The organism is Aquabacterium sp. (assembly GCF_049274795.1).
GTDB lineage: Bacteria > Pseudomonadota > Gammaproteobacteria > Burkholderiales > Burkholderiaceae_C > Aquabacterium.
Genome location: NZ_JBASTH010000042.1, coordinates 1 through 57,671, shown reverse-complemented (window position 1 = coordinate 57,671; position 57,671 = coordinate 1). Strand labels below are relative to the sequence as shown.

Annotated in this window: 39 protein-coding genes and 1 pseudogene (1 of these 40 running past the window's edge); 15 read left to right on the top strand and 25 right to left on the bottom strand. The window is 68.8% G+C overall.

What is annotated here, in order from left to right; genetic code table 11:
• From ccmC to WAQ08_RS07120, 7 genes are all read right to left on the bottom strand, one after another.
• Positions 1-359, bottom strand: the beginning of a protein-coding gene (gene ccmC / locus WAQ08_RS07150) for a heme ABC transporter permease CcmC (RefSeq protein ID WP_422190412.1). 430 nt of this gene lie to the left of the window's left edge; the window shows 359 of its 789 coding nt (coding positions 1-359); its start codon is at positions 357-359; the stop codon falls past the left edge of the window.
• A 40-nt stretch (positions 360-399) separates the two neighbouring features.
• Positions 400-1,068 (bottom strand): heme exporter protein CcmB, encoded by a 669-nt coding sequence (gene ccmB, locus WAQ08_RS07145; RefSeq protein ID WP_422190410.1) that lies wholly within the window; start codon positions 1,066-1,068, stop codon positions 400-402.
• Positions 1,068-1,781, bottom strand: a complete 714-nt coding sequence (gene ccmA, locus WAQ08_RS07140) for a cytochrome c biogenesis heme-transporting ATPase CcmA (protein WP_422190408.1) — start codon at positions 1,779-1,781, stop codon at positions 1,068-1,070. The genes ccmB and ccmA overlap by 1 nt, the downstream gene beginning before the upstream one ends.
• A 49-nt stretch (positions 1,782-1,830) precedes the next feature.
• Positions 1,831-2,310 carry a GFA family protein gene (locus tag WAQ08_RS07135; protein ID WP_422190406.1) on the bottom strand — a complete coding sequence of 160 codons (480 nt, stop codon included), beginning with the start codon at positions 2,308-2,310 and terminating at the stop codon, positions 1,831-1,833.
• Positions 2,307-3,737: an aldehyde dehydrogenase family protein gene (locus WAQ08_RS07130; RefSeq protein ID WP_422190404.1), complete on the bottom strand. Its 1,431-nt coding sequence runs from the start codon at positions 3,735-3,737 to the stop codon at positions 2,307-2,309. Before WAQ08_RS07130 ends, WAQ08_RS07135 begins: the two co-directional genes overlap by 4 nt.
• 8 nt (positions 3,738-3,745) lie before the next feature.
• On the bottom strand, positions 3,746-4,567 hold the full coding sequence (locus WAQ08_RS07125) for a tetratricopeptide repeat protein (protein ID WP_422190402.1): 822 nt from the start codon (positions 4,565-4,567) through the stop codon (positions 3,746-3,748).
• A gap of 107 nt (positions 4,568-4,674) precedes the next feature.
• Positions 4,675-6,708: a hypothetical protein gene (locus tag WAQ08_RS07120; RefSeq protein ID WP_422190400.1), complete on the bottom strand. Its 2,034-nt coding sequence runs from the start codon at positions 6,706-6,708 to the stop codon at positions 4,675-4,677.
• 278 nt (positions 6,709-6,986) lie between these two features.
• Here WAQ08_RS07120 and WAQ08_RS07115 point away from each other — a divergent pair, with 278 nt between their 5' ends.
• From WAQ08_RS07115 to WAQ08_RS07105, 3 genes are read left to right on the top strand one after another with little or no spacing between them, the layout of a single operon-like run.
• Positions 6,987-8,141, top strand: a complete 1,155-nt coding sequence (locus WAQ08_RS07115) for a CaiB/BaiF CoA transferase family protein (protein ID WP_422190398.1) — start codon at positions 6,987-6,989, stop codon at positions 8,139-8,141.
• Between the two features lie 30 nt (positions 8,142-8,171).
• Positions 8,172-9,728, top strand: a complete 1,557-nt coding sequence (locus WAQ08_RS07110) for an acyl-CoA synthetase (RefSeq protein WP_422190396.1) — start codon at positions 8,172-8,174, stop codon at positions 9,726-9,728.
• A gap of 33 nt (positions 9,729-9,761) precedes the next feature.
• Entirely contained in the window at positions 9,762-10,910 is a 1,149-nt protein-coding gene (locus tag WAQ08_RS07105; RefSeq protein WP_422190394.1) for an acyl-CoA dehydrogenase family protein, read from the top strand.
• 32 nt (positions 10,911-10,942) lie between these two features.
• On the opposite strand, the gene WAQ08_RS07100 is transcribed toward WAQ08_RS07105, so the two are convergent.
• A complete protein-coding gene (locus WAQ08_RS07100) occupies positions 10,943-13,690 on the bottom strand; it encodes a LuxR C-terminal-related transcriptional regulator (protein WP_422190392.1) in 2,748 nt (915 codons plus the stop codon).
• A 241-nt stretch (positions 13,691-13,931) separates the two neighbouring features.
• Here WAQ08_RS07100 and WAQ08_RS07095 point away from each other — a divergent pair, with 241 nt between their 5' ends.
• The 7 genes from WAQ08_RS07095 to WAQ08_RS07065 all read left to right on the top strand — a co-directional run bounded on the left by WAQ08_RS07095 (position 13,932) and on the right by WAQ08_RS07065 (position 22,770).
• Positions 13,932-15,137 (top strand): acetyl-CoA C-acetyltransferase, encoded by a 1,206-nt coding sequence (locus WAQ08_RS07095; protein ID WP_422190390.1) that lies wholly within the window; start codon positions 13,932-13,934, stop codon positions 15,135-15,137.
• A 10-nt stretch (positions 15,138-15,147) separates the two neighbouring features.
• Positions 15,148-16,608: an enoyl-CoA hydratase-related protein gene (locus WAQ08_RS07090; protein ID WP_422190388.1), complete on the top strand. Its 1,461-nt coding sequence runs from the start codon at positions 15,148-15,150 to the stop codon at positions 16,606-16,608.
• Positions 16,589-17,560, top strand: a complete 972-nt coding sequence (locus WAQ08_RS07085) for an NAD(P)H-dependent flavin oxidoreductase (RefSeq protein ID WP_422190386.1) — start codon at positions 16,589-16,591, stop codon at positions 17,558-17,560. The genes WAQ08_RS07090 and WAQ08_RS07085 overlap by 20 nt, the downstream gene beginning before the upstream one ends.
• A gap of 120 nt (positions 17,561-17,680) precedes the next feature.
• On the top strand, positions 17,681-19,831 hold the full coding sequence (fadB, locus tag WAQ08_RS07080) for a fatty acid oxidation complex subunit alpha FadB (protein ID WP_422190384.1): 2,151 nt from the start codon (positions 17,681-17,683) through the stop codon (positions 19,829-19,831).
• 48 nt (positions 19,832-19,879) lie between these two features.
• The gene (locus WAQ08_RS07075; protein WP_422190382.1) at positions 19,880-20,662 is read left to right on the top strand and encodes an SDR family NAD(P)-dependent oxidoreductase; all 783 of its coding nucleotides are present in this window, start codon (positions 19,880-19,882) and stop codon (positions 20,660-20,662) included.
• A 123-nt stretch (positions 20,663-20,785) separates the two neighbouring features.
• Positions 20,786-21,964, top strand: a complete 1,179-nt coding sequence (locus WAQ08_RS07070) for an acetyl-CoA C-acetyltransferase (protein WP_422190380.1) — start codon at positions 20,786-20,788, stop codon at positions 21,962-21,964.
• Positions 21,964-22,770 (top strand): enoyl-CoA hydratase-related protein, encoded by an 807-nt coding sequence (locus WAQ08_RS07065; RefSeq protein WP_422190378.1) that lies wholly within the window; start codon positions 21,964-21,966, stop codon positions 22,768-22,770. The genes WAQ08_RS07070 and WAQ08_RS07065 overlap by 1 nt, the downstream gene beginning before the upstream one ends.
• Positions 22,771-23,614: 844 nt before the next feature.
• Here the strand turns inward: WAQ08_RS07065 and WAQ08_RS07060 are convergent.
• From WAQ08_RS07060 to WAQ08_RS07045, 4 genes are read right to left on the bottom strand one after another with little or no spacing between them, the layout of a single operon-like run.
• Positions 23,615-24,391, bottom strand: coding sequence for an SDR family NAD(P)-dependent oxidoreductase (locus WAQ08_RS07060; protein WP_422190376.1), 777 nt, complete (start codon positions 24,389-24,391; stop codon positions 23,615-23,617).
• Positions 24,388-25,569 carry an acyl-CoA dehydrogenase family protein gene (locus WAQ08_RS07055; protein WP_422190374.1) on the bottom strand — a complete coding sequence of 394 codons (1,182 nt, stop codon included), beginning with the start codon at positions 25,567-25,569 and terminating at the stop codon, positions 24,388-24,390. The genes WAQ08_RS07060 and WAQ08_RS07055 overlap by 4 nt, the downstream gene beginning before the upstream one ends.
• Before the next feature lie 7 nt (positions 25,570-25,576).
• Positions 25,577-26,377, bottom strand: coding sequence for a crotonase/enoyl-CoA hydratase family protein (locus WAQ08_RS07050; RefSeq protein ID WP_422190372.1), 801 nt, complete (start codon positions 26,375-26,377; stop codon positions 25,577-25,579).
• The gene (locus WAQ08_RS07045) at positions 26,374-27,921 is read right to left on the bottom strand and encodes an acetyl-CoA acetyltransferase (protein ID WP_422190370.1); all 1,548 of its coding nucleotides are present in this window, start codon (positions 27,919-27,921) and stop codon (positions 26,374-26,376) included. The genes WAQ08_RS07050 and WAQ08_RS07045 overlap by 4 nt, the downstream gene beginning before the upstream one ends.
• A 273-nt stretch (positions 27,922-28,194) precedes the next feature.
• On the opposite strand from WAQ08_RS07045, the gene WAQ08_RS07040 reads away from it, so the two are divergent.
• On the top strand, positions 28,195-29,385 hold the full coding sequence (locus tag WAQ08_RS07040) for a CaiB/BaiF CoA transferase family protein (RefSeq protein WP_422190368.1): 1,191 nt from the start codon (positions 28,195-28,197) through the stop codon (positions 29,383-29,385).
• Positions 29,386-29,490: 105 nt separating this feature from the next.
• Positions 29,491-31,350, top strand: a complete 1,860-nt coding sequence (gene ilvD, locus WAQ08_RS07035) for a dihydroxy-acid dehydratase (RefSeq protein WP_422190366.1) — start codon at positions 29,491-29,493, stop codon at positions 31,348-31,350.
• Between the two features lie 162 nt (positions 31,351-31,512).
• On the opposite strand, the gene WAQ08_RS07030 is transcribed toward ilvD, so the two are convergent.
• Positions 31,513-32,556 carry a phosphotransferase family protein gene (locus tag WAQ08_RS07030; RefSeq protein ID WP_422190364.1) on the bottom strand — a complete coding sequence of 348 codons (1,044 nt, stop codon included), beginning with the start codon at positions 32,554-32,556 and terminating at the stop codon, positions 31,513-31,515.
• Positions 32,553-33,653, bottom strand: a complete 1,101-nt coding sequence (locus WAQ08_RS07025) for an NAD(P)-dependent alcohol dehydrogenase (RefSeq protein ID WP_422190362.1) — start codon at positions 33,651-33,653, stop codon at positions 32,553-32,555. The genes WAQ08_RS07030 and WAQ08_RS07025 overlap by 4 nt, the downstream gene beginning before the upstream one ends.
• 938 nt (positions 33,654-34,591) lie before the next feature.
• On the opposite strand from WAQ08_RS07025, the gene WAQ08_RS07020 reads away from it, so the two are divergent.
• Entirely contained in the window at positions 34,592-35,668 is a 1,077-nt protein-coding gene (locus WAQ08_RS07020; protein ID WP_422190360.1) for an oxygenase MpaB family protein, read from the top strand.
• On the opposite strand, the gene WAQ08_RS07015 is transcribed toward WAQ08_RS07020, so the two are convergent.
• From WAQ08_RS07015 to WAQ08_RS07000, 4 genes are read right to left on the bottom strand one after another with little or no spacing between them, the layout of a single operon-like run.
• Complete coding sequence (locus tag WAQ08_RS07015; RefSeq protein WP_422190358.1) at positions 35,656-38,073, bottom strand: efflux RND transporter permease subunit; 2,418 nt, start codon at positions 38,071-38,073, stop codon at positions 35,656-35,658. The genes WAQ08_RS07020 and WAQ08_RS07015 overlap by 13 nt on opposite strands.
• Positions 38,070-39,260 (bottom strand): YCF48-related protein, encoded by a 1,191-nt coding sequence (locus WAQ08_RS07010; RefSeq protein ID WP_422190356.1) that lies wholly within the window; start codon positions 39,258-39,260, stop codon positions 38,070-38,072. Before WAQ08_RS07010 ends, WAQ08_RS07015 begins: the two co-directional genes overlap by 4 nt.
• A 4-nt stretch (positions 39,261-39,264) precedes the next feature.
• A complete protein-coding gene (locus WAQ08_RS07005; protein ID WP_422190354.1) occupies positions 39,265-40,617 on the bottom strand; it encodes a DUF1329 domain-containing protein in 1,353 nt (450 codons plus the stop codon).
• Between the two features lie 27 nt (positions 40,618-40,644).
• Positions 40,645-42,513 (bottom strand): DUF1302 domain-containing protein, encoded by a 1,869-nt coding sequence (locus WAQ08_RS07000; RefSeq protein ID WP_422190352.1) that lies wholly within the window; start codon positions 42,511-42,513, stop codon positions 40,645-40,647.
• Between the two features lie 183 nt (positions 42,514-42,696).
• On the opposite strand from WAQ08_RS07000, the gene WAQ08_RS06995 reads away from it, so the two are divergent.
• Complete coding sequence (locus WAQ08_RS06995) at positions 42,697-45,438, top strand: LuxR C-terminal-related transcriptional regulator (RefSeq protein ID WP_422190350.1); 2,742 nt, start codon at positions 42,697-42,699, stop codon at positions 45,436-45,438.
• Here the strand turns inward: WAQ08_RS06995 and WAQ08_RS06990 are convergent, their stop codons facing one another.
• The 3 genes from WAQ08_RS06990 to WAQ08_RS06980 all read right to left on the bottom strand — a co-directional run bounded on the left by WAQ08_RS06990 (position 45,439) and on the right by WAQ08_RS06980 (position 49,972).
• Positions 45,439-46,602, bottom strand: a complete 1,164-nt coding sequence (locus tag WAQ08_RS06990; RefSeq protein WP_422190348.1) for an acyl-CoA dehydrogenase family protein — start codon at positions 46,600-46,602, stop codon at positions 45,439-45,441.
• A 74-nt stretch (positions 46,603-46,676) separates the two neighbouring features.
• Positions 46,677-47,864, bottom strand: a complete 1,188-nt coding sequence (locus tag WAQ08_RS06985) for an acyl-CoA dehydrogenase family protein (protein ID WP_422190346.1) — start codon at positions 47,862-47,864, stop codon at positions 46,677-46,679.
• Between the two features lie 92 nt (positions 47,865-47,956).
• Complete coding sequence (locus WAQ08_RS06980) at positions 47,957-49,972, bottom strand: hypothetical protein (RefSeq protein ID WP_422190344.1); 2,016 nt, start codon at positions 49,970-49,972, stop codon at positions 47,957-47,959.
• A gap of 190 nt (positions 49,973-50,162) precedes the next feature.
• Between WAQ08_RS06980 and WAQ08_RS06975 the strand changes: the two genes are divergently transcribed.
• Positions 50,163-51,878: a GMC family oxidoreductase gene (locus WAQ08_RS06975; protein WP_422190342.1), complete on the top strand. Its 1,716-nt coding sequence runs from the start codon at positions 50,163-50,165 to the stop codon at positions 51,876-51,878.
• Between the two features lie 115 nt (positions 51,879-51,993).
• Here WAQ08_RS06975 and WAQ08_RS06970 read toward each other — a convergent pair whose 3' ends face one another.
• The 4 genes and pseudogenes from WAQ08_RS06970 to WAQ08_RS06955 all read right to left on the bottom strand — a co-directional run.
• Positions 51,994-54,063, bottom strand: a complete 2,070-nt coding sequence (locus WAQ08_RS06970; protein WP_422190340.1) for a CocE/NonD family hydrolase — start codon at positions 54,061-54,063, stop codon at positions 51,994-51,996.
• Positions 54,064-54,229: 166 nt separating this feature from the next.
• Positions 54,230-55,234, bottom strand: a complete 1,005-nt coding sequence (locus WAQ08_RS06965) for a helix-turn-helix domain-containing protein (RefSeq protein ID WP_422190338.1) — start codon at positions 55,232-55,234, stop codon at positions 54,230-54,232.
• Positions 55,235-55,356: 122 nt separating this feature from the next.
• Positions 55,357-56,760 (bottom strand): putative bifunctional diguanylate cyclase/phosphodiesterase, encoded by a 1,404-nt coding sequence (locus WAQ08_RS06960; protein ID WP_422190336.1) that lies wholly within the window; start codon positions 56,758-56,760, stop codon positions 55,357-55,359.
• A gap of 176 nt (positions 56,761-56,936) precedes the next feature.
• A pseudogene (locus tag WAQ08_RS06955) lies at positions 56,937-57,671 on the bottom strand (GntP family permease); the annotation flags it as partial.

Genomic DNA, 57,671 nt, shown 5'->3' with positions numbered 1-57,671 from the left:
GTGAACAGCGCGCCGGTGGGCGCCAGGGCGCGCGCCATCATCGACGACAGGCGCGTGTTGAACACCCAGCCGATCACGGCCCAGAAAGCCATCAGCAGGTAGATCAGCATCGACAGCCAGGCCGCGGGCACGTGCACGAAGATGATGCGGTAGGCCTCGCCCTGCTGATGGTCGGTGGGCGCCAGGCCCAGGCCCACCCACAGGCCCAGGGCGGTGAAGGCGATGGCCAGCAGCATGAAGCCCGAGGCCAGTTTGCCGGCCACGGGGTAGAAACGTTGGGGGGCCGCGAACTGCAGCACTGGCAGCAGCCAGGGGCGTGGTCGGCGTGTCGGTGGCGAGCGCAAGGTGCCGGTGTTCATGGGGTCTCCTTCAGCGGGGCTGTTGTCTTTGTGGTGTGGTTTATTCCAGGGCCAGGCGCAGGGCCGCGGCCGTGGCCCATGGGCACAGGGCCAGCGCACCGGCGAGCAGGCCCGCCAGCAGATGCAGGTTGGCCGAGGGGCCTTGCGGGCCGGCCCAGGCCCCAGCGGCACCTGCGCCGAAGATCAGCACGGGCATGCACAGTGGCAGTACCAGCAGCGAGACCAGCACGCCCGCGCCGCGCAAGCCCAGCGTCAGGGCCGCGCCGATCGCGCCCAGCAAGCTGAGCACAGGGGTTCCCAGCAGCAGGCTCAAGGTGAGCGCCCCCATGGCATCGGGCGCCAGCCCGAACTGCAGGGCCAGCAGTGGTGACAGCAGCACCAGCGGCAGCCCGGCCAGCAGCCAGTGTGCGATCACCTTGGCCAGCACGATCAGCGCCAGGGGCTCGGGCGAGAGCAGCATCTGCTCGAGCGTGCCGTCGGCCCAGTCCTGCTCGAACAGGCGGCCCAGCGACAGCAGGCTGGCCAGCAGCGCGGTGACCCACAGCACGCCCGGTGCCATCGCGCGCAGCAGGCCGCCCTCGGGGCCCACACCCAGCGGGAACAGGGCAGAGGCCATCGCGAAGAAGAACAACGGCGTGAAGGCTTCGGCCCGACGGCGGCTGGCCAGCAGCACGTCGCGCCGCAGCACGGCCCAGAAGGTGCGCCCCATCAGCAGGTCTCGGCCTCACGATGGGGCTCCTGACGGATGGGCGTGGCGCTGGGCACGGCCGTGCGCCGGACGCGGTGGCGGTCGAGGTCGAGCGCCTGGGTGGGGGCGACAAGGGTAGGCGCCTCCTGGTGCGTGGTGTAGACCAGCACGGCGCCTGCGGCCAGGTGCTCGTCCAGCAAGGTGCTCAGTGCGGTGGCGGATTGGCGGTCCAGCGCATTGAAGGGCTCATCGAGTACCAGCAGGGGGGGCGCATCAGGCTGTGTGGCGGGCCACAGGGCCAGGCGCGCCAGGGCGCCACGGCGCCGCTGGCCTTGCGACAGCGTGCGCACGGGGGCATCGACGCGGTCGGCCAGGCCCAGGCGGGCCAGTGCGGTGCGGGCTTGTGCCGCGGAGCACGCACGCCCTGACAAAGCGGCTGCGGTGCGCAGGTTCTCGCCCAGTGTGAGGTCGTCCTTCAGCCCGGGCCCGTGGCCGATGTAGAGCAGCGTCTGCCGCAAGGCCTCGCGCTGCTGCGTGTACGGCTGGCCATGCCAGTGCAACTGTCCCGTGTGGATCGGGGTCAGGCCGCACAGTGCGCGCAGCAGGCTGGTCTTGCCGCAGCCATTGCGGCCGCGCACATGCAGGGCCTGGCCGGGGGGCACGTCGATGTCGACGTGCTCGACCAGCACACGCCCTCCTCGTGAGAGGGCCAGTTGTCGCGATTGCAGGCTCATGGTGGGGATGGGGCAAGAGCGTGTTGCGGCGGGGGCTTTGATACAGAGGTCAGCTGCCAGGCGGCTGTTTGGGCAGACAGGGCACGTCGGTGGGCAGGCTCACCCAAGGCTGTACGCTGTCGCACCACAGGTGCAGGCGCGGGCGCAGCCAGGCTGGGTCGTCCAGCGTGCCGGCCTTGACCACCAGCAGGCCGGGCCGGGCGGGCAGTTCGGTCAGCATCGGCGAGCCGCACTCACCGCAGAAGCGGCGGTGCACCGTGCGGCCGCTGTCGGCCGTGCCCAGGAAGGTCTTGAGTTCTCCTTCGAGGGCAAGGTCAGTGGCGGGCAGCGCGAACAGCACGGAGAAGGCCGAGCCCGACTGCTTCTGGCAATCACGGCAGTGGCACACCATGGCCGTGGCCCGTTCGGCCTGGGCGGTGTAGCGCACCTGGCCGCACAGGCAGCCGCCACGCAGCAGCGAGGTGGTCTGGCCTGCGTCGCTGGCCTGGCCTTGCGCCTCGGGCGATGCAGTGGCAGCAGGCGTGCTCATGCACCGGCTCCTGCCGTGCGCTTGAGCGACACGGTCTGCGGCAGCGTGTATTCCAGCAGGCCATCCTCGCCTTGCTCCACGCCCAGGCCCGATTGCTTGTGGCCGGCCATGGGCTTGTTGGGCGCGATGGTGTGGATCTCGTTGACCCACACGGTGCCGGCCTGCAGGCGCCGGCCAATGGCCAGGCCCTTTGCCTCGTCGGCCGTCCATACCGAGCCGCCCAGACCATAGGGCGAGGCGTTGGCGCGCGCCACGGCATCGTCGATGTCGGTGAAACGCAGCAGCGGCAGGATGGGGCCAAAGGGCTCTTCCTGCACGATGCGGCTGGTCTCGGGCGGGTTGTCGATCAAGGTGACGGGGAAGAAGTAGCCCGGCTTGTCGGCCACCTCGCCGCCGGCCAGGATCTTGTAGCCCTGCGCCTTGCAGTCGGCCAGCAGGCCCTTCAGGCGCTCGAACTGCGCCTTGTTCTGCACAGGCCCCAGCTCCACGCCGGGCTCGGTGCCGGCGCCCAGCTTCACGCTGTTGGCCAGCTTGGCCAGGGCCTGGGCCAGCTTGTCGTAGACGGCGTCGTGGATGTACAGGCGCTTGATGGCCAGGCAGAACTGCGCGCTGTTGGCAAAGGCACCCCAGAAGATGGTGGCGGCCACGGCGTCCACGTCGACATCGGGCAGCACGATGGCCGCGTCGTTGCCGCCCAGCTCCAGCGTCAGGCGCTTGAGCGTGGCCGCGCCGCTCTCCATCACCTTGCGGCCGGTCGCGGTCGAGCCGGTGAAGCTGATCTTGTCGATGCCGGGGTGAGCAGTCATCCACGGGCCCAGCGCATCGCCGCCGCTCACCACGTTGAAGACGCCAGGGGGCAGCGCCTCGCGCAGCAGCTCGCCGAACTTGAGGGCGGTCAGCGGCGTCATGGGCGAGGGCTTGAGCACCATGGTGTTGCCCGCCAGCAGGGCCGGGGCAATCTTGAAGAAGGCCAGGGCCACGGGGAAGTTCCAGGGCACGATGGCGCCCACCACACCCACGGGCACGCGGTGCACCTGCACCAGCGATTCGGGCGTGTCGGTCACGGTGTCAGGCTCCAGCGGCAGCTTGGCCACCTCGGCGCACCAATGGGCAGAGATGAACACCTCCTCCTGGGCCTTGGCCAGCGGCTTGCCTTGCTCCAGCGAGAGCAGGGCGCCCAGCGTGGGCGCGTTGGCGGCCAGGATGCCGGCGATGCGGCCCAGCACGGCGCGGCGCTCATTGAGCGGCGTGGCGGCCCAGGCGCTCAAGGCATGGCGCGCGGAAGCCACGGCCTGGTCGAGCTGTTCGCGCGAGGCATCGGGCACGGTGGCAATCACCTGCTCGGTGGCCGGATCGATGGCGTTGATCGAGGCGGCGGAGGTGACGGCCTTGCCGTCGATGGTCATGGTGTAGGCGGTCGTGCTCATGGTGCTGCTCAGTGGCGTTTCGGGGCTGCGGTGGTGGTGGATGTGGTGGAGGAACTGGCGGAAGCGGCGGGAGGTGTGGTCGTAGCGGTGTCCGGCGCAGCGGGCGTGGCACGTGGCTCGGTCATCTTGATGGCGCTGCGCAGGCTGTCGGCGAAGGGGTGCTGCGGGTCCAGTGCCGCCAGCGCGGCTTCCCAGTGCTCGCGGGCCTTGAGGGGCTGACCGCGCTCCAGCTCGGTTTTGCCCAGCAGGGCATGGGCCATCACGTTGCCGTTGTCTTTTTGCAGGGCCTTGTTGAGCAGGGTCTCGGCTTCCTCGTTGATGCGGCGGCCGTTGGCGTGGCCGATGGCGCGGCCCAGGTCGGACAGGGCCTGCGAGTCATCGGGCTTGAGTTTGACCAACTGGCGGTAGGCCTTCACGGCATCGGCGGGGCGGTCCATCACCGTGTAGGAGCGGCCCAGCATCTGCCAGCCTTCGGCGTCGTTGGGCTCCTTCTCCAGGCGCTCTGCCAGGCGGGCCACCATGGCTTCGGGATCGGCGGGCGGCTGTTGGGCGGTGGCAGCGCCCGAGGCTTGCGGCGCCTTGGCTTCGGCGCTCTGCTCCGGCGCATCGCTCTGGGCTGCGGCAGTGGCGGGCGATGGTGCCTTGCTGCTCGTGGTATCGGCGGCATTGGCGGCGTCGGCTTGCGGCGCATCGTTGGCGATGGCGCCAGCCGGATGGCCCAGCAAGGCGATGCCAATGCCGCTGGTCACGGCGACGAAAACGATCATGCCCGCCAACAATCGCAAGGATGGGCGGGCGCCAGGGGCTGAAGTGCTGGTGGGTGCGTTCATGCTTGGCTCGGTCGTGTTGAACGAATAGGGCGTGCTGTTGTGGCTGCGGCCAGGAAGAGCGCTTGCGCACTCTCCCCGGCCGTGGTGTCAGCAAGGAGGTGGATGGATCACAGGGTCTTCAGGTACTCCAGCAGGGCCCAGCGTTCGTCGTCGGTCAGCGACTGCACGAAGTCGTGGCCGCCAGAGCCCTGGCCGTACAGGTGGGTGTTGAACACCATGCGCGACTGGATCTGCTTGTCCGTGACAGGCGGCGGCGACTGGTAGAGCAGCGAGTTGTTGGCGCCGACCGCGTTGGCGATGCCCGCAAAAATCTGGTCGATCGTCTCCATGCCGTTGGAGCAGGGCAGGAAGGGCGAAGCCGTGTTCTGGTTGTTGTTGCACGGCAGGTCCGTGACCTTCCATCCCAGCTTCTTGAAGTCATAGGACGCCAGGCTGTGGTCGTAGCCCTGGTTCTTGCCGCCGATGCCGGGCGCCGTGTACTGACGCTGCCAGATCTTGGGGCGGGCCGATCCGGGCTGCAGCACATCCCACAGCGTGGGCACGCTGCCGTTGTGGAAGTACGGGGCGCCTTGCCATGCACCGTACAGCGGCGGGGCCACGTAGCCGATGGGCTTGATCCACTCGTTGGGGCCCGTGGGCGAGAACTTGGCCGGTGCGGTGTAACCCAGGTCATACATGCGGCGAGGAGCGCGGCGCAGCTGGCTGATCAGCAGGTTGTCGTTCCAGCCGGTCCACTTCGGGTTCAGCTCGTTGTAGGCGAACCAGGAGGTCTGCCAGGCACGGCGCTTGCGCTCGTCTTCCATCACGCCGACGCGCTTGTCGTCGGTCTGGATGGTGGCCATCGGCGTGATCACGCCCGCCACACCCTTGAGGCGCGGATCAGGCAGGAAGGCCGGGTTGGCGGCGTGGCGGGGCGAGTACACACCGTGGCAGCTGGCGCAGGAGCCGTTACCGGGCTGCTTGGGGATGCCGGCGTTGGCGCCGTTGGCCCACAGGTCACGCTCGTGGAAAATCACGGCGCCCTTCTCGGCCAGCGCGGTGTCGATGGGGCCCTGGTCCCACTTGGGGGGCGACAGCGACAGCAGCCAGACGTTGATGTCTTCGAACTCGTAGTAGATGTTGCGGCGCTCGGCGGCGCTGCGCATCACGTTGGCCACGGCGAAGGCCATTTCCGAGCGCACGTTGTCGGAGGTGAGGGCGCCGTCCCAGAACTGGCGGGGCTTCCAGGCACGGTGCCACCAGTGCGGCGTCTTGGACATGCCGGCCGCGTGGTTGGGGAACCATTCCAGCAGGCTGGGCGACAGCAGGATCGAGTCCATGTCCCAGATGGCGGGCAGGGCGTCCACGATGCCGATGGCATCGGTGGTGCCGCGGCCCACGCTCCAGGGGATCGGGGCGATCTGCAGCACCACGGTGGGCCCGTTGGCGCGGAAGATGTCCGACTGGGTCACGCCCGCATCGTTGGCGTCGTTGGAGCGGCCCCAGGCGAAGGGGCGCTCATCCTTGGTGCCCAGGCGGGAGTCATGGCAGGCCGAGCAGGTCACGCCGACTAGGCCGTTCCACTTGCCGTCCTTGGTCTTGTCCTGCATGAAGCCCAGGGGCAACTGGCCGCTGCCGCCGTTGGTCTTGTTCGGGTCTTCGCCGGGCAGCGGGTAGGGGTTGCGGTAGTCCGCGGAGGTGTAGCCGTAGCGCTTGATCACCTGCTCGTCGAAGTCGGCCGGGCGGCTCTTGAGGCCCCACACCTTCCACAGGTTGGCGTAGCCCAGCGCGGTGCTGAAGGGCTGGAAGTACTGCTTGCCGGTGATGAACTTGTAGCCACGGTAAGAAGCGGCGCGGAACTGGCCACAGGTCTGCGGACGGGCCGGCAGCTTGGACACATAGGGCTCGGGCGGGTTGTGCAGGTCAACGTAGAAGGCGTTGAACTGGATGGCCGTGCCGGGCTTGTTGACGTTTTCTGTGACCAGCATGCGCGGGTCCACGGGCAGGGGCGTTGAATCGGGTTTGCCCTCGCAGGCCGCCGAGAAGGGGGCGCGGATGTCCTGCATGTCCAGCAGGGGCAGTTCGCTGGCCAGCGCGTGGCCGGCCATGGTGAGCAAGGGAATGGCGGCGAGCTGGACGGCCCGCCTGGGGGATGTGTTCACGGTTGGTCTCCTGATCGCCTTGTGGGGATCGCTGTCTCAGCGAGGGCTCGGCGCCGCTGCGACCCGGTGACGGACGAGGGTGGCGACGGCAGGCTCGAACAGTAGGGCTTGGGGCGCGCGCCATCTCTCGTCAGTTCTGACGATTTTTCTGATCACCGTCGCACGGTGCGCATGGGTTGCGGCGCGTCCAACTTCGTCGGATCTGACGATGGCCCTTCGGTGGGCGCTCGCCGAGGATGCGTGCTCAGCCAGGCGTACTGGCACGCAGGAGACGCTTGATGTCGGGTCCTTTGAAGGGGCTGAAAGTGATAGAGATGGCCGGCGCCGGCCCGACATCCTTTGGCGCGATGATGCTGGCGGACATGGGTGCCGCCGTGCTGCGCATCGCAGGGCCAGGCGTGCCGGTGCGCGATGACCCGCGCGACGTGACCACGCGAGGGCGCCAGACCTTGCCGCTGGCCTTGCCGGCCGACGAGTCGATTGAGGCTTTCTTGCACCTGGTGGAAGCCGCCGACGTGCTGATCGAGGGCCACCGCCCCGGCGTGATGGAGGGCTGGGGCCTGCCGCCCGAAGTCTGCCTGTCGCGCAACCCGCGCCTGGTCTACGCCCGCATGACCGGCTGGGGCCAGTACGGCCCGCTGGCCCACACCGCCGGCAACGACATCAACCACATCGCGATCAGCGGGGCCCTGCACGCCATGGGGCGTGACCACGATGCCCCGGCGCCGCCGCTGAACTACCTGGGTGATGCCGGTGGCGGCGGCATGTTGCTCACCTTCGGCGTCTTGTCTGCGTTATACGAGTCGCAGCGATCCGGCCATGGCCAGGTCGTGGATGCAGCCTGTGTGGATGGCGCAGCCCTGATGTCGTCGGCCCTGTATGGCTTCAAGGCCGCGGGCCGCTGGAGCAACCAGCGCGGCGCCAACCTGCTCGATGGCGGCGCGCCGTTCTACGACACCTATGCCTGCGCCGATGGCAAGTACGTGGCGATCGGCGCGATCGAGCCGGCTTTCTACGCCCAGTTGCTGGAGCTGTGCGGCGTGCAGGACCAGGCCTTCGATGCGCAGATGGATGCCGCACGCTGGCCCCTGCTCAAGCTGCGCATGGCCGATGTGTTCCGCACCCGAACGCGTGATGAGTGGTGCCGCATCCTCGAAGGCAGCGATGCGTGCTTCTCGCCCGTGCTCGATTGGGACGAGGCGCCCCGCCACCCGCACAACCGCGCTCGCGAGACCTTCGTGTCCGTGGACGGCGTGGTGCAGCCTGCACCGGCGCCCCGTTTCAGCCGCACGCCGGCTGCCCCGCCGCGGCGCCGGGTGTCGCGCCAGCCGCAGCACGTGCTGCGCGATTGGGGCTTGAGCGAGGCCGGGATTGCCCGGTGGCGCGGCGGCCCCTCATCGACAGAATCGTCAGTACCCCCCGAGAGCCTGTAGACCTCGGACACAAGGAAGGAGACCCCCCTCATGCAACTCACCCAAGCCCTGCACAAGGCCGTGCGCGAATGCCCCAACGCCCTGGCCGTGACCTGTGGCGACCAGGAGCTCAGTTTCCAGCAACTGGCCGATCGCGTTTCGCGCCTGGCCGCTGTGCTGCGCAAGCTCGGTATGCAGCCCGGTGACCGCGTCGGCATGATGGCGCTCAACTCGGTCCGCTATGTCGAGTACCTGTACGGCGTGTGGTGGGGCGGCGGCGTGATCAACCCCGTCAACGTGCGCTGGAGCCCTGCCGAGGTGGGCTACTCGCTGGACGACTGCGACACGCGCATCCTGCTGGTCGACAAGTTCTTCGCGCCCCAGGCCGCGATGCTGCGCGAGACCTCCAAGAGCCTCAAAACCCTGGTCTATTGCGATGACGGCGAGGCGCCCGCCGGCATGCTGAGCTACGAGCAACTGATGGCCGAGGCACAGCCTGCCCAGGATGTGCGCCACCACGGCGAACACCTGGCCGCCGTGATGTACACGGGCGGTACCACGGGCCAGCCCAAGGGCGTCACGCTCACGCACACCAACCTCTACATCAACGCGCTGAGCGCCGTGGCCGCCGTGCCGCGCCCGGGCGACAAGGTGGGCCTGGTGGTCGCGCCGTTCTTCCACGTGGCCGGTTGCGGCCTGTCGCTGCAGTTGATCCAGCGCCTGGCCACGCAGGTGGTGGTGCCCATTTTCGACGAGGTCAACATCCTGCAGACCATCCAGAAGCGCAAGGTGACCGAGAGCTTCCTGGTGCCCACGATGATCAAGCGCCTGGTCGATCACCCGCGCTTCAAGGAATTCGATTTGTCCAGCCTGGGCATGCTGCTCTACGGCGCTGCGCCCATCGACGCGGCCCTGCTGGACCAGGCCATGAAGGCCCTGCCGCACACCGAGTTCTGCCAGGCCTATGGCATGACGGAGTTGGCCCCCACCATTTCGGTGCTGCTGCCGCACGACCACCGCCCGGGCCCGAACCAGGAGAAGCGCCTGCGCTCGGCCGGCAAGCCCGTGCCCATCGCTGAAGTGCGCATCGTCGATCCCGTCGGCCAGGAAGTGCCTGCAGGCACCGTGGGCGAGATCGTCGCGCGCGGCCCCATGGTGATGAAGGGCTACTGGAACAAGCCCGAGCAGAGCGCTTCGGCCCTGCGCGATGGCTGGATGCACACGGGTGACGGCGGCTATATGGACGAGGAGGGCTACCTCTACGTCGTCGACCGCATCAAGGACATGATCGTGACCGGCGGCGAGAACGTCTACACCGCAGAGGTCGAGAACGCCATCGCCCAACTGCCGCAGGTGTCGATGTCGGCTGTGATCGGCGTGCCCGATGACCACTGGGGCGAGCGCGTGCACGCCGTGGTGGTGCTGCGCGAGGGCGTCACGCTGGACGAGGCCACCCTGATCGCCCATTGCAAAGCGCTGATCGCTGGCTACAAGTGCCCGCGCAGCGTCGAGTTCCGCACCGAGCTGCCGCTGTCGCCCGCCGGCAAGCTGCAGAAGTTCATCCTGCGCGAGCCCTTCTGGGCCGGCCGCAAGCGCTCGGTCAACTGATCCCCTTTTCCATTCTTCCTATTGAGAGGCGTCATGACGCTGGATACCCGTCGCACCTGGAGCGACCCCGACCTGGACCTGTTCCGAGACAACGTGGCGCGCTTCGTCGAGAACGAAGTGCTGCCGCACGATGAAGAGGCCCGCAAGCGCGGCAACGTGGGCCACGCGCTCTGGCACAAGGCCGGCGCCAACGGCCTGCTGTGCACCGACATCCCCGAGCAGTACGAGGGCGGCGGCGGTGACTTCCGCCACGAAGCCACCGTGTACGAGGAGCTGGCGCGCCGTGCGCTCACCGGCATCAGCACCTCGGTGCATGCCATCGTGGCGCACTACATCCTCAACCACGGCACCGAGGCCCAGCGCCAACGCTATCTGCCGCGCATGGCGCGCGGCGAGCTGGTGGGCGCCATCGCGATGACCGAGCCTGGCACCGGCTCCGACCTGCAGGCCATCCGCGCCAAGGCCGAGAAGCGCGACGGCGGCTACGCCATCTCCGGCACCAAGACCTTCATCACCAACGGCTACCTGGCCGGCCTGGTGCTGGTGGTGGCCAAGACCGACCCGAGCCAGGGCGCACGCGGCACCTCCATCCTGATCGTGGAGACCGAAGGCGCCAAGGGCTACAGCGTGGGCCGCGTGCTCGACAAGATCGGCCTGAAGGCGCAGGACACCTCCGAGCTGTTCTTCGACGAGGTGTGGGTGTCCGAGGATGCCGTGCTGGGTGGCGAGGAAGGCAAGGGCTTCTTCCAGTTGATGAGCGACCTGCCCTACGAGCGCCTGATCATCGGCGTGACGGCACTGGCCGCCATGGAAGGCGCCTACGAGGCCACGCTGGCCTACACGCGTGAGCGCCGTGCCTTCGGCAAGCCGGTGGCCGAGTTCCAGAACACGCGCTACAAGCTGGCCGAGGTGGCCACGCAGATCAAGGTGGGCCGCGCCTTCATCGACCAGTGCGTCGAGCGCCTGGTGGAGGGCACGCTGGACACGGCCACGGCCTCCATGGCCAAGCTGTGGGCCACCGAGACGCAAGGCCGCGTGGTCGACGAGTGCCTGCAGCTCTTCGGCGGTTACGGCTACATGAACGAATACATGATCGCCCGCATGTACGCGGACGCCCGGGTGCAGCGCATCTACGGCGGCACCAACGAGATCATGAAAGAGGTGATCGCACGGGCGCTGTGAAGCGCGCCGTGCGCCGCTGACCCATCACCGGGTCAGCGGATCACCGCCAGCTTGCGCGCGATGGCCACGGCCTGCGTGCGGCTGTGCGTGCCCAGCTTGAGGTTGATGTTGCGCAGGTGCGTGCGCACGGTGCTGTCCGACACGAAGAGCTTTTCTGCCATCGCGCCGTTGGAGTAACCCTCGGCCAGCAGTTGCAGCACACGGATCTCCTTGCGCGTGAGCGGTTCGGCCAGAGGCTGGGCCGGCGCACCGGCGGATTCGGCATCGGCCAGCACCACGGGGCCCGCGATCTTGAGCAGGCGCTGCAGGTACTCCGTGAAGATCGGATCGTCTGGCTCGTTGGCCGCGTTCTGCGGATTGGCCTGCTGGGCCTGAAGATGGGCCTGGCACCGGTGCAGCAGCATGGCCACGGCCGGGCCTTCGTCCAGGATCAGGCGGATGAAGCCGTCGTGGCAGGTCTGGCGCAGCACCCCGAGCAAGGTTTCCGTGCCGCCCAGGATGTCGCCGATGCGCTGTTGGGCCAGGGCCTGCAGCACACGCAGTTTGAAGGCGCGGCCATGGCGTGTGCGGGCTTGCGCATCCATGATCTCTTCCTGCAGCGGGGCCATGGCCTGTTGCGCATCGCCGAAGCAGATTTCCCAGCGCAGGCGCGCCAGGCGCAGGTCGTGCAGCTCATGGGCGGGCAGGCGCTGGCGGGCCACACGCTGCCACAGGATCTGGTCGTTGGCGCGGGCCAGTTCGTCGCGCGAGGCCTGGGCATGGCCCTGCAGCAGCATCATGCGCGAGCGCTCCAGCTTGGCGCTGGCCACCACGCGTGGCAGTTGCCGGTGGTGGCCCAGGTACTCCAGCTCGGTCAGCACGTGGAAGGCCGCGTCGATGTCACCGCGCTGGAAAGCGATGCGCGAGCGCAGCACGTGGCTGAGGATCATGTGGTCGGGCAGGCCCACATCGCGCGCCAGCGGCAGGTACACATTGAGCAGGTGCTCGGCCTGGTCTAGCTGGTCGGTCTCGTACATCGCCGAGGCATAGAAGATGCCGGCCCAGGCGTGGCCATTGGTGTGGTTGTAGGTGGTGCTGTGCCCGCCGGTCACGGCCATGCGGAAACGCGCGGAAGCCTGGCGCAGGCGCCCTTCCTGCAGATCGAGCAGGCCTTCCATCGATTCGGTGTACATGCGCACAAAGGGGCTGGAGCCCTGGCAGGCGCGTGCCGCATCGAGCAGGCGGTGGGCTTCGTGGTGGTGGCCCATCACGGACACCACGTTCGCCATCGCATTGGTGAGCACGCTGTCGGCGAAGGGGCTGGAACTGGGCAGCGTGGCCAGGCTTTCATGGCCCACGCGGTAGGCGTCCTCGTAGCGGTCCATCATGGCCAGCAGCAGCGGGCGCAGTGCGTTGACGTTGGCTGTGACGACGGGATCAGTCTGGTCCGGCCCGATGCGCTCCAACTGCGCCATGGCCTGCCAGGGGCCTTGCGTGAAGCAGGTGGCCCACACGCGGATGGCCTGCAGCGGCGGGTGGGCGGCCAGGGCATCGTCCGGGATCACGCCGAACCAGCGCGCCAGCAGCCGCAACTGGCCCTTGAACAGGAACGCGTCGGCATGGGGCGCGAGCAGGTTCAGCGCGTGCGGGTGGTCGCCGCCCTCGATGGCGTGCTCCACGGCAGGCACGGCCTGGCCCTGCGCCTCGTACCAGGCTGAGGCGGCCAGGTGCAGGCGGGGCAGTTCTTCCGGGTGTTCGCGCGCCAGTTGGTTGCGCAGGAAATCGGCGAACAGGCTGTGATAACGCCACAGCGGGCCGCGGCCCTCCACGCCGGTGACGGGCGTGAGGAACAGGTTGGCGCTGTCGAGTTGTTCGAGGATGGCGCCGGCATCGAGCCGCGGGTTCAGGGCCTGGCACACCGACACGTTGAGCTGGCGCAGGATGCTGGTGCGCATCAGGAACTCGCGCACCTCGGTGCTCTGGTGGGCCAGCACGTCCTCGGCCAGGTAGTCGGCGATGGCGCGGTTCGAGCCCGAGAAGCGCGCGATGAAATCGCTGCCCGTGCCGCGTCGCTCCAGCGCCATCGAGGCCAGCCACAGGGCGGCCACCCAGCCTTCGGTCTTGCTGTGTAGTTGGGCCAGGGCGTCGGCATCCATGGCGGGCGTGCCACGCAGCTGGAAGAAGTGCGAGGCCTCTTCCAGGCTGAAGCGCAGGTGTTCGGTGTCCACCTCGATCAACTGGCCGCGCGCGCGCAGGCGGCCCAGGCCCAGGTCCGGCAGGCTGCGCGAGCCGATCACCAACTGGCCACGGCGGGGCAGGTGGTCGATGATCTCGCGCACCAGGCCCAGCACGGCTGGCTCCTGGATCAGCTCGAAATCATCGAGGAAGAGCGTGAAGGGTGCGCTGTGGCGGGCCAGTGACTCGACCACGTCCACGGCCGTGCCTTCCGCGGGCTCCATGGCCAGGCGCGTGACGGCGGCGGTCAGCCCGGCCAGGAAGCGTGAGACATCGTTGTCGGCGCGGTCCAGCGTGAGCCAGGCGGTGGCGATGCCTTGCTCTTCGAGGCCGGCTCTGGCTTGCAGCATGGCAGTGGTCTTGCCGAAGCCGGCGGGCGCGCGCACCAGCACCAGCTTGGCGGCACTGGCCTGCACGATGCGGTCGCAGGCCACGGTGCGCAGCACCTGCAGGGCGCTGGCACCCATGGGGTTGAGTTTGGCGGCCAGGCCCGGCGATGGCGGCGGCGTGTCCATGTCCTTGGGGCGGGGGGCGGCGGTGATGGGGGGTGGCGAGACGATGGGCATGGCGGTACCTGTTGTGCGGCCGGGCCGTGGTCTGGGGAAGGTCTGTGATCGATACGGGCAGGCCACGCCATCGCGCGCGGCTGTGTACCGGGTCAGCGGGATTGTCAATCTGCATTAATGTCTTTGTCTGTACGGGCAAAACCTAGTCCTTCGCGGGCTGTGTTCCGTCGGATCCGACGATGGGCAGCATGCAGGCACATCCCTAGAGTCAGGTGGCCACCTCCACCCCCCAGGGAACCGCATGAACGATGTGTTTGTCTACGACCATGTGCGCACGCCGCGCGGCAAGGGCCGTCCGGAAGGTGCGCTGCATGCGACCCCGCCGGTGCGGTTGGCGGCCCAGGTGCTGCAGGGCCTGCGGGCGCGCAACGGCCTCGATCCGGACCAGATCGATGACGTCGGCCTGGGCGTGGTCATGCCCGTGGGTGAGCAGGGCGCCGACATCGCACGCGCCGCGTTGCTGGCCGCCGGTTATGGCGATGGCGTCACGGGCTACCAGCTCAACCGCTTTTGTACCTCTGCGCTGGACACCCTGAAGATGGGCCACGCGCTGATCGCCGCCGGCCAGGCCGAGGCCGTGATCGGCGGGGGCGTCGAGTCGATGTCGCGCGTGGCCATCGGCAGCGATGGCGGCGCCACCTACACCGACCCCACCATCGGCCGCCAGCACCCCTACATCCCCAACGGCGTGGCCGCCGACCTGATGGCCACGCTGGGCGGCTTCACGCGCGATGACCTCGATGCCTACGCGTGCGAAAGCCAGCGACGCGCTGGTGCCGCGCAGGCAGGCGGCTACTTCGATCGCAGCCTGCTGCCGGTGCTTGACGAACTTGGGCAAGTGGTGCTGGCGCGTGACGAGGCCCTGCGCCCCGGCACCACCCTGGCCGATCTGGCCAAGCTCAAGCCCGTGTTCACTGGCCTGGGCGAAGAAGGCTTCGATGCCATCGTGCTGCAGCGCTACCCGCAACTGGCGGCCATCGAGCATCTGCACACCGGCGGCAATGCCAGCGGCATCGTTGATGGCGCCTGCGCGGTGCTGCTGGGCAGCCAGGCCTTCGGGCAGCGCGCGGGCCTCAAGCCCCGTGCGCGCATCCGGGGCAGCGCGAGCTGTGCGTCCGAGCCGCTGATCAGCCTGGGCGGGCCGATGCCCGTGACCGAACGCGTGCTGGCGCGCTGCGGCATGAGCGTGCGCGACATCGATCTCTTCGAAGTCAACGAGGCTTTTGCCGTGGTGCCGCTGGCCTACATGCGCCACTTCGACATCGGCCACGACCGCGTGAACGTGAACGGCGGCGCCATCGCGCTGGGCCACCCGCTGGGCGCCACGGGCGCCATCCTGCTGGGCACGGTGCTGGACGAACTGGAACGGCGTGACGCGGCCACGGGCCTGGTCACCCTGTGCGCGGCGGCCGGACAGGCCACCGCGCTGATCATCGAGCGCACCTGAGGACACCGCGATGCGTGAACATCAATGGGAGAACCTCAGCCTGTCGGTCGATGCCAATGGCGTGGCCCTGCTGACGATGGACGTGAAGGGCCGTGCCGACAACGCCTTCACGCCGGGCTTCCTGGCCGACTTGGCTGCCGCCGTGGCCCACGTGAAGGACAGCAGCGAGATCTGCGGGCTGGTCATCACCTCGGGCAAGGTCACGGGCTTTTGCAGTGGCGGCGCCCCGGAAGACCTGCTGGCTGTGCACGAGGCCGGCCTGAGTGCCGCGCAGATCATGGGCGTGCTGACACCCGCGCAACAGGCCATCCGCGCGCTGGAGCGCTGCGGCAAGCCGGTGGCGGCGGCCATCCAGGGCGCGGCCCTGGGCGGTGGTTATGAGCTGGCGCTGGCCTGTCACCACCGCGTGCTGGCCGACAGCCCGCGTGCCGTGGTCGGCCTGCCGGAAGTGACTTTCGGTGTGCTGCCCGGTGGTGGCGGCACGCAGCGCCTGCCGCGCCTGATCGGCATCCCGGCCGCGCTGCCGCTGCTGCTGTCGGGGCGCCAGGTGCCGCCGGCCGAGGCGTTGCAACTGGGCCTGGTTGACCAAGTGGTGAGTGCCAAGGAAGTGATCCCGGCCGCACGCCGCTGGGTGCTGGCCAACCCGGATGCCGTGCAGCCCTGGGATGTGAAAGGCTTCAAGGTGCCTGGCGGCGCCGGCGCGATGGCCCCGCACGCCAACAGCAGCTTCGGTGTGGGCGTGGCGCGCGTGCGCCGCGACACGCAGGACCGCGAGCCTGCGCCCCTGGCCATCCTGGCCTGCGTGTACGAAGGCACGCAACTGCCGTTCGATCAGGCCTTGGCGCTGGAGGCCCGCCACTTCAGCCTGCTGCTGGCCGGGCCCGTGGCGCGCAACCGCCTGCGCACCTTGCACGTCAATGGTCCGCGCCTGACACGGCAATGGGCCGCAGCCACCCGCTACCCGGCCGACCGCTGTGCCGGCCGCCTGGTGCGCGCCCATGCGGATGAGGCGCGCGCATTGGCCGCAGATGGCGTGAGCCCTGCGCTGATGCGCAACGCGGCACTCCAGGCTGGCTTCGTGCCGCCGGCCGATCTCAATGACCTTGATCACCCCGCATCGCCCAACCAACCCGATGTGGCCGTGGTGACGTGGCGCTGGCTGAGCGCCTCCGCGCTGGAAGCCGCGCGCTGCCTGGACGAGGGCGTGATCGACGACCCGGCCCAGGCCGACGTGGTGGCCGTGCGCGAACTGGGCTACCCCGCCTGGACGGGCGGCCCCATCTCCTTCATCGACACCCAGGGCGTGCAGGCTTTTGTCGCGCAGTGCGACCGCCTGGCCGCCGAATCCGCCAGCGGCGACCGCTTCTGCGTGCCGCCCTGGCTGCGCGAGCGGGCCACGCAGGCCCCGCATCGCCTCTATCCCCATCCCGCACTTTCTCAGGACAACGGACATGAAGACACGCGTGAGTGAACGACTGGGCATCGCCTACCCCATCATCCAGGGCGGCATGATGTGGGTGGGCCTGGCCGAACTGGCCTCGGCCGTCTCCAACGCCGGTGGCCTGGGCATCATCACGGCGCTCACGCAGCCCACGCCGGATGCCTTGCGCCAGGAGATCGAACGCTGCCGTTCGATGACGAGCAAGCCTTTTGGCGTCAACCTCACCATCCTGCCCACGGTCACGCCGCCGCCCTATGCCGAATACGTGTCGGCCATCATCGAGGGCGGTGTGAAGATCGTCGAGACCGCTGGCAACAGCCCCAAGGAATTCATCGAGCGCTTCAGGGCAGCGGGTGTCACCATCGTGCACAAGTGCACCACCGTGCGCCATGCCCTGTCGGCCGAGCGCAATGGCGTGGACATGGTCTCCATCGACGGCCTGGAATGCGCGGGCCACCCGGGCGAGGACGACGTAGGCGGCCTGGTGCTGATCCCCTCTGCGGCGCGCCAGCTCAAGATCCCCGTGATCGCCTCGGGCGGTATCGCCGACGGGCGCGGCATGGCCGCCGCGCTGGCCCTGGGCGCCGAGGGCGTGAACATGGGCACGCGCTTTTGCGTGACGCAGGAAGCCCCCATCCACGACGACATCAAGCAGGCGCTGGTGCGCGGCAGCGAACGCGACACCGCGCTGATTTTCCGCACGCTCAAGAACACCGCGCGCGTGTTCCGCAACGCCATCGCCGACGAGGTGCTGTCGATGGAGCGCCGCGAGGGTGGCTGCACCTTCGAAGAGATCCGCCCGCTGGTGTCCGGCCAGCGTGGCCGCGCGGCCCTGGCCAGCGGCGTGGTCGATGGCGGCATCGTGAGTGCTGGCCAGTGCATCGGCCTGATCGACGACGTGCCCACCTGTGCCGAGCTGATCGAGCGCATGGTGGGGCAGTGCCGCGAGCGCCTGCAGGTGGCGAGCAACTGGGCGGCTTGAGCGGCGTGAACGGCCTGCGCGCCTCGTGATTCGTCCCTTTGGACGATGGACCCCGCAGGGCCCGATTTCTACAGTGCAAGCAAAGGCATGGCATGAGGCCATGGCGAACAAGGAGCGCACGTGTTTCAAGGTGACAGCATCCGCCTGAGCAGGCTGGACGAGGGCTTCGTCGAACTGTGTTTTGACGCCAAGGACGAACCGATCAACAAGCTCGACGCCCGCACGGTGAACGAGTTCAGCCAGGCCACCGAGCTGCTGGCCAAGGCCGGGGATGTGCGCGGCGTGCTGGTCACCAGCGCGAAGGATGTCTTCATCGTCGGCGCCGACATCAAGGAATTCGGCGAGATGTTCAAGGACAGTGCCGAGCAGATCGCCAGCGGCGTGCTGGTCAAGAACCAGATCTTCGTGGCGTTTGAAGACCTGCCCTTCCCGAGCGTGGTGGCCATCAATGGCTTCGCGCTGGGCGGCGGGCTGGAGCTGGCCCTGGCCGCCAGCCACCGCGTGATGTCCACCGCCGCGCAGGTGGGCGTGCCCGAAGTCAAGCTGGGCCTGTTCCCGGGCTTCGGCGGCACGGTGCGCCTGTCGCGCGTGGCTGGTGCGCAGGCCGCGCTGGACTGGATCGCCAGCGGCAAGCCCGCCAAGGCTGCTGCCGCCAAGGCGGTCGGCGTGGTCGATGAGGTGGCCGAGCCCGCGGCCCTGCGCGCCGAGGCCCTGGCCCTGCTGCGCAGCGCTGCCGATGGACATGTGGATTGGAAGGCCGCACAGGCCCGCAAGCGCAACCCGCTGCCGCTGTCTGACGCCGAGCGCCAGACCCTGTTCGCCACCGCGGTCGAGAAGATCAAGGCCGACAGCCCGCCGCACCAGCCCGCCGCGCTGATCGCCGCCGAGATGATGGCCGAGGCCGCCGCCGTGGACCGCGCCAAGGCGCTGGCCCTGGAGGCCGCCGCCTTCGGCCGTGTCGCCAAGACGCAGGCCGCTGGCGCGCTGGTGCAGGTCTTCCTCAACGACCAGTTGATCAAGAAGGTCTCGCGCAAGCACACGGGGCAGGGCGGTGGCAAGGTCAAGCAACTGGCCGTGCTGGGTGCTGGCATCATGGGCGGCGGCATCGCCTACACGGCCGCGCTGCGCGGCACGCCCGTGCTGCTCAAGGACATCGCCAGCAAGCAGCTGGACTTGGGTGTGGGCGAGGCCAGCAAGCTGCTGGCCCGCCAGGTCAAGTCCGGCCGCCTGGCGCAGGACAAGGCCGACGCCATCCTGCAATCGATCAAGCCCCAGCTCGATGACCGGGGCTTCGACGCCGTCGACCTCGTGATCGAGGCCGTGGTCGAGCGCCTGGACATCAAGCAGCAGGTGCTGGGTGTGCTCGAAGGCTCGGTGCGCAACGACGCCATCATCGCGTCCAACACCTCCAGCCTGCGCATCGACGACATCGCCCGCCCGCTGCTGCGCCCCGAGAACATCGTGGGCATGCACTTCTTCAACCCCGTGCCGGTGATGCCGCTGGTCGAGGTGATCCGTGGCGTCAAGACCAGCGATGCGGCCGTGGCCACCGCGGTGTCGCAGGCCCTGGCCATGGGCAAGACGCCCATCGTGGTCAAGGATTGTCCGGGCTTCCTGGTCAACCGCATCGTCACGCCCTATGTGAACGCCTTCCTGCAGTTGGTGGCCGATGGCGCCGACTTCGAAGAGGTCGACCGCGCGATGGAAGCCTTCGGCTGGCCCATGGGCCCGGCCTACCTGCAGGACGTGGTCGGCATGGACGTGGGCTCGCACGTGGGTGATGTCATCTCGGCCGGCTACCCCGAGCGCATGAAGCCGGTGGCGCGCAACGTGGTCAAGCTGATGGTCTCGCGCCAGCGCTACGGCCAGAAGACAGGCGAAGGCTTCTACCGCTACGCGCCCGATGCAGGCGGCAAGCCGCGCAAGACCTCGTCGCCCGAGGCGCGCGAACTGGTGCGCAGCCTGCAGACCGAAGGCCAGCACCGCTTCACCAGCGAGGAGATCGTCGAACGCATGATGCTGCCGATGATCATCGAATCGGCCCACGCGCTGGAAGACGGCGTGGTGGCCTCGGCGGCCGAGGTGGACATGGCCCTGATGATGGGCCTGGGCCTGCCCGCCTACCTGGGCGGCGCGCTCAAGTACGCCGACTGGCTGGGCCTGCCCCAGGTGGTGGCGCTGAGCGAGCGCTATGCCTCGCTGGGCCCCGCGTACTGCGCCACGGCCCGCATGCGCGCCATGGCCGCGCAGGGCGAGAGCTTTCACCGCTGAGCACCTGCCTGCCTCGGACCTCTTTCACAACATCCCTTCCTCATCCCCATGAAACTCGATTCCAGCATCGCAGCCGTCGTGACCGGTGGCGCCTCGGGCCTGGGCGCGGCCACGGCCCGCCGTCTGGCGGCCCAGGGCGTCAAGGTCGCCATCTTCGATCTCAATGCCGATCTGGGCGAAAGCCTGGCGCGTGACCTCGGCGGCGTGTTCTGCCAGGTCGACGTGACCTCGGACACCGATGTGGACGCCGCCCTGCAGCGCGCCCGCAGCCGCCATGGCCAGGAACGCATCCTGGTCAACTGCGCCGGCATCGGCAACGCCACCAAGACGGCCAGCCGCGACAAGACCAGCGGCGAGATCCGCCACTTCCCGCTGGCCGGCTTCGACCGCATCATCCAGGTCAACCTGGTGGCCACCTTCCGCTGCATCGCCAAGTCGGCGGCCGGCATGCTGACCTTGCCGCTGCTGCAGGACGGCGAGCGCGGTGCCATCGTCAACACGGCCTCCGTGGCTGCGGAGGACGGCCAGATGGGCCAGGCGGCCTACTCGGCCTCCAAGGCCGGCATCGTGGGCATGACCCTGCCCATCGCGCGCGACCTGATGAGCGAAGGTATCCGCATCAACACCATCTTGCCGGGCATCTTCAATACGCCGCTGCTGCAGGCCGCGCCGGACCACGTCAAGGCTGCGCTGGCTGAATCCGTGCCCTTCCCCAAGCGCCTGGGCGAGCCCGATGAATACGCGCAGCTGGTGGAAGTGATGCTGACCAACGGCTACTTCAACGGCGAGAGCGTGCGCCTGGACGGCGCGATCCGCATGGCACCGCGCTGAGCGCGCGGCCACCGCAGTCTCAAGGCCTTTCACCAACTTCCACGCACCGGCCACCCAGTCCGTCCCCACGTTCCCGCTGGCCTACCCGTACGCCCAACGCTTTCCGATCAAAGGACCCGAGTCATGTCTGAAGCCTACATCGTTGCCGCCGCCCGCACGGCCGGGGGCCGCCGCGGCGGTCGCCTGTCCGGCTGGCACCCCGCCGACCTCGCAGCCCAGGTGCTCAACGCCCTGGTGCAGCGCACCGGCGCCGACCCCGCCGCGATCGACGACGTCATCATGGGCTGCGTCGGCCAGGTGGGCGAGCAGGCCTGCAACGTGGCGCGCAACGCCATCCTGTCGTCCTCGCTGCCCGAATCGGTGCCCGGCACCTCGGTGGACCGCCAGTGCGGCTCCTCGCAGCAGGCGCTGCACTTCGCGGCCCAGGCCGTGATGTCGGGCACGCAGGACATCGTGATCGCCGCCGGTGTCGAGAGCATGACGCGCGTGCCCATGGGCACGCCCATCACCCTGCCGCTCAAGAACGGCCTGGGCCTGTACGTGAGCCCGGCGATGAAGCAGCGCTATGACGGCGTGGAGTTCAGCCAGTTCAGCGGCGCCGAGACCATCGCGCGCAAGTACGGCCTGAGCAAGGATCAGCTCGACGCCTTCGCGCTGCTGAGCCACCAGCGCGCTGCCGAGGCCACGCGCCTGGGCCGCTTCGAGGAAGAGATCGTGCGTGTGGAAGTGCGTACCGCCGATAGCGACACCCCGAGCGAGCCGCATCTGGTCGACGAAGGCATCCGCTTCGACGCGACGCTGGAAGGCATCGCCGGTGTCAAGCTGATCCAGGAAGGCGGCCTGCTGACGGCCGCGAGCGCCAGCCAGATCTGTGATGGCGCCAGCGGTGTGCTGGTCGTCAACGAGCGCGGCCTGAAGACGCTGGGTGTCAAGCCCCTGGCCCGCATCCACCACATGACCGTGATCGGCCATGACCCGGTGATCATGCTGGAGGCGCCGATCCCGGCGACGCAGCAGGCATTGAAGAAGGCGGGCCTGTCGATCAACGACATCGACCTGTACGAGGTGAACGAGGCTTTCGCCTCCGTGCCGCTGGCCTGGCTGCAGGGTGTGGGCGCCGATCCGGCCAAGCTCAACGTGCATGGCGGCGCGATCGCGCTGGGCCACCCGCTGGGCGGCTCGGGCACCAAGCTGATGACGACGCTGGTGCATGCGCTGATCCATCGTCAGGCCCGTTATGGCTTGCAGACCATGTGCGAAGGCGGTGGCCTGGCCAACGTCACCATCGTCGAAAGGCTGTGATGAGTTCTGGTGTTCGCTACGAACGGGAAGGTGCTGTCGGGGTCGTGACGCTGGACAACGCGGCACGGCTGAACCCGCTGACGGAGGTGATGCAGCAGGCCTTGCTGGAGATCCTGGACCAGGCTGGGCGCGACCCGCAGGTGCGCGCGCTGCTGATCATCGGCGAGGGCCGGGGTTTCTGCGTGGGCGCGGACCTGGGCTCGATGGTGCCCCAGCCGGGCGACACGCGCAGCCTGGGCACACGCACGGCCGATGCGATGGCGGTGCTGTCCAACAAGCTGGTGGTGGCCTTGCGTGAGGCGCCCTTTCCGGTGGTCAGTGCGCTCAATGGCGCGGTGGCGGGCGCGGGCGTGGGCCTGGCGCTGGCGGCCGACCTGGTGGTGGCGGCGCGCTCGTCGTACTTCTACTTTCCCTTCATGCCCAAGCTGGGCATCGTGCCCGACCTGGGCAGCACCTGGTTCCTGGTGAACCTGCTGGGGCGCTCGCGGGCGCTGGGCCTGACCTTGCTGGGCGACAAGCTGTCATCGGCGCAGGCGCTGGAGTGGGGGCTGGTGTGGTCCGTGGTGGACGACGAGGCCTTGCCTGAGGAGGGCCGCAAGCTGGCGCAGCGCTTGGCGGAGCTGCCGGCGCATGGGGCGCTGGAGATGCGCCGTGCGTTCGAGGCGGCGCGGTGCAATGACCTGGCGACGCAGCTGGCCTATGAGGCCGAGCGGCAGCGCGAGTTGATCGACCATCCGGATTTTGCGGAAGGGGTGGCGGCGTTCATGGGACGTCGGTCGCCTTCGTTCGGGAACCGGTCTGGTTGATTTCGTTCTTTTCTCTTCGTGACTTTCGGTGTGTTTGGGGCTGGCACGGATTTCCGGGGTGTGCCGGCCCCTTTTTTTGCGCGCCTTTTTTTGACTTACCAGGTTGTTCCTGGCATTCGACGGTTTAAGCGTTTTGTCGGTGCAACGCGGGGCGGGGGTTGAGGGGGCCTCTGGGTGGGCTTCGATGTTGGCGGTCCTGCCTTTGGCAGGACTGCTCTCCGGTGCTCGTACGGGGCAGGTGGCTGCGCAACTCGCCCTTGCAGGGCTCAAACATGCTCGCCATCCCCTGGCCACAGGCCAGGGGCAAACCTGCCCCTCCCTGCGCGCCTCCGACGCCAACAAGGCGCCCACCCAAAGGCCCCCTCAACCCTTTTCCGTCCCGCTCGTGGCGGTGCCACATCTCTCGTTCTGGCGGCTCGCACAGATGCGCTTCAACAAAGGGCGCAAAGCGCACGGGCGGCAACGATGCTCATCGAGTCGAGCCGACCGCGGCAACGGTTCCGCAGCGAGCGGGATGGTCGAAGTACGGGTAGCGGGGCATCAAAGGGCTGGGCTGGTATCTGGCTGGGCGCCTTGTTGGCGCCGAGCAGCGCAGCGGCGAGGTGGGCATGCGCGGAGCGCATGCTTCGTCAACTGACTGGCCGCATCTGTTTGAGCGCAGCGGCGAAGCCGCGTAGCGAGTTATGCGGCCCCACCTCGTCGTGAGCAGCGCAGGGCAGTCACGCCGCAGGCGTGACCGACAACAAAGAAGCCCGGCCAGATGCCGGCCCAGACCCCGCCCCGCGTTGCCGCGCCAAAGCGCTCAACCCGTCGAACGCAAAGAAGAAGCGCAATCAGAGATGCATCAAAGCGGCGACACCAGATGCCCGCCATCAACAGCCAGCACCGACCCCGTGATGTACGACCCCGCCTGAGACGCCAGCAACAGCAGCGCCCCATCCAGATCGGAGGGCGATCCAAACCTCCGCTGCGGAATCCGCGACATCAAGCGCTGTCCCGGCTCACTCGCCAGGAAATCCCGGTTCAACTCCGTCGCGATGTACCCAGGCGCCAAGGCATTCACCCGGATCCCCAGCCGCGCCCATTCCTGCGCCAGAGCCTTCGTCAGGTGGATCAACCCGGCTTTCGACGCACAGTAAGGCGCCACGGCCCCTCCCACACGCTCCCCCAGGATCGACGCCACATTGACGATGCTGCCGGGCTTGCCCGCCGCCTGCAGCCGCCGCGCCGCTTCCGTCGCCACCAGCCAGGCCCCCTTGAGGTTGGTGTTGAGCACCAGGTCCCACTGCGATTCCGTCTGCGCCAGGGCCGGCGCCGAGGTCGCCACGCCGGCGTTGTTCAGCACGATGCCCGGCGGCCCCCAGCGGCCCTCGATGCGCGCAAACGCATGCACCACCGAGCCATCGTCGTTCACGTCCAGCTCCACCGCATGGGCTTCCAGCCCCTCGGCGTTCAGGGCCGCCACGGCAGCCTGCAGCTTGTCCAGGCGGCGCGCGGCCAGCAGCACGAGTGCGCCGGCCTGCGCCAGCACGCCGGCCGCATGCAGCCCCAGTCCGCTGGAGGCGCCGGTCACCAGCGCCGTCTGCCCTTTGAGCGAGAAGCGGTCGGCCAGCGTCGTCATCGCGCCACCTCGGTCGTGCGTGGTCCGCGCGCGATCTGGCGGCCGATGCGCCAGCGGTGCACTTCGCTCGGGCCGTCATAGATGCGGAAGGCGCGCATGTCGCTGAAGATGCGCGAGACGATGCTCAGGTCGGTCACGCCGCGCCCGCCCAGGATCTGCACGCTGCGGTCCACCACGCGCCACTCGGCCTCGGAGCAAAGCACCTTGGCCATGCTCGATTCGTGGCCCGCGGCATTGCCCTGGTCCAGCAGCCAGGCGCAGTGCCAGATCACCAGACGCGCGGTGTGCAGGTCCAGCTCGTTGTCGGCCAGCATGAAGCTCACGCCCTCGTGCGCGGCCAGCTTGTGGCCGAAGGCCTCGCGCTCGCGGGCATAGGCCACGGCGGTGTCGTGCGCGCGCCGTGCCTGGCCCAGCCAGCGCATGCAGTGCGTCAGGCGCGCCGGGGCCAGGCGCAGCTGCGCGTGGCGCAGGCCCAGGCCCAGCTCGCCCAGGCGGTCGCCCTCGGGGATGCGCACGCCCTCGAACTTCACGATGGCATGGCCGCCGGTGAAGCATGAATCGAGTGCGTCGAGCTGGCGCTCGATGGTGATGCCGGGGCGTTCCATGTCCGTCAGGAACATGGTGGCGCTGCCGTCTTCCATGCGCGCCATCACGATGGCGAAGGCCGCGCCCACGGCGCCGGTGATGTGGATCTTGGTGCCGTCGATCACGTAGTCGCTGCCATCGCGGCGGGCCGTGGTCTGCAGCATCGACGGGTCGGAGCCGGCGCCCGGGGCGGGCTCGGTCATGCAGAAGCACGAGCGGGTGTGGCCTTCCACCAGGGGCTTGAGCCAGCGCGCCTTCTGCGCGGGCGTGGCCACCAGTTCCATCAGGTGGATGTTGCCTTCGTCCGGTGCGTGGATGTTCAGCGCGATCGGGCCCAGCGGCGAGTACCCGGCCTCTTCGAACACGATGGCCTTGTCGACATGGCTCAGGCCCAGGCCGCCCAGTTCGCGCGAGGCGTGCGGCGTGAGCAGCCCCACGGCGCGGGCGCGGGCGATCAGTTCCTGGCGGAGCTCTTCGGTGGGGCCGTGCGGCGTGCAGCGCGGGTCGGCCTCGAAGGGGATCACCTCGTCGGTGATGAACTGGCGGGTGCGTTGCCGCAGGTCTTCTTGTTCAGGGGTGAGTTGAAAGTCCATGGTGCTGTCAGCGGCCCCGCCATTGGGGCGCGCGTTTTTCGATGAATGCCTGCAGGCCTTCCCGCAGGTCCTCGCTGGCCGCCACGCGGGCCAGGCCCTCGGCGCTCAGCTGGCGCAGTGTGGCTTCTTCCAGATCGTGGGCCTGGCGGGCCACGCCCAGGCTTTCGCGCACGGCCAGGGGCGCGTTGCGCGCGATGCGCTGGGCCAGGGCCAGGGCGGTCTCCTGCAGCTCGGCGGCAGGCACCAGGTGATTGACCAGGCCGAACTGGTGGGCACGTGCGGCCTGCAGCGGATCGCCCGTGGCCACGAGTTCCAGCGCGATGTGGCGGGGCAGGGCGCGCGGCAGGCGGTACAGGCCGCCGGCGCCGGCGATCAGGCCGCGTTGCACCTCGGGCAGGCCGAAGGTGGCGTGGGCGGCGGCCACGATCACGTCGCAGGCCAGGGCGATCTCGCTGCCACCGGCCAGGGCCGGGCCGTTCACCGCCGCGATCCAGGGTTTGCGGCGCGGCGCGTAGACGAACCCGGCGAAGCCGCCGCGTTCGGTGCGCAATTGCTTGCCGCGCCCGGCCGCCACTTCCTTGAGGTCGGCGCCCGAGCAGAAGGCTTCCTGGCCGGCGCCGGTCAGCACCACGGCGCGGATGCTGTCGTCGGCTTCCAGGGCCTGCAGGGCGGCCTCCAGCGCGTTGGCCACCTCGCCGTTGATGGCGTTGCGCGCCGAGGGGCGGTTGAGCGTGAGCCGCGCGACGTGGCCGGGCAGGTGCTCGATCAGCACCACCGCGTCGGACGGGGCTTGAAGTTGGGCGCTCATGCGGCGAATCTCCAGTGCAGGCGGCCATCGTCGGCGCGCGAGGTGACGCCGGCCTGGCCGACGGGGCTGTGGTCGAGGGCGGTCAGCCGCGCCAGCGTGGCCGCGTCGCTGGCCGGCACGCGCGACATCAGCCGGCGGCCATCGGGCGTGCGGGCGATGACGATGCCGAAGTCGGGCAGGCCGTCGCGGTCGTAGACCACGGTGTGCGTCTCGACGGTGGCGGGGCCTTCGTAATCCACGGCCAGGTCGGGCACGGGGCCGCGGCGCTGGTCGGCCTGGGCCTGCACGCTGTGTGTGGCCGCCAGCGGCGCAGGCGCGGCGGCGTTGGAGAGCACCAGCGCGTGGTGCTTGGTGACGAACTCGCCCTGGCCGTACAGCAGCGCGTGCTGCTCAGGCTGGCCGCTGCGCAGGGCGCGCACCAGGGCGGCCGCGGCGTGCGTCATGTAGTTGTTCAGCGGCGCGCCGAAGAAGCTCAGGCCGCCGGTGGCGCTCATGGGCGCGTCGGCGGGCAGGCCCAAGGTGCGCCGCGCCATCTTGGGCACGATGGGGAAGCAGCTGTACAGCTCCAGCACATCGAAGGGCTGGCCGCCCACCAGGGCTTGTGCGGCGTCGAGCACGGCCTCCTGCGCGGGGGCGTGGCGGTAGTGGTCGCGGGCCAGGTAGTCGCGCGGCTCCTGCGCCGAGGCGCCGCCCCACACGTGCACCAGGCGTTCAGCAGGGATGCCCAGCTCCAGGGCCAGCTCCAGGCTGGTCATCAGCACGGCCGCGCCCATGTTGACCAGCGGGTTGGCCACCATGCGCAGGGTGTAGGGCCAGGCGATCAGGCGGTTGCGCTCGCCCGGCGTGGCGATCTCGTCGGGCCCCAGGGCTTGGCGCTGCCAGGCGTGCGGGTTGCGGGCGGCGGCCTCGCTCATGCCGGACCACAGGCGGGCCGATTCGTTCAGGGCCTCGGCGGGGCTCTGGTCCCAGGCGGCCAGCAGGGCGTTCTCGTACAGGGGGTAGACGTTCACCGGGGCCACCACGCCGTGGCGCACGGCCTCGGGGTGGCAGATGTCGGCGCCGCGCAGCAGGCGGGCGTTCGCGTCCTTGGGCGACCAGGGCAGCGACAGCTTGGCCTTGGCGGCGGCGGCCACGGTATGGCTGGCTTCGGCCCCCACCACGGCGGCCACGGCGCTGTGCCCGGCGGCGATGCGCAGGGCGGCCTCGTGCAGCAGGCGCACGGGCGATTCACCGCCGGCCACGGCGTAGGCGCGGTGCGCGGGCTGGATGTGCAGGCGTTCGCACAGCAGGGCCGGCGCATCGGCGTAGGGCCAGGAGTGCTCGCAGACCACGTCCAGCGCATCGATGCCCTGCAGCAGGGCGGTGCCGGCATGCGGGCGTGCGCCGCTGAGGGCGTCTTCCTGGGCGGCGCGCAGGGCCGCCTCCATCAGGGCGATCGGTTCCAGGCCCTGGGCCGGGTCCTTGTCTCGCCAGGTGATCTCGCCGATACCGACGATGACCGGCGTGCGGGCCGGATCGGTGGGCATGCGTGTGCGGTGCGCCATGGGATGTTCTGCGTGTGTCAGTCTCTGAGGGATCCGGCAGTGTCGCGAGAAGCGGCGCGCGGCGTGATCGTCAGAAGCGACGAAAAGCCCGGGGGCGTTGTTGGGCTGCGGCGGGGCAGGCGCAAGGCGCCGGGCCCACCAGCCCGCCGCCATCCCACGTCGTCCGTTCTGACGATTGCTGCGCCGCATGCCCCGCCGGAAGATCCGCGCCATCGTGGGCCGGCCTCCCGGCCAGCGCCCTGCCCCCTCAGCCGCACCGAACCGACACCCGCCATGACCGCTTCCCCCTCCATGCTGCAAGGCATCCGCGTGGCCGACCTGAGCACCGTGATCTTCGGCCCCTATGCCACGCAAGTGCTGGCCGACCTGGGCGCCGACGTCGTGAAGGTCGAGCCTGCCGGCATGGGCGACGCCATCCGCATGGTGGGCACGCCGCCCAAGACACCGGGCATGAGCCCCATCCACCTGCGCCTGAACCGGGGCAAGCGCTCCGTGGACTGGGATCTGCGCACCGAGGAAGGCCGGGCTGCTCTGCGCCGCCTGGTCGAATCGAGCGACGTGTTCATCCACAACGTGCGCGCCGATGCCATGGAGCGCCTGGGCTTCGACTACGAGACCGTGCGGGCCCTGAAGCCCGACATCATCTACGTGCACTGCACCGGCTTCGACCAGCGCGGCCCCTACGCCGGCCTGCAGGCCTACGACGACATCATCCAGGCCGCCGCCGGCGTGGCCACCCTGCTGCCGCATGTCGACGGCAACCCCCGCCCGCGCTACCTGCCCATGACCCTGGCCGACAAGGTCTCCGGCCTGCACGCCGCCTACGCCGTGATGGCCGCCCTGGTGCACCGCCTGCGCACCGGCGAGGGCCAGTTCGTCGAGGTGCCCATGTTCGAGGCCGTGGCCAGCTTCAACCTGCTCGAGCACCTGTTTGACCGCACCTTCGTGCCCCCCACGGGCCCGGCGCGCTACACCCGCCAGGTCGATCCGACCCGCCAGCCCATGCCCACCAAGGATGGCTGGATCTCCATCGCCCCCTACCTGGACGACCGCTGGGTGCGCTTCTTCGAGGCCGTGGGCCGCGCCGAGGTGCTCAAGGAGCCCCGTTTCGCCGACCCGCTCAGCCGCCGCCGCCACATGGGCCAGATGTACGAGCTGATGTACGAGATCACCCCCTCGCGCACCACCGACGAGTGGCTGGCCCTGCTGGCCCGGATCAACGTGCCGGCCATGCGCGTCAACGACATCGAGGATTTGCTGGTCGATCCTCAGCTCAAGGCCAGCGGCCTGCTGCACCAGCGCCACCACCCGACCGAGGGGGATTACCTGGAAGTGCGCGCCCCGGTGCGTTTTTCGGCCTGGGGCGACCAGGAGACCCCGCCGGCCGCTACAGTGGGCCAGCACAGCGAGGCCCTGGCGGCGGAACTGGGCGTCGTCCTGCCCCGCCGGCCCGCCAAGGCCTGAGCGAAACCCCAGGGCTGCACGCGCCCGGGGGGTGGGGGATAATTGCGGACTGGGCCCAGGTCCCGTGGCCTGCTTCCATCCCCCGAAATTTCTTCAGCCCCCACGATGCCCGCATACCGTTCCAAGACATCCACCGCCGGTCGCAACATGGCGGGCGCGCGTTCCCTGTGGCGCGCCACCGGCATGAAAGACGAGGACTTCTCCAAGCCCATCATCGCCGTGGTCAACTCCTTCACGCAGTTCGTGCCCGGTCACGTGCACCTGAAGGACCTGGGCCAGCTGGTCGCCCGCGAGATCGAGGCCGCCGGCGGCGTCGCCAAGGAGTTCAACACCATCGCGGTCGACGACGGCATCGCCATGGGCCACGACGGCATGCTGTACTCCCTGCCCAGCCGCGACATCATCGCGGACTCGGTGGAGTACATGGTCAACGCGCATTGCGCCGACGCCATGGTCTGCATCTCCAACTGCGACAAGATCACCCCTGGCATGCTGATGGCCGCCATGCGCCTGAACATCCCCGTGGTGTTCGTCTCGGGCGGCCCGATGGAAGCGGGCAAGACCCGCCTGGCCAACCCCGTCACCAAGGTGATGGAGTTCAAGAAGCTGGACCTGGTGGACGCCATGGTGATGGCCGCCGACAAGTCCTACTCCGACGCCGACGTGGCCGAGGTGGAGCGCTCGGCCTGCCCGACCTGCGGTTCGTGCTCGGGCATGTTCACCGCCAACTCCATGAACTGCCTGACCGAGGCCCTGGGCCTGTCGCTGCCGGGCAATGGCACCGTGGTGGCCACACACGCCGACCGCGAGCAGCTGTTCAAGCGCGCCGGCCGCCGCATCGTCGAGCTGGCCCGCGAGTACTACGAGAAGGAAAACGAGCGCATCCTGCCGCGCTCGGTGGGCTTCAACGCCTTCGAGAACGCGATGACGCTGGACATCGCGATGGGTGGCTCGACCAACACCATCCTGCACCTGCTGGCCATCGCCCGCGAAGCCGAGATCGACTTCACGATGGACGACATCGACCGCCTCTCGCGCGTCGTGCCGCAGCTGTGCAAGGTGGCGCCCAACACCAACAAGTACCACATCGAGGACGTGCACCGCGCTGGCGGCATCATGGCCATCCTGGGTGAGCTGGCCCGTGCCGGCAAGCTGCACGTGGATGCGCCCACGGTGCACGCGGCCACGCTGGGCGAAGCCCTGGCGCAGTGGGACATCGCCGTCACGCAGGACGAGGCCGTGCGCCACTTCTACATGGCCGGCCCCGCAGGCATCCCCACGCAGGTGGCCTTCAGCCAGAACACGCGCTGGCCCAGCCTGGACCTGGACCGCGCCGAGGGCTGCATCCGCTCCAACGAGCACGCGTTCTCGCAGGAGGGCGGCCTGGCGGTGCTCAAGGGCAACATCGCGCTCGATGGCTGTGTGGTCAAGACGGCGGGTGTCGATGAAAGCATCCTGGTGTTCGAGGGCACGGCCCACGTGACCGAGTCGCAAGACGAGGCGGTCGAGAACATCCTGGCCGGCAAGGTCAAGGCCGGTGACGTGGTGATCGTGCGTTATGAAGGCCCGAAGGGCGGCCCGGGCATGCAGGAGATGCTGTACCCGACCAGCTACATCAAGTCGCAGGGGCTGGGCAAGGCCTGTGCGCTGCTGACGGATGGCCGGTTCTCGGGCGGGACGTCGGGTCTGTCGATTGGTCACTGCTCGCCTGAGGCGGCTGCGGGTGGCGCCATTGGCCTGGTGCGTGATGGCGACAAGATCCGCATCGACATTCCGAAGCGCACGATCGATGTGCTGCTGTCGGATGAGGAACTGGCGCAGCGCCGGGCCGAGCAGGATGCCAAGGGCTGGAAGCCGGCGAAGGTGCGTCCTCGCAAGGTGTCGGCGGCGTTGAAGGCCTATGCGAAGCTGGTGACGTCGGCGGATACGGGGGCTGTGCGGGATCTGACGAAGCTGGAAGATTGATGTGATGGGCGGCAGGCAGAAGTTTCTGAGCGCTGCCTTCTGATTTGCACTGCATCGGCTGAAGCCGCCTCTTTCAGGGGCGGCTTTTTCTTTGGTCTTCGGTGGGTGGTGCGCTTTGGCGGGGAGCGCGGGGCGGGGGTTCTTGGCCGTGGTCGGTTCGGGTCAGATCAGCTCGACGGCGGCCTGGGCGAAGGCGGCTGATTGGCGGCCGACGGCCACGGCGTCTTCGGCGGCGGCGTTGCCGCTCTGGGCGCGGGCGCTGATGCCTTCGAGGATCACGGCGAAGCGGAACAGGGAGAAGGCGAGGTGGAAGGCGGTGACGGGCTCATGCCGTTGGCTGCTGGCCTGGTAGTGGGCCAGGTACTCGGCCTGGGTGGGCAGGCCCAGGGCGGCCAGGTCCAGGCCCTTGAGGCCATCGAAGGCGCTGGGGGCGGTGTGAAAGCCCATGGCGCTGTAGGCGGCGTCGGCCAGGGGGTGGCCCAGGGTGGAGAGTTCCCAGTCGAGCACGGCGATCACGCGTGGCTCGGTGGGGTGGAACATCAGGTTGCCCAGGCGGAAGTCGCCGTGGACGATGGTGGTCTCGTCACCCGGGGGGATGTGCGCGGGCAGCCAGGTGATCAGGCGCTCGATGTTCGCGTCTTCGCGCGTGCGGCTGGCCTGCCACTGCCTGGTCCAGCGGCCGATCTGGCGCGCGAAGAAATTGCCGGGCTTGCCGTAGTCGCCCAGGCCCAGCGCGGCCCAGTCCACGGCGTGCAGGCTGGCCAGGGTCTCGGCCATGGCCAGCCAGCAGGCGCGGCGCTGCGCGGGCGGCAGTTCGGGCACGGACTGGCTGGACAGCACGCGGCCATCGAGCTTGTCCATCACGTAGAAGGGCGTGCCGATCACGGCGCGGTCGTCGCAGAAGGCACGCATGCGCGGCACCGGCACGCCGGTGTCGGCCAGCGCCTGCTGGATGCGGAACTCGCGGTCCACCGCGTGGGCCGATGGCAGCAGTTCGCCCGGCGGCTGCTTGCGCAGCACCAGGGCCTGGTCGCCCACGTACACGAAGAAGGTGGGGTTGGACTGGCCGCCGTGGATGCGCTCCAGCCGCATCGGGCCTTCGCAGCCGGGCACCTGGCGTTCCAGCCAGGCCTGCAGGCGGCCGGTGGCCTGTGCGTCCAGCACTGCGCTGTTGCTGGTTTGGTCGCCGCTGCCGCCGTGGCTCATGCCGCGTCCATGGTGATGATGGGCTTGACGGTGACGCCGCTGCGGCAATCACTCACCGCGTCGTTGATGGCGTCCAGCGGGTAGGTGCGGCACATGCGCTCGAAAGGCAGTTGGCCGGTGCGCTGCAGTTCCACCAGTTGTGGGATGAAGAGGCCGGGCACGCTGTCGCCCTCGATCGAGGCGCGGATGGTGCGGCCGCCCAGCAGCAGGCCGGCGTCCAGCGGGACCTTCACGGTGGGGGGCGGCAGGCCCAGCATCAGGCTGGTGCCGGTGCGGTGCGTGGCGGCCACGGCCTCGGCCATCACGGCAGGGATGCCGGTGGCCTCGACGGCGAAGTCCGCGCCGCCGGGAACGAGGGTCTGCACGCGCGCGGCGCTGGATGTGTCGTTCACCTGGATCAGGTCGGTGGCGCCGAACTCGGTGGCCATGTCCAGGCGCGAGGCGTGCAGGTCGATGGCGATGATGCGGGCGCAGCCGGCCAAGCGCGCGGCCATCACGGCCGACAGGCCCACGGCGCCCAGGCCGAACACGGCGATGCTGCTGCCGGCGGCGGGCTTGAGCACGTTGAGCACGCCGCCCGCGCCGGTCTGCACGCTGCAGCCCAGCGGGGCCAGCGCGGACAGCGGCACATCGTTGCGCACGCGCACGGCATCGCGTTCACGCACCAGCGCGTGCGAGGCAAACGATGACTGACCGAAGAAGCCCGCGGCCACGGGTTGACCAGCGGCATGGTGGGCGCAGCGGCCGTCGGGGCGGCGGATGGCCAGGTTCAGTTGGCGCGCGACCTGGCAGTAGGCAGGGCGGCCGGACTGGCAGGGGCCGCAGTGGCCGCAGGCGGCGAAGCTGAGCACCACGTGGTCGCCGATGCGCAGGTGCTTGGCTTGCGGGCCGGCGCGCTCGATGACGCCCACGCCTTCGTGGCCGAGGATGGCGGGCAGGGGGTAGGGCATGTGCTGGTCCAGCGCGACGAGGTCGGTGTGGCACATGCCGGTGGCCACGAGGCGCACGAGCACTTCGTCACCCTGCGGGTCGTCCAGCTCGACGGGTTCGATGCTGAACTGGCCGGCTTGGCGGGTGACGGCGGCGCGGATCTCCATGGTGTGGGCTCCCTGGTCGGGTGGATGGCGTACTGGGCCGCATCCTAGGAATCTCACGGGTTTGCGGCCATCGTCGCTTTGGACAAATCTCCGTGGGGTGCTTTTCGGTGCACTGTTTGGCGTGCATGGTGTGTGGCGCTTTGTCGAGGCAGCGCGGGGCGCGGGATGTGGGGGCGGCCGACTGGGCTTCGATGTTGTCGGTCACGCCTGCGGCGTGACTGCCCTGCGCTGCTCGCGGCGAGGTGGGGCCGCATAACTCGCTACGCGGCTTCGCCGCTGCGCTCAAACAGATGCGGCCAGTCAGCTCACGAAGCATGCGCTGCGCGCATGCCCACCTTGCCGCTGCGCTGCTCGGCGACAACAAGGCGCCCCGCCGGCCGCCCCCACATCCCTGTTTCGCCCCGCTGGTGGCGTGCGCAGCATGCTGCGCGGTGCGGCAACCTTTGCGTGATGGCGCAGCCCCATGTTCTTGTGAGCCGGTGCGAAGTCAAAGGGCAAGGGCCTGCGCATGCGGAGAGCGGGGCATCAAGGGCTGAGGGGGTAACTGGCGGGGCGCCTTGTTGGCGTCGGAGGCGCGCAGGGAGGGGCAGGTTTGCGCCTGGCCGCAGGCCAGGGGATGGCGAGCATGTTTGAGCCCTGAAAGGGCGAGTTGCGCAGCCACCTGTCCCGTACGAGCACGCGGAGAGCAGTCACGCCGAAGGCGTGACCGCCAACATTGAAGCCCCGCCAGTTACCCCCTCAGACCCCGCCCCGCGCTGCCCCGACAAAACGCTCAACTTGACGCATGCAAGACATCACGGAAAGAACCCTGAAAGCCCCAACCTGAATCGTCGGAAACGACGATGGCTGCTGCATCCCCCCGTCTCTAGCGTGCTGCCACACCCCCGGTCCGCGCACCGGGCGGCTCACGACCTGCATACACACGGAGCACCAGAGACATGAGCGAGACCCCTTCCACCGGCGCCCCAGGGTGCCCCTTCTCCGCCGCCGCGCCTGATCGCGCCGCCGGCCCCGAACACCGCCGCAGCTTCGGCCTGTGGCGCAACCCCGCGGTCCAGCAGGAAATCGAATCCCTCGATGCCAAGCGTGATTGCCAGCGCATCGTCTACCTGCTCACGGCCTACGAGTTCCCCGCCGACATGCAGCGCTCCACCGAACTGGCCCTGTTCCACACCTACGGCAGCCAGACCGTCTCGGCCCTGCTCGACCGCACCAAGCAGTTCAGCAAGCACGGCCAGAAACGCTACGACGACACGCGCTTGCTCATCGCCCAGTACATCGAAAGCGGCTGGGAGGCCGACAAGGGCCGCCGCTCCATCGAGCAGATGAACCACATCCACTCCTTCTACCGCATCGAGAACGAGGATTTTCTCTTCGTGCTGTGGACCTTCCTGGACTTCCCCAAGCGCTGGCTGCAGGACTACGGCTGGCGCGCCATGACCGCGCACGAGTGCGAAGCCTGGTTCCACTACTGGATCGAGATCGGCCGGCGCATGAACCTCACGGACATCCCCGCCACCTGGGGCGAGTTCGATGACTTCGTGGCCGAGTACGAATCACGCAAGCTCAAGTACTCGGTGGCCAACGAGCACGTGGCCCAGGCCACCATCGACATCATGGCCGCCTGGCTGCCCAAGCCGCTGCGCTTCGCGGTCAAGCCGGCCGTGTCCGCGCTGGTGCCCGATCGCCTGCGCCCCGCCGTGGGCCTGACGGATCCGCCAGGCTGGCTCAGTGCGCTCATGCATGGCGTGCTCAAGGCCCGCGCCGTGTTCAAGCGCTTCGTGCCCTATGAGCGCTATCCCACCTTGCTGGCCCACGGCGTGAACCGCACCTACCCCAGCCACTGCTACCGCATCGAAGAGCTGGGCCCGGCCTTCGCGCACCGCCGCGCAGGTCAGGCTGCCAACGGCAAGGCCCCGGACGGATCGCCCGGGGCCTTGCATGCACTGGATGACGAGGCGCACGAAGCGGCCGGGGTGGCCGCCACTGCTACCGCTACCGCTCAACGCGACTGAAACGCCAGCCCGCCCTGTGCGGGTTGCTGGCCGGGCTGCACCGGCTGAGCCGGTGACGGCTCGCCGGCGGGGCGCCGCCCCAGCCCCATCACTCCGGCCAGCGCCGGGATCAGCAGCACTGCACCGATCATGTTCCACAGGAACATGAAGGTCAGCAGCAGCCCCATGTCGGCTTGGAACTTGATGTCCGACAGCACCCAGGTCAGCACGCCGGCCGCCAGCGAGATGCCGGTGAAGGCCACGGCCAGGCCGGTGGTCTTCATCGTCTCCAGGTAGGCCTCGCGCAGCGGCAGGCCCTTGCGCAGGAAGGTCTCCAGGCGGTTGTACAGGTAGATGCCGTAGTCCACGCCGATGCCCACGCCCAGCGCGATCACCGGCAGGGTGGCCACCTTCACGCCCAGGCCCATCACCGTCATCACGGCCTCGCACAGCAGCGAGGTGATGATCAAGGGGATCAGCAGGCACAGCGTGACGCGGATGGAGCGGAACTCCAGCATCAGCAGGCCCGCCACGATGCCGTACACCAGCAGCAGCATCGGGCGCCAGGCCTTCTCGACCACCTCGTTGGTGGCAGCCTCGATGCCGGCGTTGCCTGCGGCCATCAGGATCTCGGCGTGCGGGCCGGCGTGGGCCGCCGTGAAGGTCTCCACCGTCTTGATCACGCCCTTGAGCGTGGCCGCCTTGTGGTCGGCCAGGTAGGCGATCACCGGGATCATCGAGCAGTCGTCGTTGTAGAAGGCCTGCGGGATGGCCTTGTGCGCCGAGTTCGAGATGTAGCGGTTGCGCGAGACGGTGGCCCACTTGAGGTTGCCGCCGTAGCTGCCCGAGATCACCTGCTTCATCCAGTCGAACAGCGACATCGTGCCCTGCACGCCGGGCGTCTCTTCCAGCGCCCACTGCAGTTGCGTCACGGTGCTGGCGGCCGCGTAGGCGCCGCACTCACCAGGCGGTGTCTTGACCATCACCACGAAGGCATCGGCGCTGGTGGCGTAGTGGCTGGTGAAGAAGGCCACATCCTGGTTGTAGACCGAGTTGGGCCGCAGCTCGGGCGCGCCCGGGTCCAGGTCGCCGATCTGCAGGTCGCGGCTGACCACGAAGCCGGCCACGCCCACCACGGCGGCCACGGCCACCACGCCCCAGGCGCGTCTGCCCGACGCCAGCGAGGCGATGGCCGAAGCCAGGCGGTGCGGGCCTGTCGCGCGCCGCTCTGCCGCCCGCAGCCCGGCCTTCGAGATGCCGGTGTAAGACATCGCGATCGGCAGCAGGAACATCTTGGTGAAGATGATCACTGCCACGCCCACCGAAGCACTGATCGCCAGTTCACGGATCACGCCGATGTCGATGATGAGCAGCGTGGAGAAGCCCACCACATCGCACAGCAGCGCCACCGTGCCGGGCACGAACAGCAGCGAGAACGTGGCCTTGGCCGCCGTCAGCTTGCTGGCGCCCTTGTGGCTTTCGCTGGCGAAGGTGTTGATGTTCTGCACCGCGTGCGACACACCGATGGCAAAGGTCAGGAAGGGCACCAGGATCGAGTACGGATCCAGCCCGAAGCCCAGGGCATGCATGATCCCCAGGTGCCAGACCACCGCCAGCAGGCAGCAGCCGATGGTGACCAGGGTGCTGCGCCAGCAGCGCGAGTAGATCCACAGCAGCACCGTTGTCAGGGCCACCGTGAGCGCGAAGAACAGGCCGATGGCCGCCGCGCCGTGGATCAGATCCCCCACCAGCTTGGCGAAGCCGACGATGTGGATGCGGATGCCGGGGCGCTCATAGCGCTCGCGCAGTTGCTTCTCCAGGCGGTCGGAGAACACGGCGTAGTCCAGGTGCTCGCCGGTGTCGGGGTCGTTCTCCAGCAGCGGCGCCACGATCACGCTGGACTTGTGGTCGTTGGCCACCAGGCTGCCCACCAGGCCCGCCTTGGCGACGTTCTCGCGCACCACGGCCACATCACGGCGGATGCCCAGGCTGCCGAAATCGGCCGGCACGACCTTGCCGGAGCGCAGGCCGTCTTCGGTGGCCTCGAACCACAGCGTGTTGGGCGTCCACAGCGAACGCAGGTTGCCCCGGTCGATGCCGGGGATGTAGAAGACCTCGTCGGTGACCTTGCGGACCACCTCGAGGTATTCACGGTTGTAAATGTCGCCATCGGTGGCTTCCACCGCGATGCGCACGGTGTTGCCCAGCGGACGCAGTTCATTGACGAAGCGCAGGCTGTTGACGATGAAGGGGTGCGTGGAGGGCACCATCTTCTGGAAGCTGGCGTCGGGCCGCAGCAGGCTGGCCTGCCACAGCAGCACCACCGAGGTGATCGCGAAGAACAGCAGCCACAGGGGGCGTCGCGAGAACAGGGCGTGCTCGGCCGCGCGTTGCAGGCGGCCGGCCCCGCCGGTAGGGGAGGTCATGGTGCGGTCCTTCTCAAGTCGACCTTGTCCAGGGTGTGCACGGCGGCACCGCCCAGGCCCACGGTGACGAGGGCGTTGTGCTTGAGCAGCGCGACGCTGCTCAGGCGCTTGACGGGCAGGCGATCGTCCAGAGGCTTGAAGGTGGCGCCTTCATCGCGGCTGACCAGAACCTGGCCTTCCTCATTGAGCAAGAGGGCGCCGCCGGGGATGGCCTCGGCGGCCACGATGGAGCGGGCGCTGTGGCTGTTGACGGGCTTCCAGTTCGCGCCGCCATCGACGGAGCGGAACACGTGGCCGTTGAAGCCATAGGCCGTGAGGCCCGCGCCGGGCAGGGCCAGCACGCCGTAGAGGTAGCCGTTGTAGCCCGTGGCCGAGCGTGTCCAGGTGCGGCCCTGGTCGGGCGATGCGAACACGGTGCCGTTCTCGGCGGCGATCAGGATCTGGCCGTCGCGGGTGAGCGTCAGGCCGTTGAGGTGCAGGCCTTCGGGGTTGTCCAGCCGGTCGCCGATGTAGGCCCACTGCTTGCCGCCGTCGGTGGTCTGGAAGAGCTGGCCGAAGGCGCCTGCGGCCACGCCGCGGTCGGCGTCGAAGAAGCGCACGGCCAGCAGTGGGCGCGAAGGGCCGGCGGCGATGGCCGCTTCGGCCGCGGCCACGGCGTCTTCGGCCTGCAGGCGCTGGGGCGAGGGATCCTCGGCATTGCCGGGAGGCAGCTTGTCGAGCTGAGCCTTGGCGGCTGTCAGGATCAGCGGATCGGCCTGGCGGCCGTCGAGCTGGCGCTGCCAGGTGCTGCCGCCATCGCGCGTGGCCAGGATCACGCCGTCGTGGCCCACGGCCCAGCCGGCCTTGTCGGTGGCGAAGCTCACCGAGGTCAGCATCACCGAAGTGGGCGTGGGGGACTGGCGCCAGGTCTTGCCCTCGTCATCGGAGAGCAGCACCAGGCCCGCTTCACCCACGGCCACCAGCCGGTTGCCGGCCTGGGCGATGTCGGTGAGCAGCTTGCGCGCGCCGTGCACGGTGGCCGGCGCGGGCTGGGTCAGCAGGTCGATGGGCTTGGCTTGGCCGGTGCTGCGGGGCGGCTCGCTGGCCGCCACCGCCGCACACAGGGACAGCACGAGGGCGCCTTGAAACAGGCGGCGCCCCTGCCGCGCCCGCAGGGCCGGCACGGGTTGCAACAGGGGACTGCTCATGCGTTCAGTTCCCGATGCGGCGCAGCGCGTCCGGTGTGAAGTCCGACGGCTTGAGCGGCACGTTGAACTGGATGGGCTTTTCCTCGTTGGTCAGGCCGCTGGACACGTAGCGGCGTGCCTGCAGGTCGTACTGGGCCGAGCCGCCGATGAAGAAGGCGGGTGCGTTGTAGTACTGCACGCCGAAGATCTCCAGCACGCGCCACAGCTCGCCGCGGCCGTCGTACAGGTCGCCGTGGGCGATCTGCCAGGAGTCCTCGTCCAGGAAGTACACGCGCTTGCGGTACACATGGCTCTTGCCCGGCTTGAGCGTGGCCTCGACCACCCACACGCGGTGCAGCTCATAGCGCACCAGATCCTGGTTGTAGGTGCCGGCCTTGATGATGTCCGCGTACTTCAGGTTCTTGTCCGTGAGCTTGAAGTTGTTGTAGGGGATGATCATCTCGCGCTTGCCCACCAGCTTCCAGTCGAAGCGGTCGGGCGAGCCGTTGAAGCCGTCGTAGTCGTCCACGGTCGACAGGCCGTCGACGCCATTGCGGGGCGTGTCGTAGGACACCTCGGGGGCGCGCAGCACGCGGCGTGTGCCGGGGTTGTAGACCCAGGCGGCGCGCGGCTGCTTGACCTGGTCGATGAAGTCATGCGCCAGCAGGGCGTCGCCGGCGATGCTTGACGGTGCCTTGTACGTGGTACGGAAGTAGAACAGCACGTTCGAGCCGTTCTTCAGGCCATTGCTGAAGATGGTCTCTTCGTGGCGCTTGACGGGCGTGAACGAGCCATTGGTCTGCACCGGGAACTCTGTCTGGTCGCGGATCAGCGTGTCGCCGCGGTAGCGGAAGGCGTGGTTCCAGATCGCCTCGGCACCGGTCTTGGGAATGGGGAAGGGCGTGGTGCTGGCCACCTGGTTGAGCACCGAGTTGCCTTCGTTGGCGGACTCGATCTTGCCCGCCTCGTTCTTGATGATCTCGTAGGCCGACTCGGGGAAGGCTGCGGAGCGGCGGGTGGGGTACACCTCCATCTTGTAGCTGGGGTAGCGCTTGAGCAGGGCCAGCTGGCCCGGGGCCAGCTTGTCCTTGTGCTGCTCGGCGTTGGCCGCGGTGATGGTGTAGAGCGGCTTGTCGGCCGCGTAGGGATCGGCCCAGCCCTTCTTGGCGTCGAAGCCTGCAGGCGCCTTGGTCAGGCCGCCTTCCCACTTGGGGATGGTGCCTTCCTTGTTGCCGGCGCGCTCGGCGCCAACGGGGGTCAGGTCCTTGCCCAGGCGTTCGATCTCGGCGGTCGTGAGCTTGGCATGGGCGGCCGTGAGGCCGAGCACGCACAGCGCGGCCAGGGCCGTTCGGGCGTGGTGATGAATGCTGCGTGTCATGGATCGGGGTCTCCAGTGTTCTGTGGGTCAGAAGCTCGCGCCCAGCACCAGCGCGAAGAAGTCGCGGTCGTGGAAGCTGTCGAAGCGAGCCTTTTCGTTGAAGGCCGTGTAGCTCACATCCAGGGTGTAGCGCTTGGCGTAGTCGAACTTCACGCCCGGGGAGATCACGTGGCGGCCCTGGCTGAAGACGCCATCGGCCGACCAGCCCTTGACATCCTTGGAGATGAACAGGCGGGGCTTGACCACGACGCCCGGGATGGCGTCCGGGTACTCCAGCTCGACCAGGGCGCGCACGCCCCAGGCGGTGGGGGTGACGTAGCCGTCCTGCGTGCAGTTGGCCTGGTTGGTGGCGGCGGCGGGGCAGGCGCCACCGTAGGCCGCGTGCGGACCTGCACCGTATTCAAAGCCACGCCCGTAGCGCACGCTGCTGTACGGATCGCCGATGCCGTTCCAGTGCTGGAAGGCCACTTCGCCCAGCACCGTGCCGGAAGACGCACCCATCACGTTGGACAGCAGCTTCATGGTCGAGACCTGGATCTGCGTCTTGTCCTTGAGGTCGTAGCCGCGGTTGTAGGTGTTCGAGCCCAGGGGCGATGCGGTCGAGCCCCAGCGTGGGGCCATGGGGCCGACACCGACGGTGCCGCCGGGGCCAGGCGCTGCCATGGCGTAGAAGCCATCGACCGAGCTGATCTGCACGGGGTAGTCCTGCGTGAAGCTGACTTCACCCGACACCGACCAGCCCTTGATCACGGTAGAGGCGGACAGGCCGAGCACCTTGATCTTGTCGGCCGAATAATCCCAGAACACCGAGCCGAGTGGCGTGCCACCCAGATAGTAGGCCGAACCGGGCACCGTGGTCGTGTCACGCACGCCAGAGAGATTGGGCACGTGCGTGGTGTAGCTCACGTAGTAGGCGCCGACCTCGGTGTCGATGGACTCGACCATCTTCTTGAAGGCCAGGCCGAACTGGTTCTGGTCCTCGCCGTCCTTGTCGTCCAGCAGCGAGAAGCGGAAGTTGGGCAGCGCACCGCCCATGCCACCCATCCAGTGGTCACGCGAGCTCTGCACGCCGAACACCGTGTCGTTGGCCACCAGGGTGGAGCCGCGCGTGCAGTTCAGCGCCGTGGCGGGCGACCAGTAGGTGCCGCAACCGTCGATGCTGGTGCGCTTCCACTTGAACTGGTAGAAGGCTTCCAGCGACGCACCGTCACCCAGGCCCAGGTTGGCCGACAGCTGCGGCACGGGCAGGATGGCTTCCTTGAGCAGCGTGCCCGACTGGCGCAGCGCGTTCACGTCCAGCACCTGGTACTGGTTGATGCCGGGCACGAACAGGCTTTCGCCGAAGTTCACCACGTGCTGGCCCAGGCGTACCTTGAGCTGCGCGGTGTCTGTCAGGTCGAAGCTGCCGTACACATAGGCATCGAGCAGTTCGGCGCCGCGGAACTTCGACAGGTTGGTGTCGAACTGCGAGTCGTCCAGGCGCGAATCAGGCCGGTAGTCGTTGCTGGGCGCGCCGAAGGGCACGCTGCTGCCGCTCAGGCGCAGGTTGTCCCACAGCTTGGCGCGCAGCATCAGGCCGTAGTCGTCCTTGCGCAGGTTGACGTCGCCGATCACCCGCACGAGCGTGCTGAAGTTGTCGCCGCGCCCGAAGTTCTTGTCGGCCGAGGCGGTGTAGGCCGAGCCCGAACCGCCATCGCCCACGCCGAGCAGATCCTTGTCGATGCCCTTGGCGCGCCAGCCGCCGCTCACCGAGGCGTTGAGCGACCAGATGGCTTCGGCGCCGTTGCCGAATTCGATGGTGCCCGCGTGTGCCGTGACGGCGCAGCCCCAGGCCATGCACGCCATGATGTGCAGTGGCTTCAGGCGGAAAGTATCCCCATTGATCAAGACTCCCATGTGGGTCTCCTACGTTGCTTGGATGGAATCGCCAGGGCACTGTATGAAGACGTGTCTGCGCGCAACATCGTCACTTCGGACGATTTGGGCGGGGCTGTGCGGGCTGCGCGTAAACCCTCTGCCTTGAGGGGCGCGATTCACTCAAGATGACCGCGTTTTCGGGGTTCATGAGTGAGTCTGTCCATGTCATCGCCCGCTTCGTCCACCGTGCTTCAGCCGCCCGTATCGCCCGGTGCCGCGGTGATTGCCGCCAAGACCAGCCCACCGGCCGCACGGGCCAATCACGTGCATCGAATGGCCATCGTTGAACGCGCTGATGGCGGCGCGCATGCCCGGCTGGTGTTGGTGCGGGCGCCTGCCGGTTTCGGCAAGACGACGACCATGGCGCAACTGCGTGAACGCCTCGAAGCCGCTGGCGTGAAGACGGCCTGGCTCACGGTGGACCGCGCCGACAACGACCTGCCGCGCTTTCTGCAATGCCTGGCGGCCGCGGTGACGCACCTGGTGGAAGGTGGACGCGCGCGCGGGCTGCTGGGCCTGGTGGATCAGTTGTCGGCCTGCGAGCAGCCTTTCGTGCTCTTCCTCGACGATGTCGAGTGCATCCATGAGCCGTCGGTGCTGGGCATGATGCGTGAGCTGATCGAGCACCTGCCCCATGGGGCCCAGGTGGTGGTGGGTTCACGCAACGTGCCCGAGCTGGGCCTGGGGCGCCTGCGCGCCCACGGACAATTGCTGGAAGTGGATGCCGAAGACCTGCGTTTCTCTGTCGAGGAGACGAGCCGCTTCTTCGAGCTGCGCGGCAACGGGCACCTGCCGGCGGAGGCCTTGAGGCAGCTCCACAGCAAGACCGAAGGCTGGATAGCGCCCTTGTGGCTGGCTTCCGTGGCGCTGGACAAGCGCGGCCTGGACAATGACTTCATCGCGCAGTTCTCGGGCTCAAACGTGGCGGTGGCGCAGTACTTGGCCGATGCCGTGCTGGCACGCCAGCCGCGCGATGTGCGCCAGTTCCTGTTGCGCACCAGCGTGCTGCACCAGCTCGATGCTTCGCTGTGCCACGCGCTGGCGCCCCGCGCCGAAGGCCAGACCCTGGCCGATTGCGAACGCATGCTGCAGGACATGGAAGCGGCCGACCTGTTCATTCGGCCCGTGCAGCCTGTGCCGGGCTCCAGCGCCCAGCAGGGCTGGCGCTATCACAGCCTGTTCGCCGACTTCCTGCGGGGGCACCTGGCCCGCGAACAGCCCCATGAGTTCGCGCGCCTGCACCTGGCCGCCTCATCCTGGTACGAGGCGCATGGCCGCCCGGTGCCCGCCATCGACCACGCCATCGAGGGCGGGGACATCCCCCATGCCCTGGTGCTGCTGGCACAGCATGCGCAGCGCTTCCTGGAGCAGGGGCGCATGCGCCTGCTGCACCGCTGGTTCGGGCTGATCCCTTCGGCCGCGCTGGCGGGTTACCCCCGGCTGGAGGTGATCGCCGTGTGGGCGACCTGCTTCGTGCTGGGGCCCTCCCAGGCCTGTGTGCAATTGCAGGCGGCACCGTGCAATGCCTCGAACGATGCAGAGGTGCAGGTCAAGCTGCGCGCACTGCGCCCGCTGCTGCTGGCCATGACGGACCAGTACACCGAGGCCATGGACGCCGGCCGCAAGGCCCTGGCGCAGATGCCCACGGGCTGCTCGTTTTCCGACATCGGGCTGATGAACATCCTGGCCCATGTGGCGTGGGTGCTGGGTGATCCGTCCACCTCGCACCAGTTGCTGGACAGAGCCCGCCGCACGCCCAGCAGCAATGCCTTCACGCACTCCTACACGGAGTCGGTGGAGGGCATGCTCGACCTGCACGAGGCCCGCCTGCACCAGGCCATGGCGCGCCTGCGCATGGCCCTGGGCGACAGCGGCATGCCGGGGCACAGCTCCCACGGCAACACCTGGGGCGGCGTGCTCTACGCCAGCGCGCTGTACGAGGTCAACCGGCTGGACGATGCCCAGCGCCGCTTGAACGTGTACCTGCAGCAGGCCAGTGCCGGTGGCCTGCCGGACCACATGATCATGGGCCACGCGATCCGTGCCCGCATCGCGCTGGCCCGTGGGGATGTGGCGCTGGCGCTGGAGGCGCTGGCCGATCTGCAGTACCTGGGGCACCAGCGGCGCCTGCCGCGCGCCGTCGCTGCGGCTGCCCTGGAGCGCGCCCGCATCCATGTGTTGCAGGGGCAGTCCCGCGTGGCGCGCGATGCCCTGGCCAGTGCCGAGGTGGCCGGCGTGTGGGACGACCCGTTGATCCAGCGCCTGCCCTCGCACGACCTGGAGTACCTGGCCCTGGGCCGACTGCGCTGGGAACTGGCGTTTGGCGATGCGCGTGCAGCCAAGCCCCTGGTCGAGGCGGAACTGGCGGCGGCCGAGGCTGGTGGGCGCCATCGTCGGGCCATGAAGCTGCGCCTGCTGCTGGCGCTGGCCCAGCATCGCTGCGCGGACATCGCGGCCAGTGCGGCCACCATGGAGCTGGCCTTGCGCCAGGCCTGCCAGGAAGGCTTCATGCGCCTGATCCTGGACGAGGGCGGTGCGATGCTGGCGCTGGTGCAGCGCGTGCAGGCGCGTCAGGAGGATCTGGGCGCGCAGCAGGCCGACCCGGTGTGGGTGGAATACCTGCAGAACCTGGCGGCGGCCCTGGAGGCCTTGCCGGGGGCGGTGGGGCTGGGTCAGGCCGAGGCCAGCACGCCGGGTTCGACCGGCGCCAGTGCCATCACGCCGCAGGAGGTGCGCATCCTGCAACTGCTGGCCGAAGGGCATTCCAACGGCGCGCTGGCCGTGCGGCTCAATGTGTCGGACAGCACGGTGCGCACGCACCTGCGCAACATCAACGCCAAGCTCAACGCGCACAACCGCATGCAGGCGGTGGCCATGGCGAGGCGCCTGGCCGTGATCCCCTGATCAGCGCGGTGCCTGCTGCGTCTGGTGTGCCTGCGCGATGCGGTCGATGTGCCAGTCGCTCGGGCCGAACTGCTGCTCGATCATCGTGGCGCGGCGGAAGTAGTGGCCGATGGCCAGCTCCTCCGTCATGCCCATGCCGCCATGCAGCTGCACGGCGCCTTGCCCCACCAGGCGGCAGGCGCGGTTGACGCTGACCTTGGCCGATGAGACAGCCGTGGCGCGTTGCTCGGCGCTCGCATCCTGCAGCAGCGGGAGGGTGGCGGCGGTCAGCGCGCGGGCCTGCTCCAGCGCCAAGTGCATGTCGGCCAGCCGGTGCTGCAGGGCCTGGAAGCTGGCGATGGGGGCGCCGAACTGGCGGCGCTGGCGCACGTAGTCGAGGGTGTCGCGCATCAGGCGCTGCAGCACGCCCAGGGCTTCGGCGCAGGTGGCCAGCGTGGCTTCGTCCAGCGCCTGCTCCACCAGGGGGCGCGCCTGGCCGCGGGGGCTCACGCACTGGGTGGCCTGCACGGGCACGTTGTCGAAGAACAGCTCGCTGGCATGGCCGCCGTCGATGGTGCGCACATCGGTGCGCCGGATGCCGGGGGCCTGTGCCGGCACACACAGCAGCGACACACCCTGGTCGCCCTGGCCGGCCCGCGGATCAAGCGCCGTCACCAGGAAGTCGGTCGCCCAACGCGCGCCGTGCACCACCGTCTTGTGGCCGCTCAGCAGCAGGCCATCGCCAGACGGATGCGCGCTCACGCGGGTGCGCAGGCCTTGCCAGCCATGCCGCGCGGCGGGCTCGGTGTGAGCGAACGCTGCGATGGCGCGCCCTTCCAGGATGCGGCCTAGCAGTGTTTGCCAGGCTGGCTCGGGGCTGCCCTGCAGCAGGCTGCCGGCGATCACCGCCGTCGAAACGTACGGCCCCACGTACAGCGCTTCGCCGAAGGCCTCCATGATCAGCAGGTGCTCGGCCAGGCCACCGCCCAGGCCGCCCTGGTCTTCGCCAAAACCGGCGCCCAGGATGCCCAGGTCTTCGGCCAAGGTGCGCCACAAGGGCGGTGTGTCGTGGGCCTGGTCCAGCTGGTGCAGGCGTTGCTCCAGGCCGTGCTGGTCTGCCAGGAAGCGCGACAGGCTGTCTTGCAGCATGCGCTGGGTGTCGTCGAGGTCGAAGGGCGTGCTCATGAAAGGTTGTGCCTGAAGGTCGTGCTGGGCGGACAGGGCCGAAACGGGAGGGCGCGTGTGAGGCGTGCGGCTGCTCAGCGCGACAGGATGTCGGCGGCGATGAGGTTGCGCTGGATCTCGTTGGTGCCGGCGTAGATGGAGGCGGCCCGGTCGTTGAGGTAGGCCGACATCGCGAAGGCCGCTTCTTCCGGGATGCCCAGTGCATCGCACTCGGGCATGGGCACGCGCAGGTGGCTGGGGTGGCCGGCAATGGCCACGCCCAGCTCCGTGATGTGCTGGCGCAGCTCGGTGCCCAGCAGCTTGGTCATCGAGGGGCGGATGCCGGGGGGCTCACCGCGCTCGTGCGCCTGCAGGGCCTGCATCTCCAGTGCCTCCACCGCATCGATGCGGCAATGGGCATCGGCCAGCGCATGGCGCAGGCGGGCGTGCTCGGCATCATCTTGGGGGCCGGTGCCCGGGAAGGCCTCGGCCAGCGCTTCGTGCAGGCGGCGCAGGCGCGATCGCAGCTGGGGCGCCCAGGCGTTGCCGCGCTCGTGCTGCAGCAGGTACTTGGCGATGGCCCAGCCCTGGTTTTCGCCACCGATCAGGCCATTGGCCGGCACGCGCACGTCGTCGAAGAAGACCTGGTTGAGCTCGTGATCGCCCGAGATGCTGATGATGGGGCGGATGGTGATGCCCGGCGTGTCCAGGTCGAAGCACAGGAAGCTGATGCCCTGCTGCGGCTTGCCGCCGCTGGCCGTGCGCACCAGGCAGAACATGCGCTTGGCGTACTGCGCGTGCGTGGTCCAGATCTTGGTGCCGTTGATGACGTAGTGGTCGCCGTCACGGACGGCCTTGCACTGCAGCGAAGCCAGGTCCGAGCCCGATTGCGGCTCCGAGTAGCCCTGGGCCCAGTAGTCTTCGCCGGAGAGGATGCCGGGCAGCCAGCGCTGCTGCTGCTCGGGTGTGCCGAAGGCGATGATCACGGGCCCGACCATGCCGGTACCCATGGGCGCCAGCGGCGGGGCGTCGGCCTCGCAGAGCTCGCGGTTGAACAGATAGAGCTGGCGCGGCGACCAGCCGGTGCCGCCGTGTTCCACGGGCCAGCGCGGGGCGCTCCAGCCCTTTTTGGCCAGGATGCGGTGCCAGGCGATGCCCTCGGGGTAGTCGGCGAAGATGCCCGAGCAGCGACGGCCGTCGCGGCGCAGCTCATCGCTCAGGAACTCTTGCAGGAAGGCGCGCACATCGTCGCGGAAGGCCTTGTCGGCATCGGTCAGGACCATCGGGAATCGCTCCAGGGCATCGGTGGCGCGAAGTGTTCCAGCTTCGCGCCCCGGGCCCAATCGTCGAAACTGACGAATGCGCGCTCTGTCGTCTACAAGGTCTTGAGGTACTCCAGGATCGCCCAGCGTTCCTCGTCGGTCAGCGACTGGGTGAAGGTGTGCCCGCCGCTGCCGTTGCCGTACAGGTGGCTGTTGAAGATCATGCGTGACTGGATCTGCTTGTCCGTGACGGGCGGCGGCGACTGGTAGGCCAGCGAGTTGTTGGCCGCCACGGCATTGGCGATGCCGGCGAAGACCTGGTCGATGGTGCTCATGCCGTTGCTGCAGGGCAGGAAGGGCGAGGCCGTGTTCTGGCTGTTGTTGCAAGGCAGCTCGGTCACCTTCCAGCCCAGCTTCTTGAAGTCATAGGCCGACAGGCTGCTGTCGTAGCCCTGGTTCTTGCCACCGATGCCGGCCGGCGTGTAGCGGCGCTGCCAGATCTTGGGGCGGTCCGAGGGCTTGAGCACGTCCCACAGCGTGGGCACGCTGCCGTTGTGGAAGTAGGGCGCGCCCTGCCAGGCACCGTACAGCGGCGGGGCCACGTAGCCGAAGGGCTTGAGCCATTCGTTGGGGCCGGTGGGCGAGTAGGTGGGCGGGGCGCCATAGCCCAGGTCGTAGGTGCGGCGCGGGATGCGGCGCAGCTGGCTGATCAGCAGCTTGTCGTTCCAGCCCTTCCACTTGGGGTTGAGTTCGTTGTAGGCCCACCAGGAGGTTTGCCAGGCGCGGCGCTTGCGGTCGTCCTGCATCAGGCCCACGCGCTTGTCGTCGGTCTGGATGGTCTCGGTCGGGGTGATGACGCCGGCCACGCCCTTGAGGCGCGGATCGGGCAGGAAGGCGGGGTCGGCCGCGTGGCGGGGCGAGTACACGCCGTGGCAGCTGGCGCACGAGCCATTGCCGGGCTGCTTGGGGATGTCGGCGTTGGCGCCATTGGCCCACAGGTCACGTTCGTGGAAGAGCACGGCGCCCTTTTCGGCCAGGGGGACGTCGATGGCGCCCTGATCCCAGGCGGGCGGAGACAGCGACAGCAGCCAGACGTTGATGTCCTCGAACTCGTAGTAGATGTCGCGGCGCTGAGCGGCGCTGCGCGTGAGGTTGGCCACGGCGAAGGCCATCTCCGAGCGCACGTTGTCGGAGGTGAGGGCGCCGTCCCAGAACTGGCGCGTCTTCCAGGCACGGTGATACCAGTGCGGGGCCTTGGACATGCCGGCCGCGTGCGAGGGGAACCACTCCAGCACGCTGGGCGAGAGCAGCAGCGAGTCCATGTCCCAGATGGCGGGCAGCGCGTCGAGGATGCCGATGGCATCGCTGGTGCCGCGTCCCACGCTCCAGGGGATCGGCGCCAACTGCAGGATCACGGTCGGCCCGTTGGCGCGGAAGGTGTCGGATTGGCCGAGGCCCGCATCGCCCGCGTCATTGGAGCGGCCGAAGCTGAAGGGGCGCTCGTCAGGGTTGCCCAGGCGCGAGTCGTGGCAGCCGGAGCAGGTGGAGCCCAACTGGCCGTTCCAGCGCCCGTTGTCGTCACGGCCCTGCAGCAGGCCGATGGGCAGCTGGCCGCTGCCGCCGTTGGTCTTGTTCGGATCCTCGCCGGGCAGCGGGTAGGGGTTGTGCCAGGGCGCGGGGGCGGAGCCGTAGCGCTTCATCACCTGGTCGTCGAAATCGGCCGGCCGGTTCTTGAGCCCCCACACCTTCCAGAGCTGGTTGAAGCCAGCGATGGTGCCGAAGGACTGGAAGTACTGCTTGCCGGTGATGTACTTGAAGCCGCGGGCGGAGGCTGCCCGGAACTCACCGCAGGTGCGCGGGCGGGCCGGCAGCTTGTTCACATAGGGCTCGGGCGGGTTGTGCAGGTCCACGAACCAGGCGTTGAACTGCACGGCGCTGCCGGCGCGGTTCACGCCGGGCACGACCAGGGTGCGCGGGTCCAGCGGTAGCACGGTGGCATCGGGCTGGCCTTCGCAGGCTGCGCTCCAGGGCGCGCGGTGGGCGGGCTGGTCCAGCAGGGGCAGGGCGGCCAGGGCCGGGGTGCAGGCGAGCAGCATGGGCGCGGCCATGCCTTTGAGGTGGCAGAACATCGTGGGGTCTCCTGGGTGCAGGTGCCTTGGAACTGCCGTGTCGTGTCGCGCGGGCCAGGCGGATCCCTCGCAGCCCGAGCACACTAGGCCTGCGCCGGCCCAGGGCCCCTCGTCAGGAGCGACGATTTTCGGACGGCGCCGTGAGGTGGGCTGGGTCGAGGGTTTGCCGCCTGAACCGTCGAATACGACGATGGCCGTGTGTTTGCGTGCAGCGGAGCATCCCGGCCATGTTCGTGCCTTCGATGTCCTGACCGCCGTGAACCAGCCTCTCTCATCCATCAAGCCTGAAGACACCTTCGATGTGATCGTGGTGGGTGGTGGCACCGCTGGCAGTGTGCTGGGCGGCCGCCTCAGTGCCGACCCGGGCCTGCGCGTGGCCGTGCTGGAAGCCGGCGGGCGCGGCGACAGCTGGGTGGTGCGCGCGCCCGCGGCGGCCGTGGCCATGCTGCCCACGCGCCTGAACAACTACGCCTTCGAGACGGTGCCCCAGCCCGGGCTGGATGGCCGGCGCGGCTATCAGCCACGTGGCCGGATGCTGGGCGGCTGCTCGGGCATGAACGCGATGGTCTACATCCGCGGCCACGCCAGTGACTACGACCAGTGGGCCGCCCTGGGCAATCCCGGCTGGTCCTATGCGGACCTGCTGCCCTACTTCCGCCGCAGCGAAGACAACGAGCACTTCGAGGACGCGTTCCATGGTCGTGGCGGCCCCTTGCCCGTGAGCGGGCTGCGCACGGGCAATCCTTTCCACGAACACTTCCTGGAAGCCGCCCGCCAGGCCGGGCACCTGATCAACCATGACTTCAACGGCGCCACGCAGGAAGGTCTGGGCGCCTACCAGGTGATGCAGCGTGATGGCGAGCGCTGGAGCGCGGCCAGGGCCTTCCTGCACCCACACATCGGCCAGCGGCCCAACCTGGATGTGCGCACCGGCGTGCAGGTGACGGGGCTGTTGTTCGAAGGGCGCCGCGTGGTGGGCGTCGAAGGGCTGCAGCAGGGCCGGCCTGTTCGCTTGCGGGCCCGGCGCGAGGTGGTGCTCAGCGCTGGCGTGTTCCTGTCGCCGCACCTGCTGATGCTGTCGGGCATCGGCCCGGGCGATCAACTGCAGCGCATGGGCATCACCGTGCGCCAGCATCTGCCCGGGGTGGGTGAGAACCTGCAGGACCACCCAGACTTCATCTTTGCCTACCGCGCGCGCAGCCTGGACCTGATGGGCTTCTCACCGGCCGGCCTGTGGCGCACCGCGCGCGAGATCGGTCGCTACGTGCGCCACCGCACCGGCGCCATCAGCAGCAACTACGCCGAGGCCGGCGGCTTTCTCAAGACCGATCCCGCCTTGCCCGCGCCGGATCTGCAATTGCACTTCGTGGTCAGCATCGCGGAAGACCATGCACGGCGCCTGCACGCGGCGCACGGCTACTCTTGCCACGTGTGTCTGCTGCGTCCGCGCAGCCGGGGGCGCGTCACCTTGCGCAACCCCAACCCGCTGGAAGCACCGGACATCGATCCGGCCTTCTTTGCCCACCCCCAGGATCTGGAGGACATGGTCAAGGGCTACCGGATCACCAAGGGCCTGATGGACGCGCCGGCCCTGGCCTCACGCCGGCAGGCCGAGCTGTTCACCGCCGGTATCGAGACTGACGAGCAGATTCGCGCCGTGCTGCGCGCCCGCACCGATTCGGTCTACCACCCCGTGGGCACCTGCCGCATGGGGCCGGATCAGATGGCCGTGGTCGATGCGCAACTGCGTGTGCATGGCGTTGAGGGCCTGCGTGTGGTGGATGCCTCGGTGATGCCGACGCTGGTGGGCGGCAACACACAGGCCCCGGTGGTGGCCATCGCGGAGAAGGCGGCGGACCTGATCCTGGGCAGCGAAGCCCCGATGGCCAGCCCGCTGGCGGCCTGATCCGCCGCGGCACACACCAGCGGCGAGCGCCCGCCTGACCCACCATGGACAAAGCCCCTGACGGCTTGCGCCGTCAGGGGCTTTTGACCTTCAAGCAGGCCTTAGCCTGCGTCGATCAGTTCAGCGCGCTGGCCGGCACCACCGGCAGCACCACGCTGGAGGGGCGGTTGGCATCGCTGAAGATGGTGGTCACGCCGCCGGCGGCTTGGGCTTCCTGGGGCTTGGGCCACACGCCCATGGCCTGGTTGCTGGCGCTGATGGCGATGCGCAGTTTCTGGCCCTTGCGGATCAGGGCCGCAGCCGGGAACACCTCGACGGACACCTGCATGGCCTGGCCAGGGATCACCGGCAGGCGGGCGGCCTCGGTGAAGGGGTGCCACGGCTGGATCATCACGCCCTTGACGTAGCGCGAGCGGGTGGTGTCGATGGCGCGGTGGCTGACGGCCAGCAGGCCGGTGGACAGCGGCGTGGCCTTGCCCAGGATGTCGACCGCATCGACGCGCACCGAGACGGCCGCTTCGGTCTTGGTGGTCGCCACCCACAGGTCAGCCTGGATGGGGCCGTTGAGGTACATGTCCTGGGTCTGGAAGGGCGTTTCGTAGATGGCGGCGCCCTGCGACTTCTCGACCGTGTTGCTGTTGGTGTAGCAGGCCTTGGGCAGCAGGCCCGAGATGCCCAGCGACCACTGCACCATGCTGCTGGAGCAATCGCTGCCGTCGTTGATCTCGACGCTGGCGCTCACGGTCTTGCCCGAATCGCTCTTGGCGTAGGTCACCACGGCGGCCTTGGGCTCCTTGACGAAGCGTGCGGTCTCGCCGCTGCCGGGCTTGGCGGCGGTCAGCGTCTGGTTGCCGCGCAGGTACAGGCGCGTCGGCGTCATCTGCGGGTGCGGCCAATCGGTGGACTTGCTGTAGCGGGTGGTGCCCAGCACGCCGTAGCCTTCGACGAACTGCGTCACGTTGGGCAGCGAGGCCGCGCCGGTGTTGATGCCGCGCACGTACTGGTCGAACCACTGCAGCATCAGCGAGGCCGAGCCCGGCGCGCCGTTGCCCAGCAGGTTGTTGGCACCGGTGGCGGCGGCCAGCACGGCCTCGGCGTGCGAGCCCTTGACGATCAGCATCTTGGCGTTGACGTTCTTCTTGAGTTGCTCATAGAGCAGCGGCTCGTCGCGCTGGAAGATGTCGTTGGACGAACCCACGATGAAGGTGGGCACCTTGATGCGCGAGGCGCCTTCGATGGGCGAGCGCACGGCCCAGAAATCACCGTCGTCGGTGGAATAGCCGGTCACACCCGTCATGGCGCCGTCCACGGTGGGCAGGTACCAGCTGTCGATGGAGGCGATGTGCTCTTGGTTGGCCTGTTCGATCTGCTCGGACCAGGTCGGGAAGTTGAGCTTGGCGATGTCGTTCTGCACGCTCAGGGTGTGCGTGAGCGGCAGCCACAGGCTGATGAACTTGGCGTTGAGCAGGCCGCCGATGCCGACGGTGCCGCGGTAGGCATCGCCCATGGGCACTTGCGCGAACACGGCCTTCACGGCGGGGTGCTGCTGCTTGGCGGTCTGCAGGCTGGTGATGCCCAGGTAGGAGGTGCCGGCCAGGCCCAGCTTGCCGTTGAACCAGGGCTGCTGGGTGACCCAGTCCACCGCCGCAGCGTAGCCCTCTTGCTCTTCGGTGCCCAGCAAGGCGCCTTCACCGCTGGACATGCCGGTGCCGACCACGTCGACCGCGACGGACACATAGCCGCGCTGCACCATGAACTTGTCCTGACCGCCCACCAGCAGGGAGTTGCCCGTCTGCACCACATAGCCCAGCAACTGGCCCAGGTCGATGCGGTAGGCGGTCTGCGTGAGGATGGCGGGGAAGGTGCCGGCCACCGGCTTGCCCTTGGCATCGGCCGGCACGGTCACGCGCACGGCCAGCTTCTTGCCGTCGGCCATGGTGATGAACTGCAGCGGCAGGCTCACGGCGTCGGCGTATTCGGCGGCGCGCTTGTACTCCTTCCAGGTGCTGCCCGCGTTGCTCGTGATGGCGGTGCTGTCGCTGGCGGTGCTGCCGCGCGTGCCCAGGGTGGTGGTCTGCGCGGTGGCGGTGGTGCCAGCAGACAGCGCGATCAGGGCAGCGGCGATGGTGCTGCGCAGCGCGAAGTGGCGGCTCGAGCGGGTAACCGGAAAAGTGGATGTGAACATGCGGTGTCTCCTCGATAACGCATTGGGAGCGTGGTTCTGTTGTGAGCCCCATGCTAGAAGGGCCGGCCCCGCGATCCAATAGCCGTACTGACCAATCTATTTGCCGAGGCGTGCGGTGTTTTCCCGGCGCGCATCCGGGGGGAGTTCGGGTTTGTCCGTGGGTTTGTCAGGCCATGCGGCCTTCGCGCCAGGCCGATGGCGTGACGCCCGCCCAGCGCCTGAACGCCCGGTGGAAAGTGCTCACTGAGGAGAAGCCCAGGGCATCGGCCACCTGCTTGAGCGGCAGGGCGCCATCGGCCAGCAGGCGTTCGGCGGCCAGGCGCTGGCATTGCTGGACCAGGTCGGAGTGCGACAGGCCCAGCATCTGCAACTGGCGCCGCAGCCGCCGCTCACTGATGCCCAGGTGGGCGGCGGTTTCCTGCACCGAGGCCTGGTGCGGAAAGGCCTGCAGCACATGCTGGCGAACCTGCTCGGCCAGGTCGCTGCCATGGCCCTTGGCGGCCAGGGCCAACTCGGCGCGGGTGCGCGCGGCGGTGTAGGCCAGCGGGTCGTGAGTGGGCTGGGGGGCGTCCAGCAGGGCCGGGTTGAAGACGATGGCGCATGCGGCCTGCCCGAAGCTGAGATGGCGCCCGAAGGCGGCCGCGTAGCGGCCTTCCAGGCCCTCGGGGCAAGGGTAGGGAAACTGGATCTGAAGGATGTCGCGCGGCTCGGCGCCGGCCAGCCGCAGCATCTGCATCGTGCTGCTGATGACCTGCTCGGTGCGAAAGCGCCCGCTGCGGCCGCGCTGCACCAGGGGCTCGATCTCGAGGCGTGCGCTGCCTGGTGTCTCTACCAGTTCAACCTCGCAGCGCTGCAGGGCCAGAGGGCTGAAGTACAGCAGATCCGCCAGCACCTGGCGCAGGCTGGGGGCCGACAGCGCCAAAGGCGTGAAAAGCCGGAACTGCATCATCGCGATGCTCTTGCCCACCACCAGGCCGAAGCTCCCATCGCCACTGGCTTCGATGGCGGCGGCCATGGCCTGGTCGAACACGTCCAGGTCGACCCAGGTGCCTGCCTGCTCCAGGGCATCGATCGAATCGATGGCGCAGCGCTGGGCGATCAGGCGGGCGTCGAAGCCTTCCACGTCGAGCGCGGACGCCAGGATCTTCAAGTGGGTGGGAGAGACTTGCATGGGACACCGTCGGTCGAGGGTGCTGGAGCCTGTTGGCTCGATCCCTCGTTTAATGCAACAGTGTTGCGGGTTTTTCGCCGCGCGGAAGGCTCAGGCGCCTCGGGCTTTCCCTAGGTGTATGTTCAGGCCAGCTCTGTCGGTACGGCCGTGGGGCTTGCAGGCGCAGGGTCTGGCACGCGGGGCGCGCGCACGAAGGCCTCGAACTGCTCGATGGGCAGGGGCTTGCTGAACAGGTAGCCCTGGTAGGCCAGGCAGTCGTTGTCGCGTAGCCAGTCAAGCTGTTCGCGGGTCTCGACGCCTTCGGCGATCACCATCAGGTTCAGGCTGCGGCTGAGCGAGACCAGCGTGCGCACGATGGCCATGTCGTTGGGGTCGTTGAGCAGGTCGCGCACGAAGCTCTGGTCGATCTTGAGCTGGTCCAGCGGCAGGCGCTTGAGGTAGTTCAGCGAGGAGTAGCCGGTGCCGAAGTCGTCCAGCGACAGGGCCACGCCATGCGACTTGAGCTCGGCCATCTTGCTGACCACCTCGTCCACGTCCTTGACGAGCAGGCTCTCGGTGAGCTCCAGCTTGAGGCGCGAGGGCTCGATGCCGCTGCGGTGCACGATCTCCAGCACCTGGGAGACGAAATCCGGCTGGCGGAACTGCGAAGCGCTCACGTTGACCGAGAGCGAGAGCCCCGCCGTGCGCGGATCCTGCGCCCAGTTCAGCAGTTGCGCGCAGGCCTTGCGCAGCACCCAGTCGCCGATGGGCACGATCAGGCCGGTCTCTTCGGCCAGGGCGATGAACTTGCCCGGCAGGATCATGCCGCGCTGCGGGTGCTCCCAGCGCAGCAGGGCCTCGGCGCCGATCACGCGGCCATCCTCGCGCACCTGGGGCTGGTAGTGCAGGCTGAAGTGGCCCTGGGCCAGCGCGGTGCGCAGATCGTCTTCGATGGCGTTGCGGGCGGCCACGTCCGACTGCATGATCGCCAGCACCATGGCGATGCTGATGAAGCAGGTGGCGTTGTTGATCCACACGGTGATGGCGCGTGTCTCGATGGGCGGCTGGTAGGCCGGGTTGGTGATGCCGATGTCGCTACCGGCAAAGATCAGGCAGGCCACGAAGCTGGCCACGGGCAGGCCCAGGCGCAGGTAGGCGTTCTCGCCCCGAAACAGCAGGTAGGACGCCGCGGCCACCGTGAGCAGGTGCATGTGCGCCGAACGCGCCACCCCGGCAATGGGCGTGTCGAACAGGCAGATGATGCAGACGACGATGAGCAGCGTGTGCACCGACAGCAGCGCGGCCAGGCGGGTGCGTTCCGTCAGGGTGCAGCCCAGCGCGATGGCGCCGATGGTGGCCAGGGCCAGGTCCATCGACATCAGCAGCCATTTGGCCTTGAGCAGGTAGTAGCCGCCCCAGCCCAGGCCCAGCAGGATGCACATGGTGCTGCCGAACAGCAGCAAGGCCTTGACCCGGCGGCGGTGCTTGTCGCTGACCGCCAGGCCGTGCAGGGGTTGTGAGAACGAGGTGAGGCGACCGCCGAGCATCGGTGGGAGTGGGTACTGCTGTTGCCGGACATCCGGCTCAGGCAAATCCTCACATAGCCAACAGGTGTTTGATACCCGGGGGATCGCTCGGTTGTGTCAACTAAGACCGCCCTGGCGCAAGCCGATCATGCGGGGTCATGCGAACTTAAGTGGAAACCCGCAGGCCTTGGCCCAGGCTAGAAGCTGCCGAAGTGCGAGCCCAGCGCGATCACAGCCACCAGCGCGATGATCGGCCCGATCACGCCCACCATCACGATGTCGACGTAGCTGTCGCGGTGCGTGCAGCCGCACACGGCCAGCAGCGAGACCACCGCGCCGTTGTGCGGCAGGCTGTCGAGCGTACCCGCACCGATCACGGCCACGCGGTGCAGCAGGGCGGGGTCCAGCCCGGTCTGCTGGGCCAGTTGCAGGTAGGTGGCGCCCAGCGCATCAAGCGCGATGGTCAACCCGCCCGAGGCCGAACCGGTCAGTGCCGCAAGGATGTTGGTGGACAGGGCCAGCGACACGAGTGGCCCGCCCCCCAGGCCCAGCACCCAGTCACGCACGGACGCGAAGGCGGGCAGAGCCGCGACAACGGCGCCGAAGCCCACCAGGCTGGCCACTGACAGCACGGGCAGCACAGCGGCGTTGGCGCCCGCGTCGATGCTGGCCTTGGGGCTGGCCAGGCGCGGGCGCTGCAGGGCCAGCAGCGTGAGGATGCCGGCGGCCAGGGCCAGCAGCACGGCCCACACGCCGCCCATGTGGCTCAGCGAGATGCCGCCAAAGCGCGCCTCGGCCAGGTAGCTGGTGTCCAGCCGGGGCAGCAGCCACAGGCTACACAGCAGGTTGACCAGCACGACCACCACCAGCGGCGCCACGGCCACCCCGATGCCGGGCAGGTCGCGGTTGGAGGGCGGGGCAGGGCGTGAGGC

What these genes read in the sequence shown, in the direction of transcription:
- ccmB (WP_422190410.1), bottom strand. Translation starts at nt 1,068, where the DNA reads ATGGGGCGCACCTTCTGGGCCGTGCTGCGGCGCGACGTGCTGCTGGCC.
- ccmA (WP_422190408.1), bottom strand. Translation starts at nt 1,781, where the DNA reads ATGAGCCTGCAATCGCGACAACTGGCCCTCTCACGAGGAGGGCGTGTG.
- WAQ08_RS07135 (WP_422190406.1), bottom strand. Translation starts at nt 2,310, where the DNA reads ATGAGCACGCCTGCTGCCACTGCATCGCCCGAGGCGCAAGGCCAGGCC.
- WAQ08_RS07130 (WP_422190404.1), bottom strand. Translation starts at nt 3,737, where the DNA reads ATGAGCACGACCGCCTACACCATGACCATCGACGGCAAGGCCGTCACC.
- WAQ08_RS07125 (WP_422190402.1), bottom strand. Translation starts at nt 4,567, where the DNA reads ATGAACGCACCCACCAGCACTTCAGCCCCTGGCGCCCGCCCATCCTTG.
- WAQ08_RS07115 (WP_422190398.1), top strand. Translation starts at nt 6,987, where the DNA reads ATGTCGGGTCCTTTGAAGGGGCTGAAAGTGATAGAGATGGCCGGCGCC.
- WAQ08_RS07110 (WP_422190396.1), top strand. Translation starts at nt 8,172, where the DNA reads ATGCAACTCACCCAAGCCCTGCACAAGGCCGTGCGCGAATGCCCCAAC.
- WAQ08_RS07105 (WP_422190394.1), top strand. Translation starts at nt 9,762, where the DNA reads ATGACGCTGGATACCCGTCGCACCTGGAGCGACCCCGACCTGGACCTG.
- WAQ08_RS07100 (WP_422190392.1), bottom strand. Translation starts at nt 13,690, where the DNA reads ATGCCCATCGTCTCGCCACCCCCCATCACCGCCGCCCCCCGCCCCAAG.
- WAQ08_RS07095 (WP_422190390.1), top strand. Translation starts at nt 13,932, where the DNA reads ATGAACGATGTGTTTGTCTACGACCATGTGCGCACGCCGCGCGGCAAG.
- WAQ08_RS07090 (WP_422190388.1), top strand. Translation starts at nt 15,148, where the DNA reads ATGCGTGAACATCAATGGGAGAACCTCAGCCTGTCGGTCGATGCCAAT.
- WAQ08_RS07085 (WP_422190386.1), top strand. Translation starts at nt 16,589, where the DNA reads ATGAAGACACGCGTGAGTGAACGACTGGGCATCGCCTACCCCATCATC.
- WAQ08_RS07075 (WP_422190382.1), top strand. Translation starts at nt 19,880, where the DNA reads ATGAAACTCGATTCCAGCATCGCAGCCGTCGTGACCGGTGGCGCCTCG.
- WAQ08_RS07070 (WP_422190380.1), top strand. Translation starts at nt 20,786, where the DNA reads ATGTCTGAAGCCTACATCGTTGCCGCCGCCCGCACGGCCGGGGGCCGC.
- WAQ08_RS07065 (WP_422190378.1), top strand. Translation starts at nt 21,964, where the DNA reads ATGAGTTCTGGTGTTCGCTACGAACGGGAAGGTGCTGTCGGGGTCGTG.
- WAQ08_RS07060 (WP_422190376.1), bottom strand. Translation starts at nt 24,391, where the DNA reads ATGACGACGCTGGCCGACCGCTTCTCGCTCAAAGGGCAGACGGCGCTG.
- WAQ08_RS07055 (WP_422190374.1), bottom strand. Translation starts at nt 25,569, where the DNA reads ATGGACTTTCAACTCACCCCTGAACAAGAAGACCTGCGGCAACGCACC.
- WAQ08_RS07050 (WP_422190372.1), bottom strand. Translation starts at nt 26,377, where the DNA reads ATGAGCGCCCAACTTCAAGCCCCGTCCGACGCGGTGGTGCTGATCGAG.
- WAQ08_RS07045 (WP_422190370.1), bottom strand. Translation starts at nt 27,921, where the DNA reads ATGGCGCACCGCACACGCATGCCCACCGATCCGGCCCGCACGCCGGTC.
- WAQ08_RS07040 (WP_422190368.1), top strand. Translation starts at nt 28,195, where the DNA reads ATGACCGCTTCCCCCTCCATGCTGCAAGGCATCCGCGTGGCCGACCTG.
- ilvD (WP_422190366.1), top strand. Translation starts at nt 29,491, where the DNA reads ATGCCCGCATACCGTTCCAAGACATCCACCGCCGGTCGCAACATGGCG.
- WAQ08_RS07030 (WP_422190364.1), bottom strand. Translation starts at nt 32,556, where the DNA reads ATGAGCCACGGCGGCAGCGGCGACCAAACCAGCAACAGCGCAGTGCTG.
- WAQ08_RS07025 (WP_422190362.1), bottom strand. Translation starts at nt 33,653, where the DNA reads ATGGAGATCCGCGCCGCCGTCACCCGCCAAGCCGGCCAGTTCAGCATC.
- WAQ08_RS07020 (WP_422190360.1), top strand. Translation starts at nt 34,592, where the DNA reads ATGAGCGAGACCCCTTCCACCGGCGCCCCAGGGTGCCCCTTCTCCGCC.
- WAQ08_RS07015 (WP_422190358.1), bottom strand. Translation starts at nt 38,073, where the DNA reads ATGACCTCCCCTACCGGCGGGGCCGGCCGCCTGCAACGCGCGGCCGAG.
- WAQ08_RS07010 (WP_422190356.1), bottom strand. Translation starts at nt 39,260, where the DNA reads ATGAGCAGTCCCCTGTTGCAACCCGTGCCGGCCCTGCGGGCGCGGCAG.
- WAQ08_RS07005 (WP_422190354.1), bottom strand. Translation starts at nt 40,617, where the DNA reads ATGACACGCAGCATTCATCACCACGCCCGAACGGCCCTGGCCGCGCTG.
- WAQ08_RS07000 (WP_422190352.1), bottom strand. Translation starts at nt 42,513, where the DNA reads ATGGGAGTCTTGATCAATGGGGATACTTTCCGCCTGAAGCCACTGCAC.
- WAQ08_RS06995 (WP_422190350.1), top strand. Translation starts at nt 42,697, where the DNA reads ATGTCATCGCCCGCTTCGTCCACCGTGCTTCAGCCGCCCGTATCGCCC.
- WAQ08_RS06990 (WP_422190348.1), bottom strand. Translation starts at nt 46,602, where the DNA reads ATGAGCACGCCCTTCGACCTCGACGACACCCAGCGCATGCTGCAAGAC.
- WAQ08_RS06985 (WP_422190346.1), bottom strand. Translation starts at nt 47,864, where the DNA reads ATGGTCCTGACCGATGCCGACAAGGCCTTCCGCGACGATGTGCGCGCC.
- WAQ08_RS06980 (WP_422190344.1), bottom strand. Translation starts at nt 49,972, where the DNA reads ATGTTCTGCCACCTCAAAGGCATGGCCGCGCCCATGCTGCTCGCCTGC.
- WAQ08_RS06975 (WP_422190342.1), top strand. Translation starts at nt 50,163, where the DNA reads ATGGCCGTGTGTTTGCGTGCAGCGGAGCATCCCGGCCATGTTCGTGCC.
- WAQ08_RS06970 (WP_422190340.1), bottom strand. Translation starts at nt 54,063, where the DNA reads ATGTTCACATCCACTTTTCCGGTTACCCGCTCGAGCCGCCACTTCGCG.
- WAQ08_RS06965 (WP_422190338.1), bottom strand. Translation starts at nt 55,234, where the DNA reads ATGCAAGTCTCTCCCACCCACTTGAAGATCCTGGCGTCCGCGCTCGAC.
- WAQ08_RS06960 (WP_422190336.1), bottom strand. Translation starts at nt 56,760, where the DNA reads ATGCTCGGCGGTCGCCTCACCTCGTTCTCACAACCCCTGCACGGCCTG.